Raw genomic sequence first — 43,788 nt, 5'->3', positions numbered from 1 at the left:
CCCGCCCCCCGTGGGCCGGCCCAGCGCAGGCCCAGCCCACCATTGGCGACGATTCGACCGATCCCCGCATGGTCGGTGCGGCCACCATCCCCCATCACCAGGGCGGCGGATTCAGTTTCGAGCAATTCGTCAAGTGTGCCGCGGACGGGTTGCGAGAAGGGCGCGATGGCGCTTTCGACATAATGCAGGTCGGAGAGCAGCGGCTGGCCGTCCTCACGTGGCGCGTCGATCAGGCCAATGCGCGGACGGCGCCATTGATCGCCCATCAGGCGGACGGCACCGGCTGAGCCCGGCCCTTCGACACGCAGACTGGCGATCCGGTTGCGCAGATCGAGCGGCAGGCTCAGCTCAGAGCGGGCAATGCCGCGATCGGAGTCGAAGCTCAGATCGGTGCGGGCAATGGCGCGTCCATCATTGCCCAGTGCCGTGATCGCGGCCGTGCGCGGCAGACTGGTCGCGACGCGGCGCAATTCGATCGCCAGGCCCGAGGCGGTCGGTTCCGGCGGCGCCATGGCCAGGGCGGCGCGGCCATTATCGGGCTCGATGATGCGCACATCACCCATGCTTGAGAGGGCGCGGGCCAGCGTGCGGCTGCCCTCACTGTCCATGCCGTCGCTGAGCCAAGTCACAGCCATCGCATCGGCCAGGGCGCCATCACTGCGGGCGGCAGCAACGCGGCTGGCGGCATTGTCCCGGTCGGTGCCCCAGGCCATCGGGCTGGCCGTGGCCAGCAGACGGCGAGCGGCATCGGGACGGTCAAGCCGGAGCGGTGCAGCCGCATCGCCGCTATTGGCGGTAAACAGCAGGGCGGCAAGCCGTCCGTCGCGTTCAGCCTCGTCGAGCAGGCGGACGGCCTCGCGACTTGTGTCCTCCCAGTTCGCGGCGCCGGCCCAGCCATTATCGATCACGATCAATTCGGGGCGGGTTTCGTCGACCACAGCTGGCGGCGTCCAGACCGGGCGGGACAGGCCGAGAATGATCAGGGCCGCGATCAGCAGGCGGAAGAGGATCAGCCACCAGGGGGCATGTTGCGGTGTTTCGGCATCGTCCGGTGCGCCGAACAGGAGGCGCAGGGGCGGGAAGATGGCGCGCCGGGGCGCGGGCGGCGTCGCGCGCAGCAACAGCCATAATATGGGCAGGCTCAGCAGGCCGATCAGGGCCAGTGGTGCGCCGAAGGAGAGGGGGCCGAGCGCAAACATCAGGCGTCCCTTGCCAGGGCTCGGTAGAGCGCCAGCACGGCACTTGTAGCGGTGCGGTCGGTGCGATGGGTGACCAGCGACCAGCCGAACTGGCGCGCCAGGGCAGCCAGCGCCTCGCCATGCTCGGCCCAGCGCTGGCGATAGGTGGAACGCGCTTCTTCAGCGCGGCCAAACAACAGGCCTTCGCCGCCAGCCGGATTTTCAAACCGCGTGCGGCCGGAATAGGGGAAGTCTTCCTCGGCCGGATCGACAATGCGCAACAAGACGCCTTCCGCCTCCATGGCTGAGAAGCGCGACAGGCGCGCGGCCCAGGTTTCGGGCGGATCAAGGAAATCGCTGGCCAGCACGACACGCCCGAAACGGCCTATATTCGGCGCTTCGACGGCGGTCATATCGCCAGGGCCGAGAGCCAGGCGGCGCGATGTACGTTCCAGCCCGAGCGCGCCGGTGCGGGCAATCGCCGATTCGCCGAGCACGGCGACGCGCTCGCCGCCCTGGGTGAGCAGTGCCGCCATGGCGATCTGGCAGACGGCGGCGCGATCGAGCTTGCTGGCATGGTCCCTGGATGAGGAGAAACGCATCGACGCCGAGCCATCGCGCCACAGCCAGACGGTATTGGCGGCTTCCCATTCATTTTGACGCACAAAGAGCTGGTCGCTGCGCGCCGACTGGCGCCAGTCGACGGCGGCGCGCCCGTCTTCGGGGCGGTGATGCCGGTATTGCCAGAAACTCTCGCCGACGCCGGCGCGGCGCCGGCCATGCACACCCTGGGCGACCGTCGCGGCAATGCGCGTCGCTTCGGCCATCAGGGCCGGCAGGGTCGCAGCCGCCGCTTCGCCCTGGTGGCGAAGCTGGACGACGCGCGTTTCTGATTGGCGATCGACGCCGTCGCTCATGGGATCAGGCCGCCCGCTCGGCGAGGGATTTGATCAGGCCTTCCAGCGTATGTCCGTCGGCCCGTGCCGCAAAGGACAGCGCCATGCGGTGTTTCAGGACCGGTTCGGCCAATGCCGCGACATCCTCGGTCGATGGCGCCAGACGGCCTTGAAGCAGGGCGCGGGCCCGGCAGGCCAGCATCAGGGCCTGACCGGCACGCGGGCCCGGGCCCCAGGACACGCCTGTGCGCACGGCATCGACATCGGTCTCTTCCGGACGTGCCAGGCGCAGCAGGTCGAGAATGGCGTCGAGTACTTTTTCGCCGACCGGCAGGGCGCGAACCAGGGCCTGAAGCTTGATGATCTCGGCAGCGTCGAGGACTTTTACCGCATCGGCGCTCGCGGCACCGGTGGTGGCGAGCAAAACCTGACGTTCGGCGTCGCGGGTCGGATAAGGGATATCGACGCGTAGCAGGAAGCGGTCGAGCTGGGCTTCGGGCAGCGGATAGGTGCCTTCCTGCTCGATCGGGTTCTGGGTCGCCAGCACGTGGAAGGGCTGGGGCAGATCATGACGTTCACCGGCAATGGTGACATGGCCTTCCTGCATCGCTTGCAGCAGGGCCGCCTGGGTCCGCGGGCTGGCGCGGTTGATTTCGTCGGCCATCAGCAGGCGACAGAAGATCGGACCGGGCAGGAAGCGGAAATGGCGTTTGCCATCATCGGATTCCTCAAGGATTTCCGAGCCAAGAATATCGGCGGGCATCAGATCGGGCGTGAACTGGATGCGCTTGGTCTCAAGTCCGGTCGCCACAGCGATAGCCTGGACCAGGCGGGTCTTGGCGAGTCCGGGGGCGCCGACCAGCAGCGCGTGACCGCCTGACAGGATGGCGGCAAGGCAGAGTTCGATCTCGTCCTCGAGGCCGAAAATCACCTGGCCAATTGAGTCGCGAACCTGCTGCAAACGGGCTGTAGCTGCGTCTGCCTGGGCAATTAAGTCTGTACCGGCTTCATTCATCTCGGTCATCGTCCTAAAATCCTTCGCGATACAGATGGTTCATATGCCAATTTGCTCATTGTGAGCATGGCGTCACGCATGAAAGCTGTCCATGGCCTCAACGCCTGAAATACCAGATGCAATGCAGTCCCTGCTGCAAGCGGCGCGCAGTGCCGGCGACGGCCTGCCGCCGGTCGAGCGCTGGCACCCGGAAAATTGCGGCGAAATGGACATGGTCATCAAACGGGATGGCTCTTGGTGGCATGAGGGAAAGCGTATCACTCGCCAACGTCTGTCACGGCTGTTTTCCACAATCTTGCGAAAAGATGACGACGGCGTTCATTATCTTGTGACGCCGGTGGAGAAAATCGCCATCAAGGTCGAGGTCGCGCCCTTTGTAGCCGTGCGAGTCGACGCGACGGGCGAGGGTGAGGCGCAATCACTGATATTCACGACGAATTTCGATGATCTGGCCGAAGCCGGGCCGGATCATCCGATCAATGTCCGCATCGACCCCGTCACCGGCGAACCGACGCCACTTGTGCGGATTCGCGGGGGCCTCGATGCCTTGATGACGCGGCCGGTCTTTTACGAACTGGCGGAACTGGCGGTTGAGCATGACGGCGTGACCGGGGTGTGGAGCGGCGGCGCCTTCTTTGCGCTGGAGCAGGCCGATGCCAGCGATTAAGGGCTTGCTCGATCTGATGCGTCAGCGGCTCGATCCGGTCGACGGTGACAGCGGTCCCGGGTTTCGCGGTGATGGCGACCTCAACGGGCTACCCTCGCCGAGTGGTCGCAAATTGCGCCCGGCAGCGGTGTTGGCACCGCTGATCCTGCATGACGGACCACCGCGCCTGCTCTTCACCGAACGCGCCAGCCATTTGCTCAAGCATCCCGGGCAGATCAGCTTTCCCGGCGGCAGTCTCGACCCTGGCGATACGGGCCCGGCGCAGGCAGCCTTACGCGAGGTCGAGGAAGAGATCGGGATCGGCGCCGACCATGTCGAACTCGTGGGCCGTTTTGAATCCTATGAGACCGGCACCGGTTTTCAGATCACGCCCTTTGTCGGTGTGCTCCGGCCGGGATATGAGCTCAAACCCGATCCCGGCGAAGTGGCCAGCGTGTTCGAGGCGCCGTTCGATTTCCTGATGGATCCGCTCAATCATCAGCAGCGTTCGGGGGTCTGGCAGGGGCAGGAGCGGCATTTCTATGCCATGCCCTGGGAAGATCGCTATATATGGGGTGTCACGGCGGGTCTGTTGAAATCGCTGCACGACAAGCTGTATGGGTAAATCATGATCCGCATCACAATTATCGAAATCGCCTCGTTTTTACTGCCCTTCCTGATCTTCTTCATCTGGCGCTGGCAGTCTAATTCCGACCACCCGATCGAGGCGACGCCCACGCTGAGACTGGCGGCGATCGGTGCCGGGCTGTCCATCCTGATGATGATTGCGCTGGTCTTGCTTGAATCCGGCCGGGGCGGGCATGAAGGCGAGCTCTACGTGCCCTCCCGCATGGTCGATGGCCGCGTTGTTCCGGGCTATTTCGTGCCTGTGGAAGAGGCGGAGGCGACAGGTCCCGACGAGGGTGACGCCACAGATCCGCAATGAAGCCGGCCCGGCACTCTGGCTCCCGGCTTGATCCGGCAGAGCAGGGCTGGATGCGCGATCCGGCAACGCAGGCCGTCATGGCGGCCCTTGAGGCTGCGCAACCAGCAGGCTCGCGCTTCGTCGGCGGCTGTGTCCGCAATGCCTTGCTCGGCAAGCCGGTCGCCGATGTCGATATCGCGACCCGGCTCCTGCCGGAACAGGTGATCGCTGCGGCCCGGGCCGCGGGCCTCAAGCCGGTGCCAACCGGCATTCGTCATGGCACGATTTCGGTCATTTCCGGCGGCCGTCCCTTTGAGGTCACGACGCTGCGCCGCGATGTCGAGACCGATGGCCGCCGCGCTGTGGTCGCCTTCACCCAGGACTGGAGCGAGGATGCCAGGCGTCGCGACTTCCGGCTCAATGCGCTCTATGCCGATTTTGACGGCATAATTCATGACCCGACTGGCGGGCTGGCTGATCTAGAACCGTGCCGCTTTGTGTTTGTCGGTTCGGCCGAGGACCGCATCCGGGAGGACTATTTGCGCACCCTGCGCCTGTTCCGCTTCGAGGCCTGGTATGGCTCCGGATCGCCTGACATGGAAGGCCTTGCCGCCGCCCGTCGGTTGAAGGCCGGGCTCCACACCCTGTCCGCGGAACGCGTCTGGTCGGAGCTGAAAAAACTGCTCCTGGCACCCGATCCCGGACCGGCCGTGGCCCTGATGGCTGAACATGAAATCCTGTCAGAAATTCTGGGAGTGAACGGATCCTTAAGAATCCTTGTAGGTATTATAAACCAAGATATCTCTGCCGGTCTGGAACCTGACCCGCTTTTGCGGTTTGTGGCTCTCATTGGCGGTGGGCCCGAAAGGATCAAAATCATGGCAGCCAAACTCAAAATGTCGAATGCCGAGAGCCGGCGCCTGCAAGGCGCGGTCGACCCGTCGCTGTGCGGCGAAGTCGAAGCAGCCTTCACCGACATGGCCGCAGCGGAACGCGCGATCATGTCGCTCGGCGCGCGGGCGTTCGAAGATCAGGTGCGTCTGTCCGCAGCCGGCGATGTGGCGCCTCCGCCGCGTGACTGGACCCTGCTCGCCAAATTCGCCCGCGAATGGCAACAACCTGATTTCCCCGTCAGTGGCGGCGATCTCATCCTGCTCGGCTATGAGCCCGGCCCGATGCTCGGCGATGCGATGGATGCGCTCAAGGCGCACTGGATTGCGCAGCGCTTCGAGCCGACCAAGGAAGAATTGATCGCGCGCCTGAAGCACTAGGCTTCGCGCATCGATCCTTGAATGAATGAAAAAGCCCCGGTCCTCGACCGGGGCTTTTTCCTGCGTGCCCCCTAGACCTCGACACCGAGATAGAGCGCGGTGAAGCCGATTGAATCGACCAGGGCGTGGGCGGCGATCAGGGGCCAGAGATTGCGCCTGTAGAGCAGATAGAGCGTGCCGATCGCAAAGCCGATGGCGGCAATCGTGACCAGACCGCGCAGGCCCTGATAGTAGAAATGCACCGCGCCAAACATCAGCGCCGGCAGGATTACCATCAGCACTGGCCGCAGGGCGGAGGCGGGGAGTATCCCCTCGATGCGGCGCATCAGATAACCGCGGAAAAAGACTTCCTCGCCAAAACCACCACTGACGATGCCCAGCCCCAGCCACATCAGATAGCGCGGCAGATTGCCGGTGGTTCCGGCAAAACGGTCCTCGACGCCGGATGGCGTGGCGTCCATGTCCCACAGCCCCATCGCGTCACCCGACAGGCCCACCACAGCCCCGGCGCCCATGATCGCCACCATGCCCAGCAGGACCTGGGGCAGGAACCAGAGTTTTGCTTTCAGCCCGGGCAATCCGCGAAGGCCGAAATCGGACCAGGTTTCAGAACGCAGGCGGGCCATGAGGGCGATGAAGGCGATGGTGCAGGCCATCGACATCGGGCCGGAAAAACGCCAGGCGATCGGGTCGAAGGCGAGCTTCGTCAAGATCAGGCAGGCAATCGCCGCGCCCAGTTCGAGGATCAGATAGCGCGGCTTGTGGGGGGCGTAGACAGACATAGGGGAACCGTTGGACCTTGGGGTTGAAACGGCCGCTGGATTGCGGGCCGCCCCTCTTTTCCTACGGGCCGTGATTTCAATCTTGAACGATTGTGCGGCCGATACTGCTGCCTTGTGTGACGCTGCGTTTCCAGCGCGCCGGGCTCAGCCCGTGGGCGGCCTTGAAATGGCGCGTCATATGGCTCTGATCATTGAAACCGCAGGCCAGCGCGGTCTGGGCCATGCATTCGCCGCGATGGATGTGGTCGCGGGCGGCATCGAGCCGGCGCATCACCAGATAGCGATAGGGGCTGGTGCCATGCAGACGGCGAAAATCCCGCGAGAGCTGCCAGCGATCCTGACCGGCGACCTGTTCAAGATCATCCATGGAAACGGCTTCATCGAGATGGTCGTGGATATAGCTGCGGGCGCGCTCGGTGGCGCGGGCATCGAGTTCGCTGCCCGGTGGTGTGTGTCCGGCGGCACCATGCAGTGCGATGGCGATGTCGAACAGGGCGTCAGCCGCGTGCAGGGGATCGAGCGGTTCATCGAGATCGGCCAGCACCGCGCTGACCGCCTGTTTCAGGGCGGGATTGTCCGATTGACCGCCTTCGATGAAGGGCAGCGCCTGTGCGGGCAGGATGGCACCGATCGCGCTGGGGCGGATGGTAATGGCCCGGTAGGCAAAGCCGTCGCTCGTGCCGGCATGGCCGTCATGCAATTCGTCCGGATGCAGCACGACCAGCTCGCCCGGCAGGGATTGGCGCGCCGCGCCGCGATAATTGAAACACTGCACGCCGCGCTGCGTCAGGCCGAGCGTGTAGACGTCATGGCGGTGGGGCGAGAAGGCCGTCTGATGGAGGCGGGCCCCGAAACGCGTGATCGCACTCTTGTCCTGTATGCCGGGCATGCCTGGGTCGCCTCAAATCCGTTACCCCCCTATGATGCGCGGGCGGGCAGATTGGATGCAGGCGTGCCGGCGTTTACGGCCATTTGGCCTCGGGCGGCATCGACGACAGGATGGATTTCACATTGCCGCCCGTCTCGAGACCAAATTTGGTGCCACGGTCATACAAGAGGTTGAACTCGGCATAGCGGCCGCGCCGCACCAGTTGCTCTTCGCGCTCATCGGCACTCCAGGGCGTCGTCATCCGGCGCCGCACCAGCTTCGGATAGATGTCGAGGAAAGCCAGGCCGACATCGCGTGTGAAGGCGAAATCGGCATCCCAGTTTCCAGTGTCGTGACGGTCGTAGAAAATGCCGCCAATGCCGCGCGGTTCATTGCGGTGCGGCAGGAAGAAATACTCTTCGCACCATTTCTTGAAACGGGTGTGGAAATCGGATCCGTGTTTGTCACAGGCGCCCTGGCAGGCGGCGTGAAAATCGACGGCGTCTTGATGCTCCTGAGTGCGGTAGCGATCGAGCACCGGGGTCAGATCCATGCCGCCGCCAAACCAGCCCTTTGTGGTGGTGATGAAGCGCGTATTCATGTGCACCGCCGGCACATGTGGATTCCACATATGCGCGATCAGCGAAATGCCCGAGGCCCAAAAACGCGGGTCTTCGCTGGCGCCGGGGATCTGGGCGCGGAATTGTTCGGAAAACTCGCCATGCACCGCCGAGACGTGAACGCCGACCTTCTCGAACAGGCGTCCCTTCATGATCGAGGTGACGCCGCCGCCCTGATCGCTTGAACCATCGCCGCGTGACCAGGCTTCGCGTTCAAAGCGTCCGGGCTTGCCGGGATAGAGATCGCCCGGGGCCTCGTCTTCGAGGCGTTCAAACTCGGCGCAGATCAGGTCGCGCAATTGCTCGAACCAGGCGCGAGCCTTGGCGCGGCGCGTGTCGAGCACTTCGGGGGTGGGGGTGTTTGTCGCTGTCATGGCGCCATCAATACGGCGCTGGCCGCGAAGGGCAAGGTCGCGGGCCATTCGCGGCCCGCGACAACTTGTTGCAATTTAGCCCGCGCGGCGTTGGCCGCCCTGGCTTTGACCGCGATTGCCCGGACGCCCCTGGCGGCGATTGCCACCGGCGGAAACCGTCTGGCCTTGCGGGCGTCGACCCTGACGCTGGCCGCCACCGGGCTTCTTGACCGGTTTTGGAATGTGCAGGGCTGCACCTTCGGCGGTGAGATATTTGCCGATCAGGTTTTCGATCTCGCGCAGCATGGTGCGCTCGTCCGGTTCCACCAGGGCAATGGCAATGCCATCGGTTCCGGCGCGCGCGGTGCGGCCGATCCGGTGGACATAGACCTCGGCCACGGTCGGCATTTCATAATTCACCACATGGGTGATGCCGTCGACATCAATGCCGCGTGCGGCAATATCGGTGGCGACCAGGATATTGACCGAGCCGTCCTTGAAATTGGCGAGGGTTTTCTCGCGCTGGTTCTGGCTCTTGTTTCCGTGGATCGCAGCCGCCTTGAGGCCGTCCTTCTCGAGATTCTGCACCACACGGTCGGCGCCGCGCTTGGTGCGGGTGAAGACGATGGCGAGCTTGACTTCAGGCGCCTTGAGAATATCGCGCAGCGCATTGCGCTTGGCACCGGCTTCCATCAGCAGAACGCTCTGCTGGATGCGCTCGATCGGCTTGGATTGCGGGGCCACGCTGACTTCGGCCGGATTATTGAGGAAATCGCTGGCCAGCTTGCGGATCTGGGCCGGCATGGTGGCCGAGAACAGCATGGTCTGGCGGGCCTTGCGCAGTTTCGACATGATCTGGCGGATCGCCGGCATGAAGCCGAGATCCATCATCTGGTCGGCTTCGTCGAGGATCACCGTCTTGACGCCATCGAGACGCAGCGCGCCGGTCGAGACATGGTCGAGCAGGCGGCCCGGCGTGGCGACGAGGATGTCGACGCCGCCTTCAAGCTTCTTGATCTGCGGGCGCGGCTTCACGCCGCCGACAACCACGCAATGGCTCAGCTTCATGAATTTGGCGTAGTCGCGAATGGAGTCATCGATCTGGGCGGCCAGCTCACGGGTCGGCGCCAGGATCAGGGCGCGGCAGCTGCGCGGGGCCGCGCGCTCATTGGCGTCTGCCAGGCGCGACAGCAAAGGCAGCACGAAGGCGGCCGTCTTGCCGGTGCCGGTCTGGGCGATACCGATCAGGTCGCGCCCTTCGAGCAGGAGCGGAATGGCTTTCGTCTGGATAGGAGTAGGGGTTTCATAACCGGCGGCGGTCACAGCACGCTGGATGGGTTCGGCCAGGCCGAGATCTGCAAATTGGGTCAATTGACACTCATAATAGGGCGCGGCGCACGGAGATGTCCGCACGCACACTGGATAAATTTTAAAAGAAGCTTGCGTAGGTCAGCCGCTCGGCGATGCCTCTGCGATACCGGCCAGCAAGTGACAAATACCCGGGGGCGCTGATGGCGGTCGGAAGCGAAAAAGCAGCCGTCTGCCGGTACTCCCTGCGCGCCATGACTCACCTTGGCGTCTACGCGCGGTGCGCAGGCAGGGAGAGATGCGCACATGTTGCAGTGCAGCGCAAGGGATATTTGATGCGCTATGGGAGGTGTGGGCGGCGAGTTGGCGGGATGGATGGGGGCGCGCTGTGCCGGGCTGCGCCAGCCACCTCCGCCCTGGCAGGCCGGGCCCTCCGCGTCGTGAGCCCGCCCTCTCCGTGAGGAGAGGGTGCCCGTCAGGGCGGGTGAGGCGGGCCTTGCGGACGACTGAGAACGGGCACCGCTTTCGCGCATTTGCCAAACGCTGAAATTGCCCGCCTCATCCGGTCCTGCGGACCACCTTCTCCTCACGGAGAAGGACGTGCGTGACGGTTCGACCGGGACCAAGTACTGTTTTTCCGGTAACAAGAACGCGGCCCCGGCGCTCTCCACCCCATAAATCTCTTGCCAGCAGTGGGCCATCCGGGCTTCAGCGCGTCAAGGCCGCCTTTGGCGCCGCGTCGCGGGTCTACGCCTTGACGCGCTGAAGCCCGGATGGCGGGATCTCGGCATGAGGGTTTTGGTGAGTGTTGGCGCGCCGGGCGCGGGTCGCCTGACCGATTGGCGGTCAAGTAAGTGGCGCCGCGACGCTCTCAACCGGGCAGCGCAGCAGCAAGGGATAAAGCCGCGCGGCCGGGTCATGCTTCTACACGGCGGCGAGTTCACAGGGCTATTTTTCCGGAAACAGACCGGGCATCCAGGTGGATGCCAGGCGGGCAGGGAAGGCCAGTTTGAGATCGGATTTGTGGGTCTGTGACGTCAGAACGCCCAGCTTGGTCAGTGTACCAGCAACGCGCCGGGCGCTCCGGTCAGACATGCCGAGTATATCCCCCAACTCCCCGCGCGGAAGCGCGCCGCGATAGAGCACGGCCTCCATCAGACGGCCGGCTTTGGTCGGAAGGCGGCCCAGATCGGCATCATGCTTCGTCCACAGCAGGATGCGCTCGCGAAGGGCTGCGGGCTGCATCAGGCTTGCCATGAAATCGACCTGATCCAGACAGGTTTCCAGAAAGAAGCGGGTGAAAGAGACGAGCGCCTCTTCGCTGAGCGTGCCACGTCCATCCATATCGTTGCGGCGATTTGTGTCGCACGATGCGAGGTGGCTCTTGTAATCATCGACCTTGCGGGCGAGGCCGCGTGCGATTGACCACAGGCCACCGGTGTCGAGCGAACGCAGCAGCATCGCATGAGACATCAGCCGGGCGACACGGCCATTCCCATCGGCAAACGGGTGTATCCACAGCAAGCGGTGATGAGCGCTGGCCGCCCCGATAATGGCGCTTGCTTTTCCGAGCCTGCCATAGGCTTGGTCAAAGCGGGTCATGAAACGTGGGATCGCGCCGGGGCTGACCGGTACATGCGCCCCGACCTGCACAAACCCCGAGCGATATTCGCCGGGGATGACGCGCACCTTTTCCCTGGAGTCGGGATTTTCAACCCAAAGCAGGCTATCTGGCAGCAAATCGCAAAAGCGGCGATGGATCTCGCGCAGGAATGCGGGCTCGGTTTCAATGCCTTGAATACCGCCGGCATCGATCCAGGACTGTACGGCGATATGCGCTCTGGCTTCGAGCTGAAGGTCGCGTTGCCCGGAATCAGCGCTATAGTCTTCCTGCAGCGCGCGTTCGATATCGATGGGATGAGTTGCGTGTCCCTCGATCAAATTGCTGTAATAGCAATTCATCGAGCGTACGAGTGCGGCCAGGGCGATGACGGTTTCTTTTGGCAGGCTGCTCTTGAAAGCTGCTGACCGGGTCGCAAGCTCCAGCGCGAGGTCGTTCAAGGCCCCGCGATGCCGCGAAGACTCCGAGATCAACAGCGGTTCCATAAGGCCAATCGATTCTTTATGATCTTCAAATGCCACTTTTTTGTCCGGTTTTCTGGCCGGTTTTCTGGCCAGTTCATTTTTTCCGATATTTCAATAATAACATAGAGTTTCATAATTTGGATGAATTTTTCCGCCCGCCATAATGGCGGGTTCTTTGTCCGGTTTATTTAAAGTTTTCGTGTCGAAGTTTTCGAATTAAGAGTTGCGGAAAAAACGACAGTAGATGGTGATAGCGAGAACGGGTGACACGCAATTTGTCCGTCTAGCGCCCCGGCGCCCACCACCCCATAAATCTCTTGCCAGCAGTGGGCCATCCGGGCTTCAGCGCGTCGCGGGTCTACGCCTTGACGCGCTGAAGCCCGGATGGCGGTGTCGCGGCATGAGGTTTTTGGTCAGGGCTGGCGCGCCGGGGCACCGGATTTGAAGGTGCGGGCGGCAAGTCGACTTCTGCATTATAAGTTGCAGTCTGGAGGGTTTCCCGTTCCATTGCGCCTCAAATCGAAAACTTGGGGGGAAGTCATGGATTGGTCTTCAGTAATTCTCGCCGCGATCGGCGGCGGCGTCGGGGCTGGCTTGGGCGGTCTGCTGCTCGCCATCCTTTGGCCGCGCAAGACGCCGGCAAACGGTGCGGGCCGGAAACTGGACCTTCGCGGCATTGTTTTGATCATACTGGTGGTTTTGGGAAGCCGACTTGGACAGCCGCTATTGGACCCCATAATCGGCCCGGCCGTGCGCGATTGGGTCGGCACGGATTTCGAGGGCGAAATCGTGGAGATGATGGCGAGCGAGCCCTTCTTTCAGGTATTGCAGGAAAAAGCGCCGGAACGTGCCGATGCCTGGCGTATCGCCGTCGCGGAGGCCTATCGTGCGGGCGGGGAGGCTGAGGCAGCGCGTGTGGCGCGTGCAGAGGGCGAAGTGATCGGAGCCTGGATGGTTGCCGAGTTTTCTCCGCGCGCGACTGACGAGGCTTTGCTGGGGTTCTATGCGGCATTGTCAGCGGTGACGCGCGGGACGCTGATGGACCATCCACGCGAATGTTATGGTTTCTACCTTCCCAACCAGTTCCCGGGAAGTCCGTCGAGCCCGGACTTGGAAACGATGGGTATCGATGCGATGGAGATTGGCCGCCACATGATCGCGTTGGCCCAAACGGCCTCTGATGAACCCGTTGAGGTAAATGCTGCCGCTGCCGCTGCCGCTCAGGAGGCCGCTGTCATGGCAGCCTCAGAGGTGATGGGGGCGGACAATCTGATCCTGCTCGGCGGGAGACTGCCGGAGACCGATGCGGAATATCGCCTGGTCTGCCAAGGCATGCTCGCTTTCTTCGAGCACATCCAGGCGTCCGATGATCCAGCCAACACATTTCGGGTGATGGCCGCGGGCGGCTAACGCATCTGCCGGCTCGCCTCCGCCAGGGCAATCGCTGCGGTCACCGTCACATTGAGCGAACGCATCCCCTCGCGAATCGGAATTCGCACCCGCTCATCCGCTGATTCGTGGATTTTTTCGGGGACGCCGGCGCTTTCGCGGCCGAAAAGCAGGCGGTCATCTGCAGAAAAATTGAAGTCCCAGATCTCACCCGCGCCGGCGGTTGTGAACAGGACGAGGCGGCCTTGTGCAGCTTCTGCACTGTTTTGGTAGGCCGTCCAGGAGGCGTGGCGGGTGGGTGATATTGCCGCACCATAATCCATCGCGGCGGTGCGAATTTTCTTGTCTGTTAAGGGGAATGCGCAGGGTTCGACAATGTCCATGCCCGCACCGAAACAGGCGGCGACGCGCATCGCCGCCCCAAGATTTTGCGGAATATCAGGTTGAAAAAAAACGATCCGCATTTTAAGCCGCGCTTGAGGCCGATGGTCGATTTCAGTGTGCGGCATTGCGCCACGCTCTGGTCAGCCAATCGGGCATTAGGTTATACGGCGTCAAACCGCGCTTGCGCGAAGACGTCAAGTTATCTGGGGCAGGGGGACGCATTCGCGTGACCCCGTTTAAGAAAAGAGAAGAGGTCGGCTCGTGACGGAACAGAACGGCGCGCTCGGTGAACATGGTCAGGAACCATCTCGCCGCGACTTCATCTACATCGCGGCGACAGGCGCTGCCGCGATTGGCGGCGGCCTGGCGATCTGGCCTTTCATCGATCAGATGAATCCGGCGGCGGACACGCTGGCTCTCGGTTCAATCCGGGTTGATGTGTCGACCGTCACCGATGGAACAGAGATCACGGTGATGTGGCGCGGCGGGCCGGTCTTTATCCGCCACCGCACCCAGGCGATGATTGACGAGGCCCGCGCTGTGCCGCTTGGTGACCTGCCGGACGATAATTCGCGCAATCTCAATGCCGGGATGGAAGATCTCTCGGGTGCCGACGAGAACCGCGTGCTGCGCCCCGAATATCTGATCGTCAAAGGCAATTGCACCCATCTGGGCTGTGTCCCGCTGGGGATTGGTGCCGATACCGGCGATTATGATGGCTGGTACTGCCCATGCCATGGCTCGCACTATGACGCCTCGGCACGCATTCGCCGCGGGCCGGCTCCGGAGAACCTGCCGGTTCCCGATTATTACTTTGAATCGGAAACGACCGTGAAAATCGGTCTGTCGCCTGACGAAGCTGCACAATCTGGGTGGGTTGCATCATGAGCGGTCCTTCGACCTACGAGCCGAAAACCGGTTTCACGCGCTGGATGGATGCGCGACTTCCAATCATCCGTATGGGCTATGACAGTTTTGTCGATTTCCCGACGCCGCGGAATTTGAACTATTGGTGGACGTTCGGCGGGATCCTCGCGATCTTCCTCGTCATCCAGATCATTTCCGGCATCGTGCTGGCCATGCATTATGTGCCGCATGAGAGCATGGCGTTCGAAAGCCTCGAGCGTATCCGCCGCGACGTGAAATTCGGCTGGCTGATCCAGTCCATGCACGCCAATGGCGCCAGCTTCTTCTTCGTCGCGGTCTATATCCACATGTTCCGCGGCCTGTATTACGGCTCCTACAAGGCACCACGCGAAATCCTCTGGATTCTCGGCGTCGTCATTTACCTCCTGATGATGGCAACCGGTTTCATGGGCTATGTGCTGCCCTGGGGCCAGATGTCCTATTGGGGCGCGATGGTGATCACCAATCTGATCGGCGCGCTGCCCTTCATCGGTGATGCGATCCGCGAGTGGCTGTGGGGTGGTTTCTCCGTCGGCCAGGCCACGCTGAGCCGCTTCTTCTCGCTGCACTATCTGCTGCCCTTCGTGATTGCCGCGGTCGTTGCGCTGCACATCTGGGCGCTGCATGTTCCGGGCAATGGCAATCCGGTCGGCATCGAGCCGAAGAGCAAGAAAGACACGCTGCCCTTCCACCCGTTCTACACGGTGAAGGACGGCTTCGCGATCATCGTCTATCTGATTGTCTTCGCGGCTTTCGTCTTCTTCCTGCCGAATGTTCTGGGCCATGCCGACAACTTCATCCCGGCTGACCCGCTTTCGACGCCGGCTCACATCGTTCCCGAATGGTATTACCTGCCCTTCTACGCGATCCTGCGGGCCATCACCTTCGACATCGGTCCGATTGACGCCAAGCTTGGCGGCGTGATCGCCATGTTCGGTGCGATCCTGATCCTCTTCGTCCTGCCATGGCTGGACACGTCGAAGGTCCGTTCCATGCGTTTCCGTCCGGTGACGCGGGTGTTCTTCATCCTCTTCGTTCTGGCCTGTCTCGGCCTGGGCTGGTGCGGTGCGAAAAACCCTGACGATCTCGTTTTCGCGATCGGTCATGATGCCGAAGGCGTGGCGACGGGGTTGAAATTCGTCTGGTTCGCGCAATTGCTGACCTTCTATTATTTCGCCTACTTCCTCATCATTCTGCCGGTGATGGGACTGATCGAGAAGCCGCTGGACCGTCCTGCTTCAATTGAAGCGGCTGTTCTCGGCACGGCCAAGGCATAGGGGAGCGATGACCATGAAGATGACCCGCATTTTCGTCGCTGCCCTGGCAGCTCTCGGCCTCTCCGGTCTCGCCTGGGCGGCAAGCTCCGGCCAGCGTGCTCCGGAACAGCATGAATGGCACAATGCCGGCCCGTTCGGCACGTTTGACCGTGAAGCGGTCCAGCGTGGCCTGCAGATCTATCAGGAAGTCTGTGCCAGCTGTCACTCGCTGGACCTGATCAAATTCCGCAATCTCGGCGAGGCCGGTGGCCCGCTCGAGAGCGCTGAATTCCCGAACGCGAATGATAATCCGATCGTGATGCAGATCGCGGCTGGCTATCTGATTGAAGATGGCCCGGACGATGCCGGTGACATGTTTGAACGCCCCGGCTTGCCGAGCGATGCCTTCCCGTCACCTTTCGCCAATCCGCAGCAGGCTCGCGGCTCCAATGGTGGCGCGCTGCCACCGGACCTGTCGCTGATCGTCAAGGCCCGCGGCGACGGCGCCAATTATGTGCGCTCCCTGCTGCTTGGCTATGACGAGGAAGTGCCCGAGGATGTGCATCTGGCCGCTGGCCAGCACTACAATCCCTATTTCCCGGGCGGGTTGCTGGCGATGGCGTCGCCGCTCTCGGAAGGCATTGTGACCTATGCCGACGGCACTGAAGCGACGATGGAACAAATGTCGGAAGACATCGTCACCTTCCTCACCTGGGCCAGCGATCCGCACATGGAAATGCGCAAGCAGATGGGCGTGATGGTGTTGCTCTACCTCTTCATCTTCGCGATCCTCGTCTACATCGCCTACCGCCAGATCTGGGCGAATGTGAAGCATTGATCGCGCAATACGCGGTATGAATTGGGGCTGCGGACATGCGTTCGCAGCCCTTTTTCGTGTCCTGGCAGGGGAGGCCATCCGATGAACCAATGGACACTCGGCATTATCGGCGGTTCCGGCCTCTATGAACTCGAGGGCCTGGCCCATGTCCGGCGCGAGCGCGTCGAGACCCCTTGGGGCGAGCCTTCCGACGCGCTGACCTTTGGCGAGCTGCATGGCGTGCCGCTGGTCTTCCTGCCGCGCCACGGCCATGGCCACCGCCTGCCACCCTCCGACATTCCCTATCGCGCCAATATCGCGGCTCTGAAACAGGCCGGTTGCAGCGACATCCTGTCGATCTCGGCCTGCGGCTCGCTGCGCGAAGACTTGCCGCCGGGCCATTTCGTGATCGTCGACCAGTATGTCGATCGCACTGAGGGCCGGGAGAGGAGCTTTTTCGGTCCCGGCTGTGTCGCACACGTGCCAATGGCCAAACCGGTCTGTAGCCGCCTCTCACGGCTTGCGGCCGAGGCCGGGACGGCGGCGGGCATCGCGCTGACGCCGCGCGGCACCTATCTGGCGATGGAAGGGCCGCAATTCTCCACCCGCGCCGAGAGCGAGCTCTATCGGCAATGGGGCATGGATGTGATCGGCATGACGAATATACCCGAGGCCCGCCTCGCCCGCGAAGCCGAGCTGCCCTATGCCTCGATCGCCATGGTCACCGACTATGATTGCTGGCGCGACGACAGCCACAGTGTCGATGTCGCCCTCGTGCTCGACGTGATGCGCGACAACACGGTCAAGGCGAAGCGTCTGCTCGACCGGCTGACCGCCGCGCTCTCCGGACAGGCGAGATCGCCTGGCCCGGACGGGATCGAGACCGTGCTCGACACCTCCATCATCACCCCGCCCGCTGCGCGCGATCCGGAAGTGGTCGGACGCCTGGCGGTGATCGCCGGGCGGGCGCTCGTCTGAGCTCGACGCCATTTCTATCCGCGTGGACAGCCGGCGCCTGAGCCCCTAACGTGAAGCCATGTCGATGCTGCGCGCCCTATCGCTGCTCACTTTGTGTCTGCTCCCGGCCGCCGCCCATGCGGCTGACCAGGTCGGTCTGAGCGCGCTGGACGATGAGGCTTACCTCAATTCGCGCAATGGCGTGGTCCAGCTCATCTGCGAGAATGAGGCGACGGGGCAAGTCTATCTCAGCCGCGCCGTTGTGCTCGATATTCCTGGCCTTGCCGGAGATTTCGACATTCTCCTCGCGGCGCGCCATGCGGTGATGGACCGGAACGAGGAGCGCATTTGTCATGTCCGCGGCGAACCGCTTCGGCGCGGACAGATTTCGGAAATCGAGACCTCCGACCCCGCGGCGAACGAGTTCGGGGAATTCAGCCAGGACTGGGCAATTATTCGCACAAGTGGTCGTTTGGACGCGTCGATTTCACGCTTGCGCGCCGTGGCCTATGGCGGGCGCGAGCAGGGTCAGCTTTCAATGTTGCGCGCGGCGATGCAGGGCGAGCCGTGCCAGATTACACCGGCACCGGACCAGATCGTCGAACCGACCCTGATCTTTCACGATTGTTACGCGCGCCCGGGCCTCTCGGGGTCACCCCTGCTGGCCCAGATTGATGGCGAGGCTTTCGTAATCGGGGTTCAGCTGGGCGAGTATGTGATGTTCAATGAAGGGGGGCGGCAATACAGCGTCGGCCGGCGCCTCGACGATGATTTCTTGCAGGCTCTGATCGATTTTGTCGCCCAGGAAGCCGGGCCCTGAAGCCAACAAGCCTTTTCCCCGGCCGGGTGCTCGTCCATAAAGGCGGCTGTTGTGTTCGGGAGTTTTTGATGTTGGTTTTTGTGATGGCCCTGCTGGTCCAGGGTGATGTGCCAAGCCTTGGTGCGCCCAATCCGCGCCCGGCGTTCGAATGCGCTGAGCATGTCACCGATGCGCGCGCGCGCCGGTCCTGCCTCAATGCGCTGGCCAGCGCAGCCGCGGGCGACCTGCAGACCGCCCATGAAGCGGCTCGCGAGGAGGCGCGCGAATCCGATCTCGACTCCGGTGGCCTGTTCAACGCAGAAGCCAGTCTCGACGAGGCCCAGGTCAGCTGGCTCCAGTATCGCGATGCGGAGTGCAGCCGGCGCGGTTCGCTGATGTTCATCAGTGAGCAATCGCGTGAGGAAATCGTCCTGGATTGCCAGATCAGCCTGGATCGGGCACGGGCCGCGGAATTGCTGGAACACTGAAATGAGCCGTCCGGTCCTGCACATCGGCAACAAGCAATTGTCCAGCTGGTCCCTGCGGCCCTGGCTGGCTCTGCGCAAGGCCGGGATTGCGTTTGACGAGCACATCATCCCGCTCGACCGGCCGCAATCGCGCGCGGCGCTGGACGCGGTCTCACCGGGTGGCACTGTGCCGGTACTCGAGACCGGCGGCGTGGCGATCTGGGATTCGCTGGCGATCTGTGAATGGGTGGCCGAACGCGATCCGTCGCTGTGGCCGTCCGATCCGGGCGTGCGCGGTCAGGCCCGTTCGGTCACGGCGGCGATGCATAGCGGTTTCTCTGCCCTGCGCCATGCCTGCCCGATGGATCTGTGCCGGCCACCGGCGCCGATCGCGCTCGATGATGCAGTCCGCAAGGATGTCGCGGCGATCCAGGCCCTTTGGGCTGCGGTCAAGAGCGGCGACGGGCCCTTCCTGTTTGGGCGCTGGAGCCTTGCCGACGCCTTCTACACGCCGGTTGCGGCCCGCTTCCACCACTTCGCCATCAGGCTGGATGCCCCGTCGCAAGCCTATTGCGATGCGCTTCTGGCCGATGAAGACTATCGCCGCTGGTTCGACGCGGCGCAGCGTGAAGATCTGTTGCCGCCTGGCCATACACACGCCTGATCCTTGAGGAGAACCGACTTGATCGATCTCAAAGCCGCCATTCGCACCATTCCGGATTTTCCCAAGCCGGGTGTCATGTTCCGCGACGTGACGACATTGATCGGCGACCCGCGCGCTTTCCGCATCGCGATCGACCAGATGGTCCAACCCTGGGCCGGCGCCAAGATCGACCAGGTCGCCGGGACCGAGGCGCGCGGCTTCATCCTGGGCGGCGCCGTGGCGCATCAGCTATCGGTGGGCTTCGTGCCGGTCCGCAAGAAGGGCAAACTGCCCTGGCGGACCCTGGCGGAGGAATACGCGCTGGAATATGGCACTGATACGATCGAGATCCATAGCGACGCCGTGCGCGAGGGTGATCGTGTCCTGCTGGTCGACGATCTGATCGCGACCGGCGGCACGGCGGAGGCCTCGATCAAACTTCTGCAGCGCGCCGGTGCCACGGTCGTGGGGGCCACCTTCATCATCGATCTGCCCGATCTGGGCGGGGCCAGGCGTATCGAGGATCTGGGCGTGCCGGTTTCGGCGTTGGTGAGCTATGAGGGGCATTGAGCGAGGGGCGATGGATTTTCCCGACAATGCGGGCAGGTCTCTGTTCCTGAGCGCCGTTTACAGACGCGCGGGCTCGCCAATATCGCTGTTCGCTTCAACGTAGATTTTGAAGTTGTTCAAGATCGCCTGCCAGCCATCGCGCTGTATGTCGATGGAGTTTTCGGCCTCCGCGTCAAATGTCGTCGTGATCCGTGTCGCTTTGCCCTCGGGCACGAAAACCGTTCGCACCGACCGGCCATCGGTCAGGACCATTCCGAGTGCGCTCGGTTCGGTGACCTCATTATAAACGGCTTCGAGATCAAAGCCGAAACTCCCGTCCCTGGCTTCCATTCTGGCCCTGTAGTGCCCGCCAATGGTCAGATCGTTTGCCGCATTCGGACAACACCATTCGTCGGAGGCGAAATTCCATTGCGTGATGTGATCCGGCTGTGTCCAGCATTGCCAAGCCTTGTCGATCGGCGTTGCGACAAGTGCGTCAATCATGATGGTCTGTCGTTTCATTGATGAGCCTTTCCGGCGCGTGGGTGTGAGGGTGGGATCGGGTAATCATCCGGCACCTGACCCACGCCACCCCATAAACCTCTTGTCTTCGAGTGGGCCATCCGGGGCTCAGCGCGTCAAGGCCGACTACAGCGCCGCTTCACGGGCGAGCGCCCCGACGCGCCGAGCCCCGTATGGCGGAACGCCAGCATGAGGTTTCGGGGCAGAGCCTGCCCTGCTCGGCGTGGGTCAACAGGGGATCTGACGCTGACACCTGTCCCGTGAGGCAGCGGGCGGCGCTGACCGGGCTGGGCTCCTGGGCTGCGAGTCCATCCCGGGGGGCATATTCGAGATCCAGGTCCCTCACGCCGGGAGGCACGCCACTTATCCCCGCCGCTGCTGACGCGGCTACACTTCCCCCGGTTTCGCTCTTTGACATCGTCGTTTTCCGGGAATTCCCCATCGCCGCGCTGCAGCTTTATCCGGTGACAGGATGGGCCTCTGCGTGACAGTCGATGGCAGGCCCTGATTGCGCCGCGACGCCCCGTGGCCCCCAGCGCCGGGCGTGTGTCGCCGCCGCATGCCAGTCCCGTAAGCTATTGTACCCAGACGGTATTGCGCAGTTTGCTCCATCCTTGGTCGCGCCCGGAACAAGCCAGATGCGGACCGTCGCCGGGCCCGGGTGACAGAGTGACAGACTGTCAGGCAAGCCTCAAACCGTGACAGCCTGTCCACGGTCCCCAACCAGAATTCGCTTCCTCCCCGTCGGCACAGCCTGCTAGCCTTTGCACAATTCAAACGGGGGAGAACCAGCATGTTTATCGGTCACTACGCGCCAGCCTTCCTTGGCAAGCGCATCGCCAAAACCGTCCCGCTCTGGGTATTGTTCGCGGCCGTGCAGCTGGTCGATATCGCCTGGGGTGCCTTCATTGCGACGGGCATAGAGCATGTCCGCATCATCGAGGGTTTCACCGCTTCCAATTCCCTCGATCTCTACGACATGCCCTGGACCCATAGCCTGGTCATGGCGCTGGTCTGGTCGCTGGGTGCCGGCTGGCTCTGGAGCCTGATCGCTCGCAAGGACAAGAAGCTGGGCGGCATCGTCGTCGGCGCCGCGGTCTTCTCCCACTGGCTGACCGATCTGATCGTGCACGTGCCCGACCTGCTGCTCTATCCCGGCTCGGACATCAAATTCGGTTTCGGGCTGTGGAATAATTTCCCGATCGCGATGGGCCTCGAATTGACGATCTTCCTCGGCTCAATGGCGATCTATCTGACGGGGACGCGGGCAAAGGGCATGGCCGGACGGATCTGGCCGCTGGTGGCAACCGCCCTGATGCTGGGCCTCTTCTATCTGGGCATGACCAACCCGCCGCCAGAGGATCTCGTCCTGGCCGGATCCTCCGCAGTGGTGATGTATCTGCTGATCTGCGCGATTGCGGCGGGCTTCGATCTGACGCGCGAAGCGAAATAGCAAAGGGCCGTCCCGGCAGTTTGCCGGAACGGCCCCTTTTCATACGGTGAAGGCTCTAGCGGTTGGTGATCAATTCGCGGATATCCGCAGAGAAATCGACCAGTGAAGGCTGGTGGATATACATCATGTGACCGGCTTCATAATATTTGAAATGGACCCGGTCCTGATCGAAGCCGGGCTGGTTGAACATCAACTCGGCAGCGAAGAATGGTGTCGCCAGATCGTAATGCCCCTGGGCCACCAGAACCTGCAGGTCAGAATTCTGGCGCATCGCGCGGGCAATCCAGGGCGCGACATTGATATAATTATTGCCGCCCGACTGGCCAGCATCCCAGTTCCAGCCGCGAACCCCGCCGATCGAGGAATAATACTCGGTGATATCAACGCCGAGTGTGCGGGTGAAATAGTCCAGCATGGATGCGGTATAGCTGCCATCAATGCCGTAGAAGCTGGGGTCCTGTTCCGGGCTGTCGCCGACGCCATCGACTTCATGCCCCGTATAGCGGCTGTCGAGACGTCCGACGGACAGGCCCTGATCGCGCAGCAATTCGCGCTGGAAGCGGCGTAGCGAGACGCGCAGATTGGCGCGCTCTAGGAAGCTTTCCGACAGGCCGGTAAACCGCGAAAGCTCGCTCACGACGCGGGCCTTGCGCTCGGCCGGCAGGGTGATGCCATGCATCAGGGCCGGCATATATTCTTCGATGGCAAAGGTGCGGGCGGCAGCGAGGAAGCTGTCGATATCATTGCCCCAGGCCGAACGGTCAACGCGGCCGTGATACCAGGCCGTGGCAGCAAAGCCGGGCATGAGGCCAACATAGCCGACATCATTGCCATCCGACGTATCGTCGAAGCGGAAATCGAGCACGGTGGAAATCAGCGCAACGCCGTTGATCGAGACATCGGTGAAGCCGCCTTCGAGCTGGTTGAGCAGGGCACCGATGCGCAAGGTGCCATAGCTTTCGCCGAGCAGGAATTTCGGTGAGTTCCAGCGCTGGTGTTCGCTGAGCCACATGCGCATGAAGGTGGCGAGGCTTTCGGCGTCTTCATTGACGCCCCAAAATTCGCTGCCCTCATGATCGCCGAGTGGACGGCTCCAGCCGGTTCCGACCGGATCGACGAAGACCAGATCGGCAACGTCCAGAATTGAATAGAGATTTTCGACAACATCATAAGGTGCCGCGCCATCATCCTGGACGTCGGGGAGGACCAAGCGTTGCGGTCCGAACACGCCCATGTGCAGCCAGAGACTGGCCGAGCCAGGCCCGCCATTGAAGACGAATGCGACCGGGCGGGTGCGCGGATCGGTTGTGCCATCAGCGATATAGGCGGTCGAGAAGATCGAGGCGGTCGGATTGCCATCATCGTCCAGCAGGTAGGTTTCGCCGGCGGTCGCGGTATATCGCACACGCTGGCCGTTGGCCGTCACCTGGCCCCGCGTTTCATAGCTGCGAGCCTCCGGTATGTTTGCCGTATCCTGGCCGTAGGCCGGAACGGACAGGCAGGCCAGACTCAATGCGGCGGCCAGGACTTTGATCATTGCATTTCCCCTTGTGGATTGAGCGCAGTCTAGGCCGCGCGGGCATGGAGAGAAAGTTACGGTTTGGTTGGCTGTGATCTAGCGCGGTTTTTCCACCAGCAGGGTCTTGGGCCGGCGTTCGCGGGCCGTCTTGAACAGCTGGAAGCTCTGATTGACGAAATTCGTCACATCCGTGAGCGAAGCGATGAAGCTGAGCAGTTCCGGCGTGCGTTCCGCTTCCACCAGTCGCACGGGTGCCGACGGATCGGGCGTTTCGAAGCGGACGTAGAAGAGCGGCTCGCCGCGCTTCAGGATCAGGTCCTTGGACAGGTCATGCCATTCAAACGCCCACATGTGCTGGCGCGGCCAGACATCGATCGGGAAACGGCCACACAGCATCACGCCGGGGCGCTGGGCTGGCATGTAGTGCAGGAAGGGCGGGAACTGGTTCACATTGACCGGATCGTCGGAGACGAAGACGAAAGGGGTCGCGATCTGCAGCATCGGCCGGCTCGGATGGCGCCATTCATTCTGCGGCGCCAGGGCGAGGATCTGCTGGAGCCCGGCCGGGCGCGTCGAGGCCATCGGACCGTCGACATTGGTCAGGGTCAATTGACCCTGGGCGTTGGGCTGCATGCGCAGGTGCAGGTCGATCGGGCAATTGATCGCGAAATGACGCCGGTCGAATTCAATGGCGGCCGGGCAGACGGTCGCCGATTTCGAGGTCGTCGGCTTGGGAACGTCGAAGCTGACCGCTTGCGGGGCGTCCCAGATCAGGCTCGCCTTCTCTTCCTTGAACAGCCAGCCGATCTTGTAACGGCGCCGGGTGTTGAATTCGGCATCCTGCTGCATTTGCCGGTAGAGTTTCACGAACATCCAGCTTCACCCCTTCTGAAACAGGCGGTCAGCCTAGGGCAAGCCCGCGCGCGAATCGACCGCCGATTCAGCTCATCCGGGCCGCGTCGCGAGATGGAATTGCGCGCCCGTCCGCGCTATAGCCCGGCCATGAATTATCGTCACGCCTTCCACGCCGGAAATTTCGCCGATGTCGTCAAGCACGCCATCCTCGCGCTTTGCCTCGAGCATCTCGGGTCCAAGGACAAACCCTATCGGGTGATCGATACCCATGCCGGGATCGGGGCCTATGACCTGACCTCCGACGAAGCGGCCCGCAGCCCCGAATGGGTTGACGGCATTGGCCGCATCCTCGGGGCCGACATGCCGGACGATGTCGCGGCGGCGCTCAAGCCCTATCTCGACCTGCTGGCACAGATGAATCCCGGCGCGCTGACCGAATATCCCGGCTCGCCGGAAATCTCCACCCGTATTGCCCGGCCGATCGACCGCATGCAGTTGTGCGAATTGCACGAGGCCGATGCGCGCACGCTGGAGCGCCGCTATGCCCGCGATGGCCGCGTCAAGGTCGAGCATCGCGATGGCTACAAGGCCCTGACGGGTCTGGTGCCGCCGAAGGAAAAGCGCGGCCTGGTGCTGATCGACCCACCCTTCGAGGATCGCGACGAGCTGGCCCATATGGCCGAGGCCGTGATGCCGGCGCTGAAGAAATGGCCCACCGGGACCTATGTCTTCTGGCGCTCTCTGAAAAACCTCTGGGCCGCCGACCGGTTTGACAATGGCCTCACCGAATGGCTGATCACCGAACAGGGTTTCGAGCCGGAGAAAATCCTGCGCGCCGATCTGTGGATCCGCGATCTGGCCAGCGAAGGCAAGCTCGCCGGGGCCGGTGTGATGATCATCAATCCGCCCTGGCAGCTGGAGGAAAAACTCCTCGCCCTCCTGCCCTGGCTGGCGGAAACCCTGGCCCAGGGCGATGGTTATGGCTGGCGCCTCGATGGCGGTCTGACCGAAGAAGACGTCGAGGAAGTCGAGGACTAGCTCACGCGCTTTCCAGCGGAATTTCAGGGCTGCAGCCGCCGCTGCGTACCTCTTGCCGCCGGACGGCTAGGTCAACAGGCAGCGCATGAAGCGCCAGTCGTGATGCAGTGCTTCCGGCACCTCGGCTCCGGGATAGGGTGGAATGTCGACAAACCCTGCCGCTTCATAGAGGCGGTGAGCGGAGGTCATGAACGGGCCCGTGTCCAGCACCAGCTCCCGGTATCCGAACTCGCGCGCGTCTTGCACCAGCCGATCCAGTATCGCCGCACCCGCGCCGCCGCCCCGCGCAGCCTCGGATACATAGATCCGTTTGATCTCGCCGACGCCTTCGCTCACCTGGCGCAGCCCCCCCATGCCGATTGCGGTATTGCCGTCGCGCACAAGGTAGAAGACGCCCGCTGGCGGCGTGCCCTCACAAAGCTTGTCCAGCGCGCCGTCGACATAGACCGGGATTGTCGCGCCCAACAACGCCGCCAGCGATAGCGAGAATCGCTCTTGCACGCCCGCCGCAACCCAGTTGAGATACGCGATATTGAAACGCGCCAGCACCTCACGGTCGCGGACCAGATCGACCCCCTCGAACTGCAAGTTCATAAGCTCTCCCCCAGGCTCCCGCCGCGCCAAGCTACGCGTTGACCAAGGGTCGCTACAAGCTGGAAATCCATTTATGAGTTCCGGACCTGGTCTACCTGGAGAGCTCAACCATGCCGCACCCCTATCTCATTCTCGACGTCTTCACCGATCAGCCCTATTCGGGCAATCCGCTGGCGGTCGTGCTTGAGGCTGACGATCTCGACGATGTCGCGATGCAGGTAATCGCGGCCGAGTTCAATCTGTCGGAGACGGTCTTCATCACCGAACCCAAAGGCCAGGAGGCGGATTTCGGCCTGCGTATCTTCACACCGAAAACCGAATTGCCCTTCGCCGGTCATCCAACCGTCGGCGCCGCAGTCGCGCTGGCGTTAAAGGCCGGCGGAGCGCCGGGCAAGCGCCGGCGCTTTGTGCTCGAGGAAACGGTCGGCGATGTCACCACCGATGCCCGCTATGACAGCCCGGTCCAGGGTTCCGCGCGTTTCTTCGCACCGAAACTTCCCGAATATATCGGCGAGCTCGCCGAGCTGGATCCGATCGTTCAGGCGCTCGGTCTCAAGCCTGGCGATCTCCTGCAGACGGCCGTGCAGGGCGGTGTCTGGTCAGCCGGCGTGCCCTACGCCATCGTGCCGGTGCGTTTTGCCGAGACCATGGCCGATATCCGGATCAACACGGCGGCCTTCGAGGATGCGTTTGGCGGTGAGAGACCGATCGCGGCCTTTGTGGTCGCGAAGGCATCTTCGACCGAGCACACGACCGATTGGCGTGTGCGCATGTTCGCGCCCCATCTCGGCATTCTCGAAGACCCGGCGACCGGCAGCGCGGCGGCGGCCTTCGCCGGCCTGATCGCCGAGCAGGGCGGGCTGGGCGATGGTGATCATTCGGTCAGCCTGTATCAGGGCCTGGAAATGGGCCGGCCCAGCCATATGCGGCTATTGCTGCGCATCGAGGCCGGCAAGCTGACCGAGCTGATGATCGGCGGCGAGGCGGTCAAGATTGCCGAGGGCGTTCTGCTCTAGCGCAGCGGCCTGACGGTGAAGACGTCATCATCGAGCACGCGCGGAATGATGATGCGGATGAAATGTGTCGCATAGCGGCGCAGGAATCGATCACCCCCGCCCGGCTCGCTCGATGAATGTGTGCGCAGCCGGATCAGCCCGCTGCCCGCGCGTGCATCCCTGGAGAAATAGGCGATCTTCTCGCCCGGCGATGCGGCCGTGATGGCGGCCGCCAGCACCGGTTCATAGGCCCGGCTGAGCGTCTTCTTGAGAAAGCCCTCGCTCTGCATCAAGGCGCGGCGGTCGATGTGCAGCACCCGTCTTTCGCCATTGCGGCGATTGCGATGACCGTCCTTGATCAGATTGTTCTGGGCATCAATCTCGATCCGGGTAATGGGCTTGGCAGCGCTGACCTTGTTCTTGCCGGAGATTTTCGGTGCCGTCAGCCAGAGCCGGTAATCGGTCACGGGCAGGCCGGTCTCGTCGACCGCTTCGACCACGATCTGGTAGAATTCATTGAAGCGGCTTTTATTGGCACTGGCCCGTCCAAGTATGCGTTCGCGCAAGGCGTCCGCCTCATCACCATCCTGGGCGAGCTTGCGCGTTTCATTGGACACGCTCGTCCATTCGCTGGCGACCCGGGCATAGTCCGCTCCGGTTTTGACCGCCAAGGCCGCGAGGATCAATCCGGACAACCGGTCGGCGGTTTGCGGATCATTCGATTCGCTCCACTTGCCAGCCGGGCGCAAGACGGTGAGATGATGCCGGTCGGGCAGGACAGCGAAGGGCGTCTCGTCGGGCCCGCGCCGCGTCCAGGGCGTCAGCTTCGGCTCGGTCAGCGAACCCTGGGTAAAATCGACGGTCATGCCGCGTGGATCGATATTGGCGCTGGCGATGCGCACGGTGCCATCCCAGGCCTCTTCACCGAGAATCTGGGTGCCGGGTATCTGGCAGGCGCCAACAATCACGAAGGGCCGCGTCCCGGCGATAGAGAAGGGGCTGGCGGTTTCCCCGTCAGGTGAGAGCCGGTCGATCAGGGCGATGTCTTCCTGCAGGCAGGAGCCAAGCTCGAGCGCGTGCAGGAATTCGGTTCCGGTCTGAAATCCACGCTTCCAGCCCTTGATCACGCGCGTCAGCAGCGACCGTCCGAGCGTTGCCAGGGGCGAGCCGAAATTGGCCGGAGCCAGCATCAGGAGATTGTCGACCGGGGCGCCGCCCGAGGGGTAATTGTCAGCCAGCCAGCGCCGGGCCACCAGCGCGCCGGTCGAGTGCACCACCAGGTGGAAACGGGCCGGCAGGCGCCCATCGCCCTGCATTTCGGTGATCACGGCCTGCATGCGCCGCGCCGAATCCCCGACCCGCACATCATCCGACATTGACGGGTAACCGCCCAGGAAGAGGTCGGCGGTCTGATAGCCGTGGCCAGTCAGGAAATGCCCGACCTCGGCCATGGACTTATCGGGTGCACTCCAACCATGGATCAACAAGACGTGTCCGGGCATGGCGAAACCTCACAGGCAATGAGGCCTGTTCTGTACCACAGCTTCAGCTTGCGGGCGAGGTATGTGTGAACCGCTGATTAGTAATCGTCTTCGGCGCTATCCCACCAGGGATGCCAGTCCGGCAGATCGCTTGAGACCTTGAGCGGGAAATCCGGGGCGCGTTTTTCGAGGAAGGACATCACGCCTTCCCGGGCGTCCGGACCGGTGCCTGCCTGCAAGATGCCGCGGGTCTCGACCCTGTGGGCTTCCATGGGATGGCTGGCGCCGAGCATGCGCCAGGCCATACGCCGCATCAGCGCGACGGAGACGGGCGCGCAACGGTCAACGATCTCGCTGGCGCGCTTGCGGGCTTCGGGCATCAAATCGACCGCCGGAACCACCCGCGTCACGAGCCCGGACTCGAAGGCCTCGGCGGCGCTGAAAGTGCGCCCGGTCAGGCCCCAGTCCATCGCAGTGGAAATGCCGACCACGCGCGGCAGGAACCAGCTGGCGCAGCCATCCCAGACAATGCCGCGCCTGGCGAAGGGATAGGCGAATTTTGCCTCGATCGAGGCGAGGCGAATATCCATCGGCAGGATCATCGTCGCGCCGATCCCGACCGAGGCGCCATTGATCGCACCGATCACCGGTTTGAGACTGTCCCAGATGCGCAAGTTGAGCTTGCCGCCGGCATCGCGCCATTTCGGGTCGCGCGCGTCGAAATCGCCGCTCTGCTGCGACTGTCCGATCAGGTCAAAGGTCTCCGCGCCCATCGACAGGTCGGCGCCGGCACAAAAGGCGGGCGGTTCGCCGGTGACGATGACGGCGCGGACATCATCATCGCCATCGCTGGCATCGAAGGCGGCGATCAGCTCATCACCCATTTCATAGGTGAAGGCATTGAGCCGGTGTGGCCGGTTCAGCGTGATGGTCGCGACATGGTCCTCGACCGCATAGGTGATGGTGTTGAAGGCCATGCCGGCGAATCCCCGTTTGCAACCGGGCAGATGCTAGCAGACCCGCTGCATGATGCCACCCGCCGGGCGGGGATCAGAACCGGGATCAGGCGAGGATCAGGCCGGCGTGTCCGGCGCCGCTTCATCCTCTTCGCTATTGGCGAACAACCGCCCGCGCTCGGTGACCAGAACGACGATGATCGTCAGCCCGCCCATCGCCGCCTGGCCCATGACCAGCGGCACCGGAGTGCCGTCATAGAGCTGGCCGATATAGGCACCAGCCAGCGCGGCCAGAACGCCGGTCATGAAGCCATAGGCTGCCGACGCCGTGCCGGCGATATGGCCGACCGGTTCCATCGCCAGGGCGCTGAAATTGGCACCGATCAGGCCGAGCAGGGCCATGGCGGCGGCCAGCATGATGATGAAGACCAGCAGATTGTCGACGCCGGCCAGCAACAGGCCGGCATGGGCGGCGCTGATGAAGGTGAAGGCGATCAGGGCCCAGTGCGACAGGCGCCGCTGGCCCAGCCGCATCACGAGTTTGGAATTGGCGTAGCTGGTCACACCCATGCCCAGGGCGATGGCGGCAAAGGCGAGGGGGAATTTGTCGCCGAGCTCGAAATGTTCGGCGAAGATCTGTTCCGACGATCCCAGGAAGGCATAAAGCCCGCTGAAAAAGGCGGCACCGGCCAGGGTATAACCCAAGGTCAATCGCGTCGTCATTGCCTCGGCAAAGGCGTGGAAGGAGGTGGCAAAGCCCAGCTTCTGGCGGAATTCCGGATGCAGCGTCTCCGGCATGCGGAAATGCAGCCAGACCATCAGGGCAAAGGCAAAGATCAGCAGGAAGCCGAAAATGCCCTGCCAGGGCAGAACGAACAGGATCAATTGCCCCAGGCTCGGGGCCAGTACCGGCACAGCCATGAAGACGGTCATCACCATCGACATCACTTCGGCCATCCGGCGGCCCGAGGTCAGGTCACGGGCAATCGCTGTCGCGATGACACGGCAGGCGGCTGCGGCTGCGCCCTGGAATACGCGCGCCACCAGCAGCATTTCGAAACTCTGCGACAGCATGCAGACCAGGGTCGCGACCAGGAAGAGACCCAGCGCGCCCAGAATGACAGGCTTGCGGCCATAGGCATCGGACAGCGGCCCGTAGATGAGCTGTGCCCCGCCAAAGCCGAGCAGATAGGTAGTGATCACGTATTGGCGGTCATTGCTGTGGGCGGTGCCCAGATCGGCGGCGATATTGCCAAGCGCCGGCAGCATCATGTCGATCGCCAGTGCGACCACCGCGGTCATTGCGACCAGCAGGGCGACCAGCTCACCCAGCTTCATGCTGGCAGGTTCGGGCACAGGATTGGCTATCGTTGACATTGGAGCCCCTCTCTTGCGCGTGCCCAGGCGGCAGACATGCGCAAGGATGGCGCCGGTTGCAAGGCAGCAACTGTGCTCTGGCCGGTCAGCTCCGGGCGGGATTGTAGAAGATGTTGAGCTGGAAGCTCTTTGCAATGCGCCGGGCGCGGTCCATCAAGGCCGCTTCGGCCTCATTGCTGGCACCGATCTCGCCGAGTGTCTGGTGGAACAGGCCGAGCCAAAGCTGGAAATGCCCGGGGGTGATGCCCTTCAGCTTCATGTGAACCGGCATGGGGCGGCCCGAATAACTGCCGTCCTGCAACATCACCGAGCGCCAGAAGCTTTTCAGCTTGTCCAGATGGGCATCCCAGCCATCGCCGATTTCGGCATCGAAGATAGGGCCGAGTACCGGATCGAGGCGGACATGACCGTAGAAACGATCAACCAGGTCGGAAATCAACGCCGCATCGACGGGTCGGTTTCCGGTCATCGGTGGGTTCGTATCCGGCATGGCTAGCCAAACACCCGCCGCAGGATATCCGTGCCCCGGCGCACCGGGTCCTGGCGGATGGCGCGCTCTTCCTGGCCGATATAGTGGAAAACACCGTCGATGGCCCGGCTGACGGCGTGATCGGTTACGCTATCGCGCAGTGAGCCGGTAGCGCTGCGATTGCCGAACAGGCTGCCGAGCAGGTTCTGGCCGCCAGAGATTTGCGGTTCCACGGCATCGACGGCGCGATAGGCGCCCGAGCCGGTCAGCGCGTCTTCCATCGAGGGGCGCAGCAGGCCGGTCAGGCGGCTTTCGCTGCGGCCGCGCAGATAGTCGGTCGCGGCCGTGTCGCCGCCACGCACGATCGAGACGGCATCGCCGACCGTGATCGATTGAACGGCATCATTGAAGATGCGCCCGGCCTCGGGCATCGCCGCTTCGGCCGAGCGATTGATGCGCAATTCCAGATCATCGACCGGGCCGGACATGCCGACACGGCGCAGCTGGGTCTGCAGGCTGGCGATATTGCGGGGCAGGGGAATATGTACCGCCGGATCGCCAAAGAAACCGTCCGTCTGGCCCAGCCTGTTGGTGGCCAGGCGCGCGGCAGTGTCGAGCGCAGCGCGAATGCCGGAGCGGGCATCGCCCTGGCTCAGGCGGCCATAGCCCTGCGCGAAAGCCGCCGGGGCCAGGCCCAGGGCAAGGGTCGAAATGATAAATTGGCGTCGCAGCATGACAGTCCTCCTGAGCCTGGCATGGCAGGGCTCGCTTGAACCGGACTTGAACGGTCCGGCAGGCCGGGCAAGGCCGGTCAGGCCTTCTTGACGAATTCCGATTTGAGCTGCATCGCGCCGACGCCCTCGATCCGGCAATCAATATCGTGGTCACCCTCGACCAGGCGGATATTCTTCACCTTGGTGCCGACTTTCACCACGAAAGACGAGCCCTTGACCTTGAGGTCCTTGATCACCGTCACACTATCGCCGTCTACCAGGACAGCGCCGTGGGCATCATGCCAGACCGGTGTCGCATCGGCCGCCGCCGCGGCGGGCCATTCATGCGCGCACTCCGGACAGATCAGCAGCGGGCCGTCCTCATAGGTATAGGGGCATTCGCACTGCGGGCAGGGTGGCAATTCGGACATGGCTGGGCTCCGACGAGAGAATTTGAACGCGAGCGGCTTAAGCGCATTGCGCTGGTTTGTCGATGCGCGGAGGCGGGGCGGGGTTGGCAAGACGAGGCCCGCTGACGCGCGATCATGGCGGCGGCGTATTCTCCGGAGGAGCTTGGCCCGCCTTCCTTGGCTAACCGCAACGGGTTTCGCGGTAGAGACGACTGAACGACATGCTGGCGTCGTTTGTCTGGGAACTCCAACGGTCCGCGACGAACTGGACGTGCACGAGTTCATTGTCCCCGACGGGTAGGTCTATGCTGTCGGTCCATAGCCTTGTCGCAATATTTCTTACCATTTCATCAAATACATGGGTCATTTCCTGCTCACCATTGACCAGAACGGAAATCCTGGCGCCCTGGACATCGGCACGGACCTGGAAGTTCAGTGTCGAGCTGCATCCGACGGGGGTGATCACGTCAAATTCCGGCCCACGATACGTGCCTGATCGCCGAAACGGAGCAGAACTGCCGGGCCTGTAGTAGATCCGGGAAAAGGCGTCTTCCTGTGCAAATCCGGTCATCGTGCCCATGGAATTGGACCATGCTCGTTGTTCATCCAGGTTGTCTGATGTGCATGTTTCGCCACTTGCCGACATCGCGGCGAAATCAACTTCATCACACAACATCAGGGCAAGACGGGCTGTCGAGACGCGCCGCCCGGACGCGCCGGTATGATACCGGCTATCCAGCATCATCTCCGCCGGTACCCGATTGTGATTCCACAGGAGATGATACTCTAGTCCCTGTTCCGCCAACTCGGTGGCCAGTCCACGGATTGCATCATCGGACAGCGTGGCGAATTCATGCAGCGGCGGTTGGGTGAGGATCAGCTGAACGCCGCGGCTATTCAATTCATCCCGCAACGCCGTCAGATAGCCCGCCGTCTGGCGCGACACCCGCAGATCGCGGTCGTCTGCCTCTCGCGCGTTGTCAAGGGCTTTGAGAGCGCCTAACCGGGTTGGTTCAGGCAGGAGGAGGTCGCCACTCGCGTTGACGCCATATCGCCAATACCCGGAGTTGGGGATGACGAATTGTTCGCCTGCCAGAAATTGTCCGGCTACCGAGAGCAGTTCCGCGACGGGAAATACCCGCAGATATTCCACACGGTCAGCCATCCCTAAGTAGTTGAAGAAGCTAAGCCCGCGCTCGAAGTCAACGATAGCGGTATGTGAAGTGAGCTGTGTCCGACTAAAAGCCTCGTATTCAAGCGGCAGGACGACCACATCGCCCGGGGCCGCATTTCGCGTGGCCAGATAGGCGTAGTAGGGTAGGGACAAACCGGCGTGCGAGGCCATGTTCACGACATCAATACCGAGCGCATCCCCAAGCTGCTCGGCGCTGTAGCCGAAACTACCGCTGGAGCCGGAGATGAAGAACAGTTTCGGGCCGTCGATCTCCGCCGCAGCCGCCTCCTTGCGTTCCAGCAACCAACTCGTCCAGGCGGCATCGCCGCCGACCAGGCGTCCAGAGAGAAATCGGACCGCGCCAACCGTGACGGCGGCGAGCGCCAGGAAGCTTAGAAACGCAATAAGGACGAAGCGTGTGTAGGTCATCTCAGAACTGGAAGTAGATGAATTCATTGTGGGCCCCGATGCGGCTAACATAAACCACGTAGAAGAATGCCAGGCACCCGATCACCGCCGCCCAGCGGGCATTCAACGCAAAGGGGGGCACATGGATTGTGACCCCGAAAGCCCGGGGGCGATCACCGACTGACGGAGACGGGCGCGGTGTCTTTTCATCAGCAATAAAGACGTCCTGGTCGCCAAAAATCTCGACGGTATTCGGGAAGCATACTGCGATGACGCCTGACAGGAGAATAAGCAGGATAGCTAATGGCGGCCAACCCCCCGCCGTTTGCAGACCCCAAGCGTCCGCGCCAACAAACATTGAATGTAGCATCGACCATGCCGTATCCAGGTCTGCAGCACGGAACAGAACCCAGCCCATGATCACGACCAGCATGGTGATCAGCCATCCGCCGCCATGATCCAGGAGCCGACGCGCGGTGGCGGGCGCATGCTGCGTCCATAGATGGCAGACGACCAGGGCGCTGCCATGCAACGCGCCCCACGCAATGAACACGACCGACGCGCCGTGCCACAGCCCGCCCAACAGCATGGTGATCATCAGGTTGAGATGGCGCCGCGCAGGGCCGCCGCGGTTGCCGCCCAACGGAATATAGAGATAGTCCCGCAGGAAATTCGACAGGGTGATATGCCAGCGGCGCCAGAAGTCGACGATGCTGCTGGCCTTGTAGGGGCTGAAGAAGTTTCGCGGCAGTCTGATACCGACCATGAAGGCGAGCGCTGCAGCCATGTCCGAATAGCCGGAAAAGTCGAAATATATCTGCGAGGTATAGGCGAGTACGCCGAGCCAGGTCTCGGTCGTCGAGAGCACATCGCCAGCGGCATAGGCGTCAAACACAGGGCCCACGACCTGGGAGAGATTGTCGGCAATGATCACTTTCTTGAATAGGCCAACGCAAAATAGCGCGATGCCGACCACGAGATACTTCTTGATGTTCTGGAACGAGTAGTTGGACCAGTCTCTGAAATTGTTCGCGAACTGGGGCATCATATTGCTGTGGTGGACAATCGGCCCGGCGATCAATTGCGGGAAGAAGCAGACGAAGATGATGTAGTCGATAAAATGGCCCTGGCCCGTCTTGCCCGAATACGTATCGCACAGGAATGCGATTTGTTGAAACGTAAAGAATGAAATTGCCAAGGGCAGTATGATGCTGAAGGTCTGGATATCAAACCCAAACATGAAATCCAGAGATTCAATGAAGAAATTGTAATACTTGTAATACCCGAGCGCGAGAAGGTTGCCTGTAATTCCGAGTGTAACAAAGAAAATCTTGTTTCTGTGGGAGTCAGCGGAGCGTAATATCGCTATGTGAACGATATAGTTGAACGCAATGGAAATTAAAATAATCGATAGATATTCAACCTTCCACCAGCCATAAAATGCAAGTGAAAAGAATACGATAACAAGCTTCGTCAGAAGGGCGTTCTTCAATCGGGTGGTTGCGTAGAAGAATAACAGGAATATCGGTATGAAAAAAAATACAAATAGTGGATCTGAAAATACCATAGACCGATTCCAGACTCTTCGCATGAAGCTGGCAGTCGGGCGCTCATCATTGGTTGTGTCAGCGCCCCCGCCCCGTCTTTCGCGAAGCTACAGACTCGTAGTGAAAATGCAATCCTCGTAGTGTCTTGGCCACATACCCCTCGCTTCCAGCAGCGAGTGGGAGACGCTAGACGTTAAACCGGAAATGCATCACATCGCCGTCATGGACGATGTATTCCTTGCCTTCAGCGCGCATCTTGCCGGCCTCCTTGGCGCCGGCTTCGCCATTGCAGGCGACGAAATCGTCATAGGCGATGGTTTCGGCGCGGATGAAGCCTTTTTCGAAATCGCCGTGGATGACGCCGGCGGCCTGCGGTGCGGTCCAGCCTTCATGGATGGTCCAGGCGCGGGCTTCTTTCGGGCCGACGGTGAAATAGGTCACCAGGTCGAGGAGCTTGTATCCGGTGTGGATCAGGCGATCGAGGCCGGCCTCGTGCAGGCCGAGTTCCTCGAGATATTCGGCGCGCTCTTCATTGGCGAGCATGGCGAGTTCGGCCTCAATCCGGGCGGAAATGACGACGGCCTCGGCGCCTTCTTCGGCAGCGCGCTTGGTGACCACGTCCGAATAGGCATTGCCGGTGGCGGCATCGTCTTCGCCGACATTGGCGATAAAGAGGACGGGTTTGGTGGTCAGGAGCTGGAGGCCACGCCAGGCTTTCTCGTCATCCTTGGCGACTTTGGCAAAGCGGGCCGGGCGGCCCTCAGTCAGCTCGGCCAGGGCCAGATCGATCAGCGGGATCAACGCCTTGGCTTCCTTGTCGCCGGACTTGGCTTTTTTCTCGAGGCCGGCTTTGCGCTTTTCCAGGCTCTCAAGATCGGCCAGCATCAGCTCGGTCTCGACGGTTTCCAGATCGGCCAGCGGGTCGACCTTGCCGCTCACATGGGTGATGTCGTCATCGTCGAAACAGCGCAGCACATAGGCAATCGCATCGGTTTCGCGGATCGTGGCGAGGAATTTATTCCCCAGACCTTCACCCTTGGAAGCCCCTTCGACCAGGCCGGCAATATCGACGAAATTCATCTTGGCCGGCAGGATTTCCTTCGAGCCGGCAATCGCCGCCAGTTTCAGCAGGCGCGGCTCGGGCACGGCGACATCGCCGACATTCGGCTCGATCGTGCAGAAGGGGTAATTCGCAGCCTGGGCCGAGGCGGTTTGCGTCAGGGCGTTGAACAGGGTGGACTTGCCGACATTTGGCAGGCCGACGATACCGCATTTGAAACCCATGATGCTTGTCCTCTTGAAGTGCCGGGGCCGAAGGCCGCTCTTACGGGGCCGGAGCCTTGTGTGTCACGCGTGTCTGGAAGGCGTCGAAATCGGCGCTTGCGAGCAGGTCGATTGAATCCGCGATGGCGTCAAGCAGGTCGATCAGCCAGGGCTCGTCATGCTTGTCGAAATCGGACAGGACATAATCGGTGACGCGATTGCGATCACCGGGATGCCCGATGCCGATGCGGCCGCGGCGAAAATCGGGGCCGAGTTGCTGGGTGACGGATTTGATGCCGTTATTGCCGGCCGCGCCGCCGCCGGTCTTGAGCCGGAACTTGCCCGGATCCAGGTCGAGCTCGTCATGGAAGACGACGACATTGCCCGGCGCGACCTTGAAGAAGTTCGCAGCCTCGGCGACGCAGTTTCCGGAATTATTGTAGAAGGTCTGCGGCTTGAGCAGGAGCAGTTTTTTCGGGCCGGAGGCGGTCGACACCGTCAGCTCGGCGCACAGCCCCTTGAAGCGCTTGCGCCAGGGACCGGCACTCCAGGCGTGCGCGATGATATCCATCGCCATGAAGCCGACATTGTGCCGATTGCGCAGGTATTTGGGCTCGGGATTTCCGAGCCCTGCCAGGATCATCATCGTCGGCCGCCCTCAGGATCGGCCGGCGAGGATTACTCCTCGCCGCCTTCTTCTTCGACTTCAGCTGCGTCTTCGCCTTCGGTCTCATCGAGCTCGGTGAGAACGGCGCGTGAGCCCTGCAGCGTCGCGATGGTGAAGTCGCGGGTGATGGTTGGTTTCACGCCCTTTGGCAGGGTGACGGCCGACATGTGGATCGAATCGCCGATTTCGAGGCCGGTCAGGTCGACGGCGATGAATTCAGGGATTTCCGAAGCCGGGCAGAGCAGCTCGAGATCGTGACGGACGATATTGAGAACGCCGCCGCGTTTCAGGGCCGGGCAGGTCTCTTCGTTCTGGAATTGAACGGCGACATTGACGCGGATCTTGGTGCCGGCTTCGACGCGGTACATGTCGACATGCATCGCCTTGTCGGAGACCGGGTGGAACTGGATGTCACGGGCAATAACCTTCTGGTTCTTGCCGTCATGGTTCAGCTCGAGGATGTGCGAGAGAAAATTGCCGCTCAGCAGTGCCTTGCGGACTTCATTGCCACGCAGATTGATCGAGACGGGGCCAAGTTCGCCGCCATAAATGACGCCTGGAACCAGGTCTTCACGGCGGGCAGCGCGAGCCGCGCCCTTGCCAGTGCCTTCACGAACGTCAACGGTGAGAACGATGTTGGAGCTCATCGACCTGTTTCCTTAAATACAAACGCCGCCAGACCAGGCGGGCAGCGATTTTTCTTGGCATCGCGCCACGGTGTTATTTCGAGCGGCGGGCTATAGCGGATACCCGCGCGCCGCGCAACAGTGCGGGACGGGAAGAGTCAGCAATCGGGCAAATTCTTCAGTCGAACAGTTTCGATACGGATTCGTCATTGGCGATCCGGCGGATGGCTTCGCCGAGCAATGGCGCGATCGAAAGCCGCCGCACCTTGCCTGTCTGGGTCGAGCCGGGCAGCTCGGTAATGGAATCGGTAATCACCACTTCCTTCAAGGCAGATTTGGCAATCCGGCCCTGCGCATCATTCGACATGACGCCATGGGTGACATAGGCGGACACCTCGGTCGCGCCGCATTTGAGCAGGGCGTCGGCGGCATTGCACAGCGTGCCGCCCGAATCGCAGATATCGTCGAACAGAATGCAGCGGCGGCCTTCAACTTCACCGATGATATTCATCACTTCCGACACGCCGGCCTTGGGGCGGCGCTTGTCGACAATGGCGATCTCGGCATCGAGGAGTTTGGCCAGTGCCCGGGCGCGGACGACGCCGCCGACATCAGGTGAGACGATCATCAGATCCTCCACCTTGTAGTGACGACGGATATCCTCTTCGATGACCTTGGTCGCGAAAAGATTATCGGTCGGAATATCGAAGAAGCCCTGGATCTGGCCGGCGTGCAGATCAATCGTCAAGACGCGATCAGCGCCGGACTTGGCGATCAGATTGGCCACCAGTTTGGCGGAGATCGGCGTGCGGCCGCCGGTTTTGCGGTCCTGGCGGGCATAGCCGAAATAGGGGATGACGGCGGTGATCCGGCGCGCACTGGCGCGGACCAGTGCGTCGGTGCAGATCAGCAATTCCATCAAATGGTCATTGGCGGGGCAGGAAGTCGACTGGATAATGAAGACATCCTCGCCGCGGACATTCTCGTCAATGCGGACGAAAATCTCACCATCTGCGAAACGCTCGATCTCGCTGGCCGTCAGCGGCGCGTCGAGATAATCGGCGATCGCGCGGGCGAGTGGCCGGTTGGATGTGCCGGACAGCAACTTCATGGCGAATGGCCCCTTGTGAATTGTGAGGCTGAGTAACAGAGGCTGCGTCGGGATTGAAGCCGAAAGACTCAGTGTGCGGAGAATCCGGGCGGTGTGGGCAGGCCGGGACTGTCGAAACAGACGAGTTTGAACAATTGCCCCATCTGGTCTTCATCGGTGAGACGCCAGACCTGGCGGGCGATGACGCTGCGTTGGCCGGGCGTTGCCTGGGACAAAACGGCGGCGCGCGCCTCAAGGCCGAGATTGAGCAGAAACGGGCCCTGTTCGACCGGGCCATAGGCTGTGAGGCCGGCGTCGCGGGCGCAGACAGTCAATGATTCGAAATCGACGCGTGCGGTCAGGTCGGCAGTGCCGGGCTGTTCCAGTGCCGCGACCTTCGTGTGGGCGCGAATGGCCTGCAACGTGTCGCCGGGCTCGCTTTGGGCGGGCCCGTAATCAATCAGCAGGGCGCGGCCGGGATGATCGGTGAACCGGCGGGCAAGGCTTTCGATCACCTGGCGGCCGCCCGGCCGCAGCTCGACGAGGCTGCCTTCCGGGGCGTCGCGCAGGCGCTCGGGGATCAGGGCTTCATCAATGCCCAGCGGTGGCCCCAGCACGAAGACGAATTCACCGCTGTCGCCGCTGTCGAGTCCGACCATGCGTTCATGCCAGCGGCCACCGCGCTTCACCGCCTGGCGCAGGGGCAGGCAGTCGAGAAATTCATTGCCGACGATGATCGCCGGGCCGGGCGGCACAGCCTCGAGCCGGTCGACCCAGCGGATCTGGGCGCCGCTCGGCCCCAGGGTCTCGGCCTGCACGGCCTTGAGGGCGGCGCTCGCCTCGATCAGTGTCACCTGCAGGGCGGGCAGGAGGCCCGGCACGGCTCGGCAGGCGCGCAGTGCATCGGCCATCATCGTGCCGCGGCCGGGGCCCAGCTCGACGAGCTGGACCGGATCGGGCTTGCCCATATCGAGCCAGGACTGGGCGACCCACAGGCCGACCAGTTCGCCGAACATCTGGCTGATTTCCGGCGCGGTGATGAAATCGGCACCGGCGCCGATCGGGTCCTTGGTCGCGTAAAACCCCTCGACCGGGTCGAACAGGGCCTGGGTCATGAAGGCGGCGATCGAAATCGGTCCGCCCTCCGCGATGCGCTCGCGCAGCCGGTCTGCAATCATGATCAGGCCTTGCTGGCGGGCAGTGCGGTCCGGCTCAGGGCCTTGTGGACCAGCCAGGCGCCGGCAATGATCATCGGGATGGAGAGCAGCATGCCCATGGTGACATGGCCGCGCAGGGCTTCAGGCATGTGCAGATCGGGTTCGCGCACGGTCTCGAGCACGGCCCGGAACAGGCCGTAGCACATCAGGAAGAGCCCGGAATTGAGACCGGGCCGTTCCAGCGCGCGGAATTTCCAGGTCGCCAGATTGATGATCGCAAACAGGGCCAGCCCTTCCAGCGCGGCCTCATAGAGCTGGCTCGGATGGCGCGGCAGGCACAGGCGGTCGCTGGCGAAGGTCATCGCCCACGGCAGATCGGTCGGGCGGCCCCAGAGCTCGCCATTGATGAAATTGGCGATGCGCCCGAAGAACAGGCCGATCGGGGTGACCACGGCCGCGGCATCAGCGATGCGCAAGAGGTCGAGCTGGTTCCGGCGGGCATAGACGAAGAGCGCCAGCGCCACACCGATCAACCCGCCATGGAAGGCCATGCCGCCCTCGGTTATGCCGGTGACGGTCCAGAGGAGGCGTTCCATGACGCTGTCCGGGGTGATCATGCCGCCGCGCAGGCCGGTCGCCATGTAATCCCACGCATAAAATACGACATAGCCCAGCCGGCCGCCGGCGATGACGCCGAGCGTCGCCCACACCAGAAGGTCGTCGACCTGAAGCTCGGTGAAGGGCGCTTTCGGTTTCTTTGTGCCCGGCGCATGCCACATGGCCGGTCGCCGCGACAGCAGCGTCATATAGCGCCAACCCAGCAAAAGCCCGGCGATATAGGCCAGTGCGTACCAGCGCAGGTCGAAGCGAAGGTCGAGGCCGAACACGTCGAACGGGCCGATCGTGAACAGGATCGGGTCGATGAGGTCGAAGCTGGCGGGACAATATTGCATGGGCAGATCCGGAAAATAGATGCAGACAGGAGGCAGGCACGCGTTGCGCTTTTGCGCTCGGCACCGCATATAGGCGAATGTCAGACACACTAATGGCTTTCTTTGATGCAAACGCGCAACCCGCTTCTGAATGATTTCGCTGAACTGATGACGGATGCCTTCGGCGCCGCCCAAGCGGTCGGAGACGAAGCGCGCACCGCCATGCGGGCCCAGGCGGACCGCTTTATCGCGGATATGGATCTGGTCAGCCGCGAGGAATTCGATGTGGTGAAGGCTGCTCTGGCAACGGCGCGCACAGAGATCGAAACGCTCAATGCCCGGCTGGCTGCGCTGGAGGCGGCCGGGGCGGCCAAGCCCGCAGCCCGCAAACGCAAGCCCGCCGCAAAGAGCGCGGCACCGAAATCCACAGACTGATACCGCGCGACCAGCGCTTTTAATTGCGCCTGCAGCGGCGTGCTCATACCGTGCTAACGGTGTGAGTCGCCGCGCAGACGAAGGAGACTACGCCATGGACCTGATGTCAGACGAATACGCCCCCGCGACATCCGACCCGCTCGATGCTGTCGAACAGGCGGTGATCGCCGAGCAATATCCCTATGACCGCGAAGAGAATGGCGAACTGCACCTGAGTGTGCCGGGCGCCTGGCGCGATCATCAGATGTGGTTTGCCTGGCGTCCGGAACTGGATGCGCTGCACATCTGCTCCAGTCTCGACCTGAAAGTGACCAGCAATCGTTTCCGCGATGTCTGCGAACTGGTCGCCCGCTTGAACGAAAAACTCTGGCTGGGACATTTTGATGTCTGGGCCGAGGATGGCAGCGTGGTATACCGTCACGCGATTTCCCTGCCCGCCGGCGAAAATGTGTCTCCGGCCCAGGCGGCGACGATGATCGCCGCGGCCCAGGAGGCCGGTGAGCGTTTTTACCCGGCTTTCCACTTCCTCATCTGGGGCGGCAAGAATGTCGAGGAAGCAACCGCGGCCGCGATGTTCGAAACTGCCGGTGAGGCCTGACCCAGACCATGAGCACATCGACCAAGATTGCACTGATCGGCGCCGGCAATATGGGCGGTGCGCTGATAGCCGGCTGGCTTCGCACCAAGCGTAGTGGCGTCGCACCACCCGATTTGCTGGTCGTCGACCCGGCGCCGGGTGATCTCGCCCAGGATCTGATCGCGCAATATCAGCTGGCCCATATCACGGCCGCCAGTGCCAAGGCCCTGGCTGGTACGGATCTGGTCGTGCTGGCGGTCAAGCCGCAGGCGCTGGAAAAGATCGCCGCCGATCTGGCACCGCTTCTGCCGCGCGACTGCGCCATCCTCTCCCTGATGGCCGGCGTCACCCTGACGCGGCAGGCGGGCCTGTTTGGTGATCGTCCGATTGTGCGCGCCATGACCAATACCGCGGCGGCGATCGGCGCCGGGATCAGCGTCTGCGTCGCCAATGAGGCGGGCGCCTCGATCAAGACGCTCACCACGCGCCTGCTCAAGGCCGGCGGGCCGGTTGAATGGGTCAATGATGAGCGCCTGATCGGTGCCGCCACGGCGGTTGCCGGGTCCGGACCGGCCTATGCCTATCTGCTGGCCGAGGCGCTGGCAGGGGCCGGCTTCGGCGAAGGCCTGCCGCGCGACCTGGCCGACAAGCTGGCACGCCAGGCGATTATCGGCGCCGGTGCGCTGTTGGCCGCCTCCGACAAGACACCCCAGGAATTGCGCCGCGCCGCCACCTCGGCGGGCGGCACCACCCAGGCCGCGATTGATGTGTTGATGGGCGGCGGTGGCGGTTTGCCCGAACTGATCCGCCAGGCCGTCTCGGCCGCCGAACGCCGCTCACGCCAGATGGGCGCCGAGCCTCCGGGACGCTAGCGGCCGGAATTTGGCTCTGTCACTGCGGGCAGTGTCTGCCAGTCTGTCATCCTGTCACTCGCAGAATATTTTGGCCGCTCGACCGGGCCGCAGCCCGGCGCGCGTTTTCGGCTATCTCATTATTCGGTCAGTGTTTTCGCGGTCTCAAAGGCGCTGTCTGCATCATCCGTCCGCATCCGCAAACGGGCGGGCGGCGGCGATGTGAGCCTGTCACTGACTCCCATTCTCTGTCACCGGAACCGGCTTTTCTACGACGACGACTACTATAGCGGCGGCGGGCGCCGGGCCGGTCTGCGGGGCGCGCTGTTTTGCGATGGGCCAACGATGTCAAAGAGCAAAATCGCGCCAGTATACCTGTGCACCGGTCGGGGTGGATAAACCCGGGTGCGAGCGGCGGGGCAGGGCGAGGGCCCTGGCGCCCGTCATCCCCACCAGCTCCGACCGCTTCGCGGCCACCTCTTCCATCAAGGAAGAGGAGGTGATGATGCCCACCTCCTCGATTGCCACCCTCCTCTTCCTTGATGGAAGAGGTGCGCCGGACGTC

Annotated in this window: 47 protein-coding genes; 19 read left to right on the top strand and 28 right to left on the bottom strand. The window is 62.6% G+C overall.

Annotation, left to right across the window (positions count from 1 at the left end; translation table 11 throughout):
• The 3 genes from ACN0YJ_RS12370 to ACN0YJ_RS12360 form a co-directional block, all read right to left on the bottom strand.
• On the bottom strand, positions 1–1,199 hold a 1,199-nt coding region (locus ACN0YJ_RS12370; protein ID WP_417496378.1), incomplete at its 3' end, for a BatA domain-containing protein.
• A complete protein-coding gene (locus tag ACN0YJ_RS12365; protein ID WP_417489679.1) occupies positions 1,199–2,095 on the bottom strand; it encodes a DUF58 domain-containing protein in 897 nt (298 codons plus the stop codon). The genes ACN0YJ_RS12370 and ACN0YJ_RS12365, both read right to left, overlap by 1 nt.
• Before the next feature lie 4 nt (positions 2,096–2,099).
• Positions 2,100–3,098 (bottom strand): AAA family ATPase, encoded by a 999-nt coding sequence (locus tag ACN0YJ_RS12360; RefSeq protein ID WP_417477575.1) that lies wholly within the window; start codon positions 3,096–3,098, stop codon positions 2,100–2,102.
• 112 nt (positions 3,099–3,210) lie between these two features.
• Here ACN0YJ_RS12360 and ACN0YJ_RS12355 point away from each other — a divergent pair, with 112 nt between their 5' ends.
• The 4 genes from ACN0YJ_RS12355 to ACN0YJ_RS12340 are packed head-to-tail and all read left to right on the top strand — an operon-like array spanning position 3,211 to position 5,931.
• Positions 3,211–3,756: a DUF1285 domain-containing protein gene (locus ACN0YJ_RS12355; protein WP_417496377.1), complete on the top strand. Its 546-nt coding sequence runs from the start codon at positions 3,211–3,213 to the stop codon at positions 3,754–3,756.
• Complete coding sequence (locus tag ACN0YJ_RS12350) at positions 3,743–4,360, top strand: NUDIX hydrolase (protein WP_417477573.1); 618 nt, start codon at positions 3,743–3,745, stop codon at positions 4,358–4,360. Before ACN0YJ_RS12355 ends, ACN0YJ_RS12350 begins: the two co-directional genes overlap by 14 nt.
• A 3-nt stretch (positions 4,361–4,363) precedes the next feature.
• Positions 4,364–4,681, top strand: a complete 318-nt coding sequence (locus ACN0YJ_RS12345) for a DUF6111 family protein (protein WP_417477572.1) — start codon at positions 4,364–4,366, stop codon at positions 4,679–4,681.
• Positions 4,682–4,731: 50 nt separating this feature from the next.
• Positions 4,732–5,931 (top strand): CCA tRNA nucleotidyltransferase, encoded by a 1,200-nt coding sequence (locus ACN0YJ_RS12340; RefSeq protein ID WP_417496376.1) that lies wholly within the window; start codon positions 4,732–4,734, stop codon positions 5,929–5,931.
• A 71-nt stretch (positions 5,932–6,002) separates the two neighbouring features.
• On the opposite strand, the gene ACN0YJ_RS12335 is transcribed toward ACN0YJ_RS12340, so the two are convergent.
• The 5 genes from ACN0YJ_RS12335 to ACN0YJ_RS12315 all read right to left on the bottom strand — a co-directional run bounded on the left by ACN0YJ_RS12335 (position 6,003) and on the right by ACN0YJ_RS12315 (position 11,968).
• Positions 6,003–6,713 carry a CPBP family intramembrane glutamic endopeptidase gene (locus tag ACN0YJ_RS12335; protein ID WP_417496375.1) on the bottom strand — a complete coding sequence of 237 codons (711 nt, stop codon included), beginning with the start codon at positions 6,711–6,713 and terminating at the stop codon, positions 6,003–6,005.
• Between the two features lie 76 nt (positions 6,714–6,789).
• Positions 6,790–7,602: an AraC family transcriptional regulator gene (locus tag ACN0YJ_RS12330; protein ID WP_417496374.1), complete on the bottom strand. Its 813-nt coding sequence runs from the start codon at positions 7,600–7,602 to the stop codon at positions 6,790–6,792.
• Between the two features lie 73 nt (positions 7,603–7,675).
• On the bottom strand, positions 7,676–8,575 hold the full coding sequence (hemF, locus tag ACN0YJ_RS12325) for an oxygen-dependent coproporphyrinogen oxidase (protein ID WP_417496379.1): 900 nt from the start codon (positions 8,573–8,575) through the stop codon (positions 7,676–7,678).
• A 75-nt stretch (positions 8,576–8,650) separates the two neighbouring features.
• A complete protein-coding gene (locus ACN0YJ_RS12320; protein ID WP_417489673.1) occupies positions 8,651–9,925 on the bottom strand; it encodes a DEAD/DEAH box helicase in 1,275 nt (424 codons plus the stop codon).
• Between the two features lie 885 nt (positions 9,926–10,810).
• Positions 10,811–11,968 carry a Fic family protein gene (locus ACN0YJ_RS12315; protein WP_417496373.1) on the bottom strand — a complete coding sequence of 386 codons (1,158 nt, stop codon included), beginning with the start codon at positions 11,966–11,968 and terminating at the stop codon, positions 10,811–10,813.
• 363 nt (positions 11,969–12,331) lie between these two features.
• On the opposite strand from ACN0YJ_RS12315, the gene ACN0YJ_RS12310 reads away from it, so the two are divergent.
• Entirely contained in the window at positions 12,332–13,357 is a 1,026-nt protein-coding gene (locus ACN0YJ_RS12310; protein WP_417489671.1) for a hypothetical protein, read from the top strand.
• Here ACN0YJ_RS12310 and ACN0YJ_RS12305 read toward each other — a convergent pair.
• The gene (locus ACN0YJ_RS12305) at positions 13,354–13,845 is read right to left on the bottom strand and encodes a tRNA (cytidine(34)-2'-O)-methyltransferase (RefSeq protein ID WP_417489670.1); all 492 of its coding nucleotides are present in this window, start codon (positions 13,843–13,845) and stop codon (positions 13,354–13,356) included. The two genes, ACN0YJ_RS12310 and ACN0YJ_RS12305, sit on opposite strands and share 4 nt — an antisense overlap.
• Positions 13,846–13,981: 136 nt before the next feature.
• Between ACN0YJ_RS12305 and petA the strand changes: the two genes are divergently transcribed.
• The 8 genes from petA to ACN0YJ_RS12265 all read left to right on the top strand — a co-directional run bounded on the left by petA (position 13,982) and on the right by ACN0YJ_RS12265 (position 20,135).
• A complete protein-coding gene (gene petA / locus ACN0YJ_RS12300) occupies positions 13,982–14,608 on the top strand; it encodes a ubiquinol-cytochrome c reductase iron-sulfur subunit (protein ID WP_417477565.1) in 627 nt (208 codons plus the stop codon).
• Complete coding sequence (locus ACN0YJ_RS12295) at positions 14,605–15,903, top strand: cytochrome b (protein WP_417496372.1); 1,299 nt, start codon at positions 14,605–14,607, stop codon at positions 15,901–15,903. The genes petA and ACN0YJ_RS12295 overlap by 4 nt, the downstream gene beginning before the upstream one ends.
• 13 nt (positions 15,904–15,916) lie before the next feature.
• On the top strand, positions 15,917–16,720 hold the full coding sequence (locus ACN0YJ_RS12290; RefSeq protein ID WP_417477563.1) for a cytochrome c1: 804 nt from the start codon (positions 15,917–15,919) through the stop codon (positions 16,718–16,720).
• An 81-nt stretch (positions 16,721–16,801) separates the two neighbouring features.
• Positions 16,802–17,677, top strand: coding sequence for an S-methyl-5'-thioadenosine phosphorylase (locus ACN0YJ_RS12285; RefSeq protein ID WP_417496371.1), 876 nt, complete (start codon positions 16,802–16,804; stop codon positions 17,675–17,677).
• A gap of 64 nt (positions 17,678–17,741) precedes the next feature.
• Positions 17,742–18,476, top strand: coding sequence for a trypsin-like serine peptidase (locus ACN0YJ_RS12280; protein ID WP_417496370.1), 735 nt, complete (start codon positions 17,742–17,744; stop codon positions 18,474–18,476).
• Between the two features lie 68 nt (positions 18,477–18,544).
• Positions 18,545–18,943: a lysozyme inhibitor LprI family protein gene (locus ACN0YJ_RS12275; RefSeq protein WP_417496369.1), complete on the top strand. Its 399-nt coding sequence runs from the start codon at positions 18,545–18,547 to the stop codon at positions 18,941–18,943.
• 1 nt (position 18,944) lies between these two features.
• The gene (locus ACN0YJ_RS12270) at positions 18,945–19,586 is read left to right on the top strand and encodes a glutathione S-transferase family protein (RefSeq protein ID WP_417496368.1); all 642 of its coding nucleotides are present in this window, start codon (positions 18,945–18,947) and stop codon (positions 19,584–19,586) included.
• Between the two features lie 21 nt (positions 19,587–19,607).
• Complete coding sequence (locus tag ACN0YJ_RS12265) at positions 19,608–20,135, top strand: adenine phosphoribosyltransferase (protein ID WP_417489690.1); 528 nt, start codon at positions 19,608–19,610, stop codon at positions 20,133–20,135.
• A 57-nt stretch (positions 20,136–20,192) separates the two neighbouring features.
• Here ACN0YJ_RS12265 and ACN0YJ_RS12260 read toward each other — a convergent pair whose 3' ends face one another.
• On the bottom strand, positions 20,193–20,636 hold the full coding sequence (locus ACN0YJ_RS12260; protein ID WP_417496367.1) for an SRPBCC domain-containing protein: 444 nt from the start codon (positions 20,634–20,636) through the stop codon (positions 20,193–20,195).
• A gap of 793 nt (positions 20,637–21,429) precedes the next feature.
• Here ACN0YJ_RS12260 and ACN0YJ_RS12255 point away from each other — a divergent pair.
• Positions 21,430–22,089, top strand: a complete 660-nt coding sequence (locus ACN0YJ_RS12255; protein ID WP_417496366.1) for a hypothetical protein — start codon at positions 21,430–21,432, stop codon at positions 22,087–22,089.
• A 55-nt stretch (positions 22,090–22,144) separates the two neighbouring features.
• Here the strand turns inward: ACN0YJ_RS12255 and ACN0YJ_RS12250 are convergent, their stop codons facing one another.
• Both ACN0YJ_RS12250 and ACN0YJ_RS12245 read right to left on the bottom strand, forming a co-directional pair.
• Entirely contained in the window at positions 22,145–23,626 is a 1,482-nt protein-coding gene (locus tag ACN0YJ_RS12250) for a S10 family peptidase (protein ID WP_417496365.1), read from the bottom strand.
• A 78-nt stretch (positions 23,627–23,704) separates the two neighbouring features.
• Positions 23,705–24,481: a hypothetical protein gene (locus tag ACN0YJ_RS12245; RefSeq protein ID WP_417496363.1), complete on the bottom strand. Its 777-nt coding sequence runs from the start codon at positions 24,479–24,481 to the stop codon at positions 23,705–23,707.
• A gap of 93 nt (positions 24,482–24,574) precedes the next feature.
• Here ACN0YJ_RS12245 and ACN0YJ_RS12240 point away from each other — a divergent pair, with 93 nt between their 5' ends.
• The gene (locus ACN0YJ_RS12240; RefSeq protein WP_417477554.1) at positions 24,575–25,501 is read left to right on the top strand and encodes a 23S rRNA (adenine(2030)-N(6))-methyltransferase RlmJ; all 927 of its coding nucleotides are present in this window, start codon (positions 24,575–24,577) and stop codon (positions 25,499–25,501) included.
• Positions 25,502–25,567: 66 nt separating this feature from the next.
• On the opposite strand, the gene ACN0YJ_RS12235 is transcribed toward ACN0YJ_RS12240, so the two are convergent.
• Positions 25,568–26,095 carry a GNAT family N-acetyltransferase gene (locus ACN0YJ_RS12235; RefSeq protein WP_417496362.1) on the bottom strand — a complete coding sequence of 176 codons (528 nt, stop codon included), beginning with the start codon at positions 26,093–26,095 and terminating at the stop codon, positions 25,568–25,570.
• 110 nt (positions 26,096–26,205) lie between these two features.
• Here ACN0YJ_RS12235 and ACN0YJ_RS12230 point away from each other — a divergent pair, with 110 nt between their 5' ends.
• On the top strand, positions 26,206–27,111 hold the full coding sequence (locus ACN0YJ_RS12230) for a PhzF family phenazine biosynthesis protein (RefSeq protein ID WP_417496361.1): 906 nt from the start codon (positions 26,206–26,208) through the stop codon (positions 27,109–27,111).
• Here the strand turns inward: ACN0YJ_RS12230 and ACN0YJ_RS12225 are convergent.
• The 14 genes from ACN0YJ_RS12225 to lgt all read right to left on the bottom strand — a co-directional run bounded on the left by ACN0YJ_RS12225 (position 27,108) and on the right by lgt (position 41,381).
• Entirely contained in the window at positions 27,108–28,592 is a 1,485-nt protein-coding gene (locus ACN0YJ_RS12225) for an esterase/lipase family protein (RefSeq protein ID WP_417477551.1), read from the bottom strand. The two genes, ACN0YJ_RS12230 and ACN0YJ_RS12225, sit on opposite strands and share 4 nt — an antisense overlap.
• Before the next feature lie 77 nt (positions 28,593–28,669).
• Positions 28,670–29,548 carry a crotonase/enoyl-CoA hydratase family protein gene (locus ACN0YJ_RS12220; RefSeq protein WP_417477550.1) on the bottom strand — a complete coding sequence of 293 codons (879 nt, stop codon included), beginning with the start codon at positions 29,546–29,548 and terminating at the stop codon, positions 28,670–28,672.
• 96 nt (positions 29,549–29,644) lie between these two features.
• Positions 29,645–30,904, bottom strand: coding sequence for a multidrug effflux MFS transporter (locus tag ACN0YJ_RS12215; protein ID WP_417496360.1), 1,260 nt, complete (start codon positions 30,902–30,904; stop codon positions 29,645–29,647).
• Between the two features lie 85 nt (positions 30,905–30,989).
• Positions 30,990–31,373 (bottom strand): group III truncated hemoglobin, encoded by a 384-nt coding sequence (locus tag ACN0YJ_RS12210; protein ID WP_417496359.1) that lies wholly within the window; start codon positions 31,371–31,373, stop codon positions 30,990–30,992.
• A 23-nt stretch (positions 31,374–31,396) separates the two neighbouring features.
• Positions 31,397–32,107, bottom strand: coding sequence for a DUF4197 domain-containing protein (locus ACN0YJ_RS12205; RefSeq protein ID WP_417496358.1), 711 nt, complete (start codon positions 32,105–32,107; stop codon positions 31,397–31,399).
• Positions 32,108–32,184: 77 nt separating this feature from the next.
• The gene (locus tag ACN0YJ_RS12200; protein ID WP_417477546.1) at positions 32,185–32,517 is read right to left on the bottom strand and encodes a zinc ribbon domain-containing protein YjdM; all 333 of its coding nucleotides are present in this window, start codon (positions 32,515–32,517) and stop codon (positions 32,185–32,187) included.
• Between the two features lie 160 nt (positions 32,518–32,677).
• On the bottom strand, positions 32,678–34,099 hold the full coding sequence (locus tag ACN0YJ_RS12195; protein ID WP_417496357.1) for a hypothetical protein: 1,422 nt from the start codon (positions 34,097–34,099) through the stop codon (positions 32,678–32,680).
• Between the two features lies 1 nt (position 34,100).
• On the bottom strand, positions 34,101–35,645 hold the full coding sequence (locus tag ACN0YJ_RS12190; RefSeq protein WP_417496356.1) for an MBOAT family O-acyltransferase: 1,545 nt from the start codon (positions 35,643–35,645) through the stop codon (positions 34,101–34,103).
• Positions 35,646–35,811: 166 nt separating this feature from the next.
• Entirely contained in the window at positions 35,812–36,909 is a 1,098-nt protein-coding gene (ychF, locus tag ACN0YJ_RS12185) for a redox-regulated ATPase YchF (protein ID WP_417477542.1), read from the bottom strand.
• Positions 36,910–36,949: 40 nt separating this feature from the next.
• Complete coding sequence (gene pth, locus ACN0YJ_RS12180) at positions 36,950–37,534, bottom strand: aminoacyl-tRNA hydrolase (RefSeq protein WP_417496355.1); 585 nt, start codon at positions 37,532–37,534, stop codon at positions 36,950–36,952.
• 32 nt (positions 37,535–37,566) lie between these two features.
• Positions 37,567–38,202, bottom strand: a complete 636-nt coding sequence (locus tag ACN0YJ_RS12175) for a 50S ribosomal protein L25/general stress protein Ctc (protein ID WP_417489380.1) — start codon at positions 38,200–38,202, stop codon at positions 37,567–37,569.
• 157 nt (positions 38,203–38,359) lie between these two features.
• Positions 38,360–39,292, bottom strand: a complete 933-nt coding sequence (locus ACN0YJ_RS12170) for a ribose-phosphate pyrophosphokinase (protein ID WP_417477539.1) — start codon at positions 39,290–39,292, stop codon at positions 38,360–38,362.
• Between the two features lie 68 nt (positions 39,293–39,360).
• Positions 39,361–40,449 carry a class I SAM-dependent methyltransferase gene (locus ACN0YJ_RS12165; protein ID WP_417496354.1) on the bottom strand — a complete coding sequence of 363 codons (1,089 nt, stop codon included), beginning with the start codon at positions 40,447–40,449 and terminating at the stop codon, positions 39,361–39,363.
• Between the two features lie 2 nt (positions 40,450–40,451).
• The gene (gene lgt, locus ACN0YJ_RS12160; protein WP_417477537.1) at positions 40,452–41,381 is read right to left on the bottom strand and encodes a prolipoprotein diacylglyceryl transferase; all 930 of its coding nucleotides are present in this window, start codon (positions 41,379–41,381) and stop codon (positions 40,452–40,454) included.
• 105 nt (positions 41,382–41,486) lie between these two features.
• Between lgt and ACN0YJ_RS12155 the strand changes: the two genes are divergently transcribed.
• From ACN0YJ_RS12155 to proC, 3 genes are all read left to right on the top strand, one after another.
• On the top strand, positions 41,487–41,795 hold the full coding sequence (locus ACN0YJ_RS12155) for an accessory factor UbiK family protein (RefSeq protein WP_417477536.1): 309 nt from the start codon (positions 41,487–41,489) through the stop codon (positions 41,793–41,795).
• A gap of 94 nt (positions 41,796–41,889) precedes the next feature.
• On the top strand, positions 41,890–42,393 hold the full coding sequence (locus tag ACN0YJ_RS12150; RefSeq protein ID WP_417477535.1) for a YbjN domain-containing protein: 504 nt from the start codon (positions 41,890–41,892) through the stop codon (positions 42,391–42,393).
• 8 nt (positions 42,394–42,401) lie between these two features.
• Positions 42,402–43,244, top strand: coding sequence for a pyrroline-5-carboxylate reductase (gene proC, locus ACN0YJ_RS12145; RefSeq protein WP_417496353.1), 843 nt, complete (start codon positions 42,402–42,404; stop codon positions 43,242–43,244).
• A 327-nt stretch (positions 43,245–43,571) separates the two neighbouring features.
• On the opposite strand, the gene ACN0YJ_RS12140 is transcribed toward proC, so the two are convergent.
• Positions 43,572–43,788: hypothetical protein (locus tag ACN0YJ_RS12140; RefSeq protein WP_417496352.1), on the bottom strand; the 217-nt coding region annotated here is incomplete at its 5' end.

Origin of the sequence: Maricaulis sp., assembly GCF_048270095.1 — a bacterium.
Classification (GTDB): domain Bacteria; phylum Pseudomonadota; class Alphaproteobacteria; order Caulobacterales; family Maricaulaceae; genus Maricaulis.
Note: the sequence above shows the minus strand (reverse complement) of the source record. Positions and strands in the feature narration are given on the sequence as shown.

Excerpts from the sequence above, each read along its gene's own strand:
- ACN0YJ_RS12365 (WP_417489679.1), bottom strand. The coding sequence starts at position 2,095 with ATGAGCGACGGCGTCGATCGCCAATCAGAAACGCGCGTCGTCCAGCTT.
- pth (WP_417496355.1), bottom strand. The coding sequence starts at position 37,534 with ATGATGATCCTGGCAGGGCTCGGAAATCCCGAGCCCAAATACCTGCGC.
- ACN0YJ_RS12150 (WP_417477535.1), top strand. The coding sequence starts at position 41,890 with ATGGACCTGATGTCAGACGAATACGCCCCCGCGACATCCGACCCGCTC.
- ACN0YJ_RS12310 (WP_417489671.1), top strand. The coding sequence starts at position 12,332 with ATGGCGGTGTCGCGGCATGAGGTTTTTGGTCAGGGCTGGCGCGCCGGG.
- ACN0YJ_RS12285 (WP_417496371.1), top strand. The coding sequence starts at position 16,802 with ATGAACCAATGGACACTCGGCATTATCGGCGGTTCCGGCCTCTATGAA.
- hemF (WP_417496379.1), bottom strand. The coding sequence starts at position 8,575 with ATGACAGCGACAAACACCCCCACCCCCGAAGTGCTCGACACGCGCCGC.
- ACN0YJ_RS12345 (WP_417477572.1), top strand. The coding sequence starts at position 4,364 with ATGATCCGCATCACAATTATCGAAATCGCCTCGTTTTTACTGCCCTTC.
- ACN0YJ_RS12355 (WP_417496377.1), top strand. The coding sequence starts at position 3,211 with ATGCAGTCCCTGCTGCAAGCGGCGCGCAGTGCCGGCGACGGCCTGCCG.
- ACN0YJ_RS12230 (WP_417496361.1), top strand. The coding sequence starts at position 26,206 with ATGCCGCACCCCTATCTCATTCTCGACGTCTTCACCGATCAGCCCTAT.
- ychF (WP_417477542.1), bottom strand. The coding sequence starts at position 36,909 with ATGGGTTTCAAATGCGGTATCGTCGGCCTGCCAAATGTCGGCAAGTCC.
- ACN0YJ_RS12335 (WP_417496375.1), bottom strand. The coding sequence starts at position 6,713 with ATGTCTGTCTACGCCCCCCACAAGCCGCGCTATCTGATCCTCGAACTG.
- ACN0YJ_RS12165 (WP_417496354.1), bottom strand. The coding sequence starts at position 40,449 with ATGATTGCAGACCGGCTGCGCGAGCGCATCGCGGAGGGCGGACCGATT.
- ACN0YJ_RS12330 (WP_417496374.1), bottom strand. The coding sequence starts at position 7,602 with ATGCCCGGCATACAGGACAAGAGTGCGATCACGCGTTTCGGGGCCCGC.
- ACN0YJ_RS12290 (WP_417477563.1), top strand. The coding sequence starts at position 15,917 with ATGAAGATGACCCGCATTTTCGTCGCTGCCCTGGCAGCTCTCGGCCTC.
- ACN0YJ_RS12340 (WP_417496376.1), top strand. The coding sequence starts at position 4,732 with ATGCGCGATCCGGCAACGCAGGCCGTCATGGCGGCCCTTGAGGCTGCG.
- ACN0YJ_RS12235 (WP_417496362.1), bottom strand. The coding sequence starts at position 26,095 with ATGAACTTGCAGTTCGAGGGGGTCGATCTGGTCCGCGACCGTGAGGTG.
- ACN0YJ_RS12240 (WP_417477554.1), top strand. The coding sequence starts at position 24,575 with ATGGAATTGCGCGCCCGTCCGCGCTATAGCCCGGCCATGAATTATCGT.
- ACN0YJ_RS12275 (WP_417496369.1), top strand. The coding sequence starts at position 18,545 with ATGTTGGTTTTTGTGATGGCCCTGCTGGTCCAGGGTGATGTGCCAAGC.
- ACN0YJ_RS12255 (WP_417496366.1), top strand. The coding sequence starts at position 21,430 with ATGTTTATCGGTCACTACGCGCCAGCCTTCCTTGGCAAGCGCATCGCC.
- ACN0YJ_RS12295 (WP_417496372.1), top strand. The coding sequence starts at position 14,605 with ATGAGCGGTCCTTCGACCTACGAGCCGAAAACCGGTTTCACGCGCTGG.
- ACN0YJ_RS12170 (WP_417477539.1), bottom strand. The coding sequence starts at position 39,292 with ATGAAGTTGCTGTCCGGCACATCCAACCGGCCACTCGCCCGCGCGATC.
- ACN0YJ_RS12210 (WP_417496359.1), bottom strand. The coding sequence starts at position 31,373 with ATGACCGGAAACCGACCCGTCGATGCGGCGTTGATTTCCGACCTGGTT.
- ACN0YJ_RS12280 (WP_417496370.1), top strand. The coding sequence starts at position 17,742 with ATGCTGCGCGCCCTATCGCTGCTCACTTTGTGTCTGCTCCCGGCCGCC.
- ACN0YJ_RS12195 (WP_417496357.1), bottom strand. The coding sequence starts at position 34,099 with ATGACCTACACACGCTTCGTCCTTATTGCGTTTCTAAGCTTCCTGGCG.
- ACN0YJ_RS12360 (WP_417477575.1), bottom strand. The coding sequence starts at position 3,098 with ATGACCGAGATGAATGAAGCCGGTACAGACTTAATTGCCCAGGCAGAC.
- proC (WP_417496353.1), top strand. The coding sequence starts at position 42,402 with ATGAGCACATCGACCAAGATTGCACTGATCGGCGCCGGCAATATGGGC.
- ACN0YJ_RS12305 (WP_417489670.1), bottom strand. The coding sequence starts at position 13,845 with ATGCCGCACACTGAAATCGACCATCGGCCTCAAGCGCGGCTTAAAATG.
- ACN0YJ_RS12220 (WP_417477550.1), bottom strand. The coding sequence starts at position 29,548 with ATGGCCTTCAACACCATCACCTATGCGGTCGAGGACCATGTCGCGACC.
- ACN0YJ_RS12350 (WP_417477573.1), top strand. The coding sequence starts at position 3,743 with ATGCCAGCGATTAAGGGCTTGCTCGATCTGATGCGTCAGCGGCTCGAT.
- ACN0YJ_RS12225 (WP_417477551.1), bottom strand. The coding sequence starts at position 28,592 with ATGCCCGGACACGTCTTGTTGATCCATGGTTGGAGTGCACCCGATAAG.
- ACN0YJ_RS12175 (WP_417489380.1), bottom strand. The coding sequence starts at position 38,202 with ATGAGCTCCAACATCGTTCTCACCGTTGACGTTCGTGAAGGCACTGGC.
- ACN0YJ_RS12250 (WP_417496365.1), bottom strand. The coding sequence starts at position 23,626 with ATGATCAAAGTCCTGGCCGCCGCATTGAGTCTGGCCTGCCTGTCCGTT.
- ACN0YJ_RS12245 (WP_417496363.1), bottom strand. The coding sequence starts at position 24,481 with ATGTTCGTGAAACTCTACCGGCAAATGCAGCAGGATGCCGAATTCAAC.
- ACN0YJ_RS12315 (WP_417496373.1), bottom strand. The coding sequence starts at position 11,968 with ATGGAACCGCTGTTGATCTCGGAGTCTTCGCGGCATCGCGGGGCCTTG.
- ACN0YJ_RS12215 (WP_417496360.1), bottom strand. The coding sequence starts at position 30,904 with ATGTCAACGATAGCCAATCCTGTGCCCGAACCTGCCAGCATGAAGCTG.
- ACN0YJ_RS12155 (WP_417477536.1), top strand. The coding sequence starts at position 41,487 with ATGCAAACGCGCAACCCGCTTCTGAATGATTTCGCTGAACTGATGACG.
- lgt (WP_417477537.1), bottom strand. The coding sequence starts at position 41,381 with ATGCAATATTGTCCCGCCAGCTTCGACCTCATCGACCCGATCCTGTTC.
- ACN0YJ_RS12200 (WP_417477546.1), bottom strand. The coding sequence starts at position 32,517 with ATGTCCGAATTGCCACCCTGCCCGCAGTGCGAATGCCCCTATACCTAT.
- ACN0YJ_RS12270 (WP_417496368.1), top strand. The coding sequence starts at position 18,945 with ATGAGCCGTCCGGTCCTGCACATCGGCAACAAGCAATTGTCCAGCTGG.
- ACN0YJ_RS12260 (WP_417496367.1), bottom strand. The coding sequence starts at position 20,636 with ATGAAACGACAGACCATCATGATTGACGCACTTGTCGCAACGCCGATC.
- ACN0YJ_RS12190 (WP_417496356.1), bottom strand. The coding sequence starts at position 35,645 with ATGGTATTTTCAGATCCACTATTTGTATTTTTTTTCATACCGATATTC.
- ACN0YJ_RS12205 (WP_417496358.1), bottom strand. The coding sequence starts at position 32,107 with ATGCTGCGACGCCAATTTATCATTTCGACCCTTGCCCTGGGCCTGGCC.